Genomic DNA, 57671 nt, shown 5'->3' with positions numbered 1-57671 from the left:
CGCCTCGTCGGCCGCGTGCCCGAGACCGTGCTCGCGATACGGCGCCGTCTCGCCCTGCGGGCGGGCGCGGCCCCGGCGCGGCGAGAATGGGCGGCGGAGGTCACCGCCGTCCTGGAACGGGACGACCCCTACGGCGACGACCGGGACGAGGCCCTGGAGTTCCTGCGCCGGATCACCCACTACGAGGACCGCTTCCGCGCCGACGGCCTGCTCGCGCCGGACGGCCGGGTCGACACCCTCGCCGCCTTCGACCTCGGCCGCGCCGTGAACGTCGTACGGCTCGCGCTCGGCGCCCGTTACTGCGATCCGCAGGAGGCGGAGCGGTCCGTGCTCCGCGTCCTCGAACCGGCCGGGCGGGCGTACGACTCCTGGGCCGCCTTCTCCCTCGGCTATCTGCTCGCCCGGCTGATCCACTTCGACGAGGGCGACCCCGAGCCGATGTACCAGGAATCCCTCGCGATCCACCGCACCCTCGTCGAGGACCCGTCCAGCCCCTACCGGAACCTCCCATGGTCATGACTCCCCACCCTCCCCACCCCGCCGCCTGGGTCCCGCCGTCCGAGACCGAACAGCTGCTGCACGAGGCGGCGATGCGCGGCGACGCCGAGGCCCAGCTCCGCGCCCTCGCCGAGGCCCAGCTCTTCGTCGGCGCGCCCAGGGCCGAGGTCGACGCCCAGCCCGACACGGTCTACTGGCGACCGCAGCAGGTGGGGAACGGACTGGTGGTCCGGCCGCTGCTCACCCGGGGGATGCTGCCGCCGTGGCATCCGGACTGGGTGTTCCACGGCGTCACCCTGCGGTGGGCCGCCGAGTTCCCCTGGCGCGACCCGCGGGTGCTGCTCGCGGTCAACGGCGGCACGCCCGGCGAGCTGCTGCTGCCGGCGACACCGGAGCACCGCGCGTGGTGGCTGCGGGTGTACGCGGAGAAGGAGCAGGGCCCGGACAACCGTTTCCTCGCGCTGCGGCACGGGCCGCTGCACGGCCCGCTCGCCTTCGGCCTCGCCTGCGGCGCCCATCTGGCCTTCGTGAACGGGGTCCCGTGGAACGAGGTCGGCACCGCCTACCTCGGCTACACCGACGAGCGGGAGACGCTGCGGGACTCCTGGGGCGTCACCGACCCGGCGGGCTGGCGGAAGGAGCTGGACGCGCTGCTGGACGGACGCAACAGCCCGCCCGAGCCGGACTTCGTGCTCCGGGTCCGCGAGGAGCTGCGGGCCCGGCGCGGTGCGCTGCCGTCGCCCGACGAGTGGCGCGAGACGGCCGCCGGGCACGCACAGGACCTCGGCGCGCCGCCGACGGCGGTGCGGCACATCGAGGAGCTGGTGCGCCGGGTGCTGCGGTACGAGGCCCGGTTCCGGGCCGACGCCCTGCTGCCGCCGGACGGCCGGGTGCGCCGGACGGTCGCGTACGACTACGGCCGGGCGGTGAACCTGGCCCGGTGGGGTCTGTCGGCCCGTTTCTGCGCCCCCGCGGAGGCCGAGCAGGCCGTGGTGCACGCGGGCGCGCTGGCCAGGGCGGCGTACGACTCCTGGGAGGAGTACTCGGCGGGGTACGCGCTGGGGCGGGTCCTGCGTTTCGACGGGGAGGAGTACGGCCGCTTCCACGAGCAGAACGTGGCCGCCCACCGTGTCCTGACGGAGCACGCGGGCAGCCCGTGGCGGAACATCCCCTGGCGCTGAGTCGCCCCCGCGTCGGCGACGCGGGGGCCGACCCGGTCTGCGGCTTCCCGACCGGGCGGCTCGCCCCGGCCGCCGGACGCCCGTGCGGGACGGGCGTCCGGCGGACCGGGTACGGGATCGCGCCGGTGCGGGTCAGATCAGGTTGACCGAACGGGCCGAGGTGGCGCCGATCTCCTCCGCGATCTCCGACAGCACGTTGGCCGGGACCGTGTCGTCGACGGTGAGCACGACGAGGGCCTCGCCGCCCTCCTCCGTACGGGAGACCTGCATGCCCGCGATGTTCAGACCGGCCTCGCCGAGGATCCGGCCGACCGTGCCGACGACACCCGGACGGTCCTCGTAGCGCAGCACCACCATGTGGTCGGCGAGCGCCAGGTCCACGTCGTATTCGCCGACCGCGACGATCTTCTGCAGGTGCTTCGGGCCCGCCAGCGTGCCGGAGACCGAGACCTCCTGGCCGCTGGCGAGGGTGCCGCGCACGGTCACCATGTTGCGGTGGTCGGGCGACTCGGAGCTGGTGGTCAGCCGGACCTCGACACCGCGCTCCTGCGCGAACAGCGGCGCGTTCACGTACGACACGGTCTCGTCCACCACGTCCTCGAACACGCCCTTCAGGGCGGAGAGTTCGAGCACCTTCACGTCGTGCTGGGTGATCTCGCCGTACACCTCGACGTCGAGCCGCGCCGCGACCTCGCCCGCGAGGGCGGTGAAGATCCGGCCGAGCTTCTCGGCCAGCGGCAGACCCGGCTTCACGTCCTCGGCGATGACCCCGCCCTGGACGTTGACCGCGTCCGGGACCAGCTCGCCGGCGAGCGCCAGGCGCACCGAGCGGGCGACCGCGATGCCGGCCTTCTCCTGGGCCTCGTCCGTGGAGGCGCCGAGGTGCGGCGTGCAGACGACCTGGTCGAGCTCGAAGAGCGGGGAGTCCGTGCAGGGCTCCTTCGCGTACACGTCGAGGCCCGCGCCGGCGACCCGGCCCTCCTTGATGGCCGCGTACAGCGCGGCCTCGTCCACGATCCCGCCGCGCGCGGCGTTGACGATCCGGACGGACGGCTTGACCTTGCGCAGCGCCTCGTCGCCGATGAGACCGAGGGTCTCCGGGGTCTTGGGCAGGTGGACGGTGATGAAGTCGGCGACCTCCAGGAGCTCGTCCAGGGCCAGCAGCTTCACCCCCATCTGGGCGGCACGGGCCGGCTGCACGTAGGGGTCGTACGCGACGATCTTCATGCCGAAGGCGGACATCCGCTGGGCGACCAGGACACCGATGCGGCCGAGGCCGACGACGCCGAGGGTCTTCTCGCTGAGCTCGACGCCCGTGTACTTCGAGCGCTTCCACTCGCCGTTCTTCAGCGCCGTGTTGGCCTGCGGGATGTTGCGCGCGGTGGCGACGAGCAGACCGCACGCGAGCTCGGCGGCGGTGACGATGTTGGAGGTCGGGGCGTTCACGACCATCACGCCGGCCTTGGTGGCGGCGGAGACGTCCACGTTGTCCAGGCCGACACCGGCGCGGGCGACGACCCGCAGCTTCTTGGCGGCGGCGATGGCCTCCGCGTCGACCTTCGTGGCGGAGCGGATCAGGATGGCGTCGACATCGGCGATCGCGGGGAGCAGCTCGGCGCGGTCGGCGCCGTTGCAGTGCCGGATCTCGAAGTCCGGTCCCAGGGCGTCGACGGTGGCGGGCGACAGCTCTTCAGCGATGAGTACGACGGGTTTCGAGCTCACGTGGGTCCTCACAATGGCAGTGCGGACGGCCGTCCCGACGGCCGCAGGCGGTGGAGGGGGCTTGCCGCGTGAAAGCGCACGACGCTGTGGGCCAGACGCGATGTTGTTGAGCAGTGTAGTGCTGCGTCGGCGCACTTCCTGCGCCTCCTTGGAAGGATCACCCGTCCGTGGTTGGACGGGGTGTCCAAGGATGTGGCACAGGGCCGGACAGCGTGTCCGGCCCTGTGCCGGGAGGCTTACGCCTCCTCGTCGTTCACCCAGCTCATGAGCTTGCGCAGCTCCTTGCCGGTGGTCTCCAGGAGGTGCTTCTCGTCCTGGGTCTTGTACTCGTTGTACTTCTTCAGACCGCCGTGGTACTCGTCCATCCAGTTCTTGGCGAAGGTGCCGTCCTGGATGTCGGTGAGGACCTTCTTCATCTCGGCCTTGGTGGCGTCGGTGATGATGCGCGGGCCGGTGATGTAGTCGCCCCACTCGGCCGTCTCGGAGACGGACCAGCGCATCTTCTCCAGGCCGCCCTCGTACATGAGGTCGACGATGAGCTTCAGCTCGTGGAGGCACTCGAAGTAGGCGATCTCCGGCTGGTAGCCGGCCTCGACCAGGGTCTCGAAGCCCGCCTTCACCAGCGCCGAGGCGCCACCGCACAGGACGGCCTGCTCACCGAACAGGTCGGTCTCGGTCTCCTCGGTGAAGGTGGTCTTGATGACGCCGGCACGGGTGCCGCCGATGGCCTTGGCGTACGACAGGGCCAGCGCGAAGGCGTTGCCGGTGGCGTCCTGCTCGACCGCGGCGATCGCGGGGACGCCGCGGCCCTCCTCGTACTGGCGGCGGACCAGGTGGCCCGGGCCCTTCGGGGCGACCAGGGCGACGTCCACGCCGGCCGGGGGCTTGATGAAGCCGAAGCGGACGTTGAAGCCGTGGGCGAAGAACAGCGCGTCGCCGTCCTTCAGGTTCGGGGCGATGGACTCCTCGTAGACCTTGGCCTGGATCGGGTCCGGGATCAGGATCATGATGACGTCGGCCTCGGCGGCGGCCTCGGCGGGCGTGACCACGCGCAGGCCCTGCTCCTCGGCCTTGGCCTTGGACGTGGAGCCCTCGTGCAGACCGACGCGGACGTCGACACCGGAGTCACGGAGCGACAGCGCGTGGGCGTGGCCCTGGCTGCCGTAACCGATCACCGCGACCTTGCGGCCCTGGATGATGGACAGGTCGGCGTCGTCGTCGTAGAACAGCTCGGCCACTGGGAATCTCCTTGAGGTGCTGGTGTTGCGTCCCACCGTACGGCGGGGTGCGTCGGGTACGTTTTCGGGTCTCGCCAGGCGGACCGCCGGATGGACCGGCGGCCGGGCCTCCTCGACCACCGGGTCTGTCAGGCGCTGCGGTCCAGGGCCCGCAGGGACCGGTCCGTGATGGACCGGGCACCACGCCCTATGGCGATGGTGCCGGACTGGACGAGCTCCTTGATGCCGAACTGCTCCAGCATCTTGAGCATCGCCTCGAGCTTGTCACTCGAACCGGTGGCCTCGATGGTGACCGCCTCCGGCGAGACGTCCACGGTCTTGGCGCGGAACAGCTGGACGATCTCGACGATCTGGGAGCGGGTCTCGTTGTCGGCGCGGACCTTCACCAGGACGAGCTCGCGCTGGATCGCGGCGCTGGGCTCGAGTTCGACGATCTTCAGGACGTTGACCAGCTTGTTGAGCTGCTTGGTCACCTGCTCCAGGGGCAGGTCCTCGACACTGACCACGATGGTGATGCGGGAGATGTCGGGGTGCTCGGTGACACCGACGGCGAGCGAGTCGATGTTGAAGCCGCGGCGGGAGAACAGGGCGGCGATCCGGGCGAGGATGCCGGGCGTGTTCTCGACCAGGACGGAGAGCGTGTGCTTGGTGGACATGGTGTGGGTCTCTTCCTTCGCTCTTCGCTTCAGTCGTCTTCGCCGTCGCCGAAGTCGGGGCGGACGCCCCGCGCGGCCATGACCTCGTCGTTGGAGGTGCCGGCGGCGACCATCGGCCAGACCTGGGCGTCCTCGTGGACGATGAAGTCGATCACGACCGGGCGGTCGTTGATGGCGTTGGCCTCCTCGATGACCTTGTCGAGGTCGGCCGGGTCCTCGCAGCGCAGGGCGACACAGCCCATGGCCTCGGAGAGCTTGACGAAGTCCGGGATGCGGGTGCCCCGCGCGTCCGGGTTGACGTCGTCCGGGCCGGAGTGCAGCACGGTGTTGGAGTAGCGCTGGTTGTAGAACAGGGTCTGCCACTGGCGGACCATGCCGAGGGCGCCGTTGTTGATGATGGCGACCTTGATCGGGATGTTGTTCAGCGCGCAGGTGACCAGTTCCTGGTTGGTCATCTGGAAGCAGCCGTCGCCGTCGATCGCCCAGACCGTGCGGTCGGGCATGCCGGCCTTGGCGCCCATGGCGGCCGGGACCGCGTAGCCCATGGTTCCGGCGCCGCCGGAGTTGAGCCAGGTGGCGGGCTGCTCGTAGTCGATGAAGTGGGCGGCCCACATCTGGTGCTGGCCGACGCCGGCGGCGAAGATCGTGCCCTCGGGCGCGAGCTTGCCGATCCGCTGGATGACCTGCTGCGGCGAGAGGCTGCCGTCCTCCGGCAGGTCGTAGCCGAGCGGGTAGGTCTCGCGCCAGCGGTTGAGGTCGCTCCACCAGGCGGTGTAGTCGCCCTTGTTGCCCTCGGTGTGCTCGGCCTGGACGGCCTGGACCAGGTCGGCGATGACCTCGCGGGCGTCACCGACGATCGGGACGTCGGCGGCGCGGTTCTTGCCGATCTCCGCCGGGTCGATGTCGGCGTGGACGATCTTGGCGTACGGGGCGAAGCTGTCCAGCTTGCCGGTGACGCGGTCGTCGAAGCGGGCTCCGAGGGCGACGATCAGGTCGGCCTTCTGCAGCGCGGTGACGGCGGTGACCGCACCGTGCATGCCCGGCATTCCCACGTGCAGCGGGTGGCTGTCGGGGAACGCGCCCAGGGCCATCAGGGTGGTGGTGACCGGGGCGCCGGTGAGCTCCGCGAGGACCTTCAGCTCGGCGGTGGCGCCGGCCTTGAGGACGCCGCCGCCGACGTACAGCACGGGCCGCTTGGCGGCGGTGATCAGCTTGGCCGCCTCGCGGATCTGCTTGGCGTGCGGCTTGGTGACCGGGCGGTAGCCGGGCAGGTCGGTCTGCGGCGGCCAGCTGAAGGTGGTCTTCGCCTGGAGGGCGTCCTTGGCGATGTCGACCAGGACCGGGCCGGGGCGGCCGGTGGAGGCGATGTGGAAGGCCTCGGCGATCGTCCGCGGGATGTCCTCGGCCTTGGTGACCAGGAAGTTGTGCTTGGTGATCGGCATGGTGATGCCGCAGATGTCCGCCTCCTGGAAGGCGTCCGTGCCGATCGCCTTGGAGGCGACCTGGCCGGTGATCGCGACCAGCGGGACGGAGTCCATGTGGGCGTCGGCGATCGGCGTGACCAGGTTGGTGGCGCCGGGGCCAGAGGTGGCCATGCAGACGCCGACCTTGCCGGTGGCCTGCGCGTAGCCGGTGGCGGCGTGGCCCGCGCCCTGCTCGTGGCGGACCAGGATGTGCCGCACTCGCTTCGAGTCCATCATCGGGTCGTAGGCGGGAAGGATCGCGCCGCCCGGAATGCCGAAGACGGTGTCGGCCCCCACTTCCTCGAGAGAACGGATGAGGGACTGCGCACCCGTGACGTGCTCGACGGTGGTGGCGGGCTGTGCGCCGCTACGGGTCCGCGGCTGCGGATGGTGCCCGGTGGCCTGCTCGGTCATCAGCATTCTCTTCTCGAAGCAGAGGGTTCTTTGCGAGGGTTGTGCGAGGCGTTTCGCGAGGTTTGTGGCGACTTCGCGGGGAGTCGGTGCAACAAAAAACCCCTCGTGCCGGGAGGCAAGCGAGGGGAGCGCGTCGGGTGCGTTGTCAGGCGGGCCTTCGTGGGCCTGCCTCAGCCGACGCGCTTTCCAAGTACGAGAATTCGGGTGCGCATGGCACTGACCCTCCCCCCGACGCGCGGTCACTGTCAAGTGGGTGGGACGGGCGTCTCACTATTTGAGCGGATCGGGGGACGGTTTCCGACACTGACCGGGACCGGAGCGGGCAGCGGGTACTCGTCCCGCACCAGGGCGCGGCGCAGCCGGTACTCGTCGAGCGGCCCGGAGAAGGCCATGCCCTGGCCGTGGGTGCAGCCCATGGAGCGCAGGGCGAGCACCTGCTCGGGCATGTCCACGCCGTCGGCGACGGACTGCATCCCGAGGTCACCGGCGATCCTCAGCAGACCGTTGGTGATCTTGCGCAGCCGGGCCGACTCCACGATGCCCTCGACCAGCCCTCGGTCCAGCTTCAGTATGTCGACCGGGAGGCGCCGAAGGGCGTTGATCGCCGCATGTCCGCTGCCGAATCCGTCCAGGGCGATCCGGACGCCGAGCCGTCGCAGGGCGGCCAGGCGCTGTTCCAGGTCGTCGAAGGTGACCCGGGGGTCGCGGGGGTCGGTGTCGGCGAGCTCGATGATCAGGGAGCCGGAGGGCAGGCCGTGCCGGGTCAGCAGCGACTCGACGGAGCCGAGCGGCATCGAGCGGTCGAGCAGACGGCGGGCGGAGAGCCGGATGGCGACCGGGGTGCGATGGCCGAGACCGGCCCGCTCGGCGGCCTGCTCGACGGCCTCTTCGAGGAGCCAGCGGCCGAGCTCGGCGGTGCGCTCGCTGTCGTCGGCGGCGCGCAGGAACTCGGCCGGGGTGAAGAGGATGCCCTGGGCGGAGCGCCAGCGGGCCTGCGCGGCCACGGCGGCGATCCGACCGGTGGTGAGGTCGACGACCGGCTGGTGCAGCAGGGCGAACTCGCCGTCGTGCAGGGCGGTGCGCAGCCGGGCGGCCAGCTCGGTGCGGCGGACCACCTCGGCCTGCATCTGCGGGGCGTAGAGCTCGACGCGGTCCTTGCCGCCGGCCTTGGCCCGGTACATGGCGAGGTCGGCGTTGCGCAGCAGCTCTCCGGCGCTGAGGCCGGGCTCGGCGAAGGCGACGCCGATGGAGGCGGCGACCCGCACCTCGCTGCCGCTCTCCAGGCGGTACGGCTGGGAGAGCCGGACCCGCAGCCGGTCGGCGATCTCGTGGACGCGGCACTCGCGGTCGGCCTGGTCCCGGCCGCCGTCCCCGAGGATGAGGGCGGCGAACTCGTCGCCGCCGAGCCGGGCGGCGGTGTCCCCGGCCCGTACGGAGTCCTGGAGCCGCCGCGCGGCCTGGATCAGCAGCTCGTCGCCGGCCTGGTGGCCGAGCCGGTCGTTGACGGCCTTGAAGCCGTCCAGGTCGATGAAGAGCACGGCGGTGCCGGGGTCCGAGGAGCGGCGGCCGCTGAGCGCGGTGCGGACCCGTTCGGTGAACAGGGCCCGGTTGGGCAGGTCGGTGAGCGGGTCGTGCTCGGCGTTGTGCCGCAACTGGGCCTGGAGGCGGACGCGTTCGGTCACGTCGCGGCTGTTGAAGATCAGGCCGCCCTGGTGGCGGTTGACGGTGGACTCCACGTTGAGCCAGTCGCCGCGGCCGGAGCGGAAGCGGCACTCGATCCGGGTGGTGGGCTCCTCGGCGGGCGAGGCGGCCAGGAAGCGGCGCACCTCGTGGACGACGGCGCCCAGGTCCTCGGGGTGGATCAGGGAGGCCAGTTCGGAGCCGATCAGCTCCTCCGCCTCGCGGCCGTACACGCCGGCGGCGGCGGGGCTGACGTAGCGGAGTATCCCGGAGGGCGCGGCGATCATGATGACGTCGCTGGAGCCCTGCACGAGGGACCGGAAGTGGTTCTCCTTCTGGGCCAGTTCGTGGGTGAGGGCGATGTTGTCCAGCAGCATGATGCCCTGCCGGACGACCAGGGCGAGCACGACCGTACAGCCGGTGAGGACGACGACGCGGTCCACTCTGCGTCCCTCGACGACGTTGTACAGGATGCCGAGCGTGCAGACCGCCGCCGCGAGGTACGGGGTGAGGGCGGCGAGCGACCCGGCGAGGGGGCGGCTGTGCGGCTGCCGGGCGGCCCGGGCGACGGGCGGTGCCTCGGCGGAGCGGCGCGCGCCCCAGGGGGCGTAGGCGAGCAGCAGGGAGCCGGCGAACCAGCCCGCGTCGAGGAGCTGTCCCGAGCTGTAGTGCTGGCGCAGCAGCGGCGAGGTGAACAGGGCGTCGCACAGGACGGTGAGCGCGAGGGCGGCGATGGCCGTGTTGACCGCCGAGCGGTTGACGTGGGAGCGGCGGAAGTGCAGCGCGAGCACCATGCTGACGAGGACGATGTCGAGCAGGGGGTAGGCGAGGGAGAGCGCGGCTCTGGCGACGCTCTCGCCCGGCACGTAGGCGGTGTGCGCGAGGGCCAGGCTCCACGACAGGGTGAGCAGGGAGCCGCCGATCAGCCAGGCGTCGAGGGCGAGGCAGACCCAGCCGGCCCGGGTCACGGGCTTCTTGGCGAGGACGAGCAGGCCGACGATGGCGGGCGGGGCGAAGAGCAGGAAGCAGAGGTCGGCGACGGAGGGGCTGGGCACCTCCTGGCCGAGCACGACCTCGTACCAGCCCCAGACGGCGTTGCCCGCGGCGGCCATGAAGGAGGAGAAGGCGAACAGGAACCAGGCGGGGCGGAAGCTGCGGTGGCGGCCACGGGCGTAGAGGAAGCAGGAGACGGCGGCGGCGAGCGCGGCGGCGCTCAGGCCGAAGTCGCCCATGACGCGGGCGATCCGCTCGGAGCCCCAGCCGAGGGCGGCGCCGGTGGCGTACCCGCCGCAGACGAGGCCGAGGCCGATCTGGGCGAGCACCCCGCCGGCACCGGGCCCCTGGGGCTCGGGGCCGGGCGCGCCCGGGGGGCCGGGGCGCGGCCCGGCCTCGTCGGCGACGGGCGGGCGTCCGAGGAGCGCCCCGGTGCTCACCGCGTCCTCCGGGGCCTCGCGGGGGTGTTCGTGCGCCGCGTGCGCCCCGAGGCCGTCGTCCGGGCGGGCCGCGGCGTGGCCCCCGCGGCCGCCGGAGCGGTCCCCCTGGGCGCATCGGCCGTCGCCCGGCGCGTCCGGCACGCCGTGGCCGTGGCCGGAGCCGTCCGGGCGGTGCGCGGAGGCACCGGCGCGGGGACCGGCAACGGCGAGGCCCTCGGGACCGGCGGAGGCGACGGGGGCACCCGCACCGGCGGAGGCGACGGGGCCACCTGGACCGGCTGGGGCGACGGGGGTACCCGCACCGGCGGAGGCGACGGGGCCACCCGTGCCGGCGGGGGTGTCGCGGCCACCCGCGCCGGCGGGGGTGTCGCGGCCGCCCGGGGCGGCGGGGACGGTGTCCCGGTCGTCCTGGGGCGGCCCGGCCACGTGGGCGGGCCGGTCCGGTACCGGCTGGTCCGGAAGGGCGGCTGCGAGGCGCGGAGGGATGGCCGGCGGCGGCACCGCCACGTCGGATCGTCGGTCACTCGGCCGTGCTTCACCCGTCGCCCCCCTCGGAATCTGATGTCCCGTCACTTCGCTCCCCGGCGTCTGCCCGTTCCCGACGCGGTCCCCCGATCCCGGACCATACACCAGGATCGTCACTCAGGGACAGGGGTGCAGTACTCTCCGTGACTACCAGGGGGCTTGCGAGCAGCGCACTCAGGGGGCGCGCGCCCGAGGGCGGCCGATCAGGTGGTGAGGACGACGTTCCCCGGCTCCTCCCCCGCCGCGAACCGGGTCAGCTGCGCCGCGAGCAGCCGCTTGGCGCGAGGCATGAACGCGGAGGTGGAGCCGCCCACATGGGGGCTCACCAGGACACCGGGAGCGTGCCAGAGGGGATGCCCGGCCGGCAGCGGCTCCGGGTCGGTGACGTCGAGCGCGGCGGTGATCCGGCCGCTCTCCGCCTCCTTGAGGAGCGCGGCCGTGTCCACCACGGGGCCGCGCGCCACGTTGACCAGGAGGGCGCCGTCCTTCATCCGGGCGAGGAACCCGGCGTCGGCGAGATGGCGGGTCCCGGGCGTCAGCGGGACGGAGAGCACGACCACGTCGGCCTCGGGCAGCAGGGCGGGCAGCTCCGCCAGGGCGTGCACCGGACCGCGCTCGGTGGCGCGCGCGGAGCGCGCGACGCGCACCACCCGCGCGCACTCGAAGGGAACGAGCCGGTCCTCGATGGCGGCGCCGATCGACCCGTACCCGACGATCAGCACGGACTTGTCGGCGAGCGCCGGGTAGAAGCCGGCCCGCCACTCCTCCGCGTCCTGGCCTCGCACGAAGCCGGGGATGCCGCGCAGCGAGGCGAGTATCAGGGCGAGGGTCAGTTCGGCGGTGCTGGCCTCGTGCACGCCGCGGGCGTTGCACAGCCGCACGCCGGGGCGCAGGGCGCCGAGCCCCGGGGTCACGTGGTCGATGCCCGCGGAGAGCGTCTGCACGACCCGGACGGAGTCCATCGCGGCCAGCGGCCGGCAGGCGATCTCCTCCCCCTTCATGTACGGCACCACGTAGAAGGCGCAGCGCGCCGGATCCGCGGGGAAGTCCGGGCCGCCGTCCCAGAAGCGGTAGTTGAGCCCCGACGCGCCCGGCGCGGGGAGCCCGTCGATCTCGTCGGCCGGAATCGGAAGCCACACGTCGGCGGCGGTGTCATCGAACGTCATGACCGGGAGGCTATGCGATGGATCCGGGGCGCCATTGGTTACTTTGGGGGGCGGCACAGGGAGGGGTACCGGCAGGTGGAGCGCAGGACGATCGGGGCGGCGGCGCTCGCGGTGGGTGCGGTGGGCCTCGGATGCATGCCGATGAGCTGGGCGTACAGCGGCTCGCAGCGGCGCGGCGACCGCTCCCTGCGGACGGTGCACGCGGCCCTGGACGCCGGGGTGAACCTGCTGGACACCGCCGACATGTACGGCCCGTTCACCAACGAGCTGCTGCTCGGGCGGGTGCTGAAGGAGCGCCGGGCGGACGCCTTCGTGTCGACCAAGTGCGGGCTGCTCGTGGGCGACGGGCATGTGGTGGCCAACGGCCGCCCCGGCTATGTGCGCAGGGCGTGCGACGCCTCGCTGCGCCGGCTCCAGACCGATGTGATCGACCTCTACCAGCTGCACCGGGCGGACCCGGAGGTGCCGGTGGAGGAGACCTGGGGAGCGATGGCCGACCTGGTGCGGGCGGGCAAGGTGCGGGCGCTCGGCCTGTGCGCGGTGGGTGCCCGTTCGACCCGGCGCGGGGCGCCGGGCGGCGGCTACGAGGGAACGATCCGGCAGCTGGAGCGGATCCAGCAGGTGTTCCCGGTCAGCGCGGTCGAGGCCGAGCTGTCGGTGTGGTCCCAGGAGGCGCTGGTGCGACTGCTGCCCTGGTGCGCGGCGCGGGGCGTGGGGTTCCTCGCCGCGATGCCGCTGGGCAGCGGTTATCTGACCGGGACGCTGACGCCGGGCGGCGGCTTCGAGGTGGACGACCCGCGGGCCCGGCACCCGCGTTTCACGGCCGAGATGATGGCGGCCAACCAGCCGCTGGTGGCGGGCCTGCGCCGGGTCGCGGCCCGGCACGGCGAGGACGTCACGCCGGCGCAGGTGGCGCTGGCCTGGGTGCTCTCCCGCGGCCCGCACGTGATCCCGATCCCCGGCGCGAAGCGGGAGCGGTGGGCGGTGGAGAACGCCCGCGCGGCGGGCCTGGTCCTCGACCGCGCCGACCTGGCGGAGATCGCGGCGCTGCCGGCGCCGAGGGGATCCTGGGACTAGGACTCTCGGCGGCCCTCCGAGACCCGCCGCGGGCGGATGGGAACCCGAACGGGCCGAGCGGTGTATCAAGAGCAGGAACCGCCGCGGGAAGGGATCGGGAGCATGGGTCGAAGGCGAGTCGTCGTGAAGGGCGTGGCGGGCGCTGTCGCCGCCCTGCTGCTGACCGCCGGGTGCGGGTCGCCCTCGGACGGGGACGGGGGGCCCACGGCCACACCGACCGCCTCGCGCGCGACCACCTCTCCGCCCCCCGCGACAAGCCCTCCGCGCGCGCCGGTGAGAGTGGCGGGGACGCTCACCGAGGACCTGAGATCGCCGTGGGGTCTGGCCGAGCTGCCCGGGGGCGATCTGCTGGTCTCCTCGCGCGACGAGCGGACGGTCACGCGCGTCTCGGCCAGGGACGGGCGCAAGACGCCGCTCGGCGAGGTCCCCGGGGTGGTGCCGGGCGGCGAGGGCGGTCTGATGGGCCTCGCGGTCCGGGACGGCTGGGTGTACGCGTACGTCACCTCCGCCTCGGACAACCGGATCGTCCGGATGCGGTACGGGGGCGGGGCCGGCGACCGGCTCGGGGCGCCGCAGCCGGTGCTGACGGGCATCCCGAAGGGTTTCGTGCACGACGGCGGCCGGATCGCCTTCGGCCCGGACGGGATGCTGTACGCGGGGACGGGCGAGACCGGCGAGACGGGGCTCGCCCAGGACAAGGGCTCGCTCGGCGGGAAGATCCTGCGGATGACCCCGGAGGGCCGCCCGGCGCCCGGCAACCCGTTCCCGGGCTCGGTCGTGTACTCGTACGGGCACCGCAATGTGCAGGGGCTCGCCTGGGACGCGGACGGGCGGCTGTGGGCGGCGGAGTTCGGGCAGAACACCTGGGACGAGCTGAATCTCATCCGGCCGGGGCGGAACTACGGCTGGCCCGAGGCCGAGGGGCGGGCGGGCCGCTCCGGGTTCACCGACCCGGTGGCGCAGTGGCCGACCTCGGAGGCCTCGCCGAGCGGGATCGCCTACGCGCGCGGCGCGATCTGGATGGCCGGGCTCAGAGGCGAGCGGCTGTGGCGCGTCCCGCTCTCCGGAGCGGAACGTTCCGGGGAGCCGCAGGCGTTCCTCTCGGGTGAGTACGGACGGCTGCGCACGGTCCTGGCGACCGGGGACGGCTCCCGGCTCTGGCTGGTGACCAGCGAGACCGACACCCGGGGCACCCCGGGGCCGGGCGACGACCGGATCCTCCGGCTGGAGGTCGGTTAGCACCTCAGAGGAGGCCGCACGTGTTCAACCTGATGGAAGAGCTCTTCGCGCCGGGCCGCAAGCACACCGACGACGAGCGCCGGCGGCTCGCCCTGACCCGGGAGGACCTGGGCGACGGGGCTCCGCACAAGGGGCCGATAGACCTGGCCTCGGGGAAGGTGACCGTACGGATACCCGTGGCCGCCGGGGCGCCTGACGGGTCAGGCGGGGGCGTCGACGAGCCGGAGGCGGTGGGCGAGGGCGGCGGCCTCGCCGCGGCCGGCGACGCCCAGCTTGGCGAGGATGTTGGAGACGTGGACGCTCGCCGTCTTCGGTGAGATGAACAGCTCCTCGGCGATCTGTCGGTTGGTGCGGCCCTCGGCGACCAGGCGCAGCACGTCCTGTTCGCGCGGGGTCAGGCCGAAGGCGTCGTCCTCGGCTTCGAGCGGCGCGGGCGCGGTGCGGTCGGGGGTGAGCGGGGTCAGGCGGGCGCGGGCCGCGAGGAGCTCGATGTCCTCGCGCAGCGGGTGGGCGCCGAGCCGGACGGCGGTGGAGTGGGCCTCGCGGAGCAGCGCGGCGGCCTCCTCGCGCCGGCCGCCCTCGGCGAGGAGGGCGTCGGCGAGCCGGTGCCGGGCCCGGGCCAGATCGTGGGGGCGGTCGAGCTCTTCGAAGGCGGCGACGACCTCGGCCCAGCGTTCGGCGGTGTCCCGGCCCTCGGCCCGGGCCAGTTCGGCGGAGACGTGCAGGGAGTGGGCCTGCCAGACGGGTGCCGGGGCGGCCAGGTTCCGTACGCAGCGGCGGATGAGGTCCAGGGCGGCGGGGCGGCCGTCGGCGGCGGCGGGCAGGCCCCGGGCGTCGGCCTCCGCGGTGACGGCGGCCAGGACGAGCGGCCAGCCGTAGCGGTGGGTGCCGGGCGGGAAGCCGGCCTCGGCCGCGGCGGCGAGGGCGGCCCGTACGTCGGTGAGGCGGCCCTCGGCGGCGGCCACGAGGATCTCCACGTGGGCCATCGGCAGGCTGTACTGCGGCATGGGGTCGCGGGTGCCGTAGCGGGCGGCGGCCTCGGCGAGGCGGGCGGTGGCCGGGGCGGGTTCGCCGCGCAGGACGGCGAGGAGGCCGAGCAGCATCAGGGCGGTGCCGCCCGGTTTGGTGCCGGCGGCCGCGGTGCGGAGCAGCAGTTCGGCTTCCTCCTGGCCGCGGTCCCACTCGCCGAGGGCGATCAGCGACTCGGCGAGGTTGGCCCGGATCCAGCCCGCGCTGTCGACCAGGCCGCGGGAGCGGGCCATGTCGATGCCGGTGGTGGCGATCTCGACGGACTCGTGGGAGCGGCCGAGCCCTTCCAGGCAGGAGGAGAGGTTCACATGGGTGCGGGCGGCCTCGTGGAACTGGCCGAGGGCCATGGTGCGTTCGCGTACGGCGTGGAGTTCGGCGAGTCCGCGCTCGGTGTCCCCGGCGGCCACCATGATGCAGCCGAGGGTGCCCCGGGCGGTGAGTTCGATGGCCTCGGCCTTGACGAGGCGCGCGTACGCGACGGCGCGTTCGGCGTCGGCGAGGGCGTCGGGGCCGGGGTTGCGGAGCATGCCCCAGCCGGCGGCGACGGCGAGCACCAGGGCGTGGACGGCGGAGGGCGGCAGTCCGCGGACGAGTTCCTGGGCGCGGGCGATCTCGGCCCAGCCGTCGCCGCGGGCCAGGTTGGACTGGAGCCGGGCGCGTTCGGTCCAGAACCAGGCGGCGCGCAGCGGGTCGTGTTCCTCGTCGGTGTCGAGCAGGCGCAGTGCCGTCTTGCCGATCTTCAGGGCGCGTTCGCGTTCGCCGCAGAGCCGGGCGGCGACGGCGGCCTCGGCGAGCAGGTCGAGGTAGCGCAGCGGGGTGGTCTCGGGGTCGCAGCCGCACGCGGGGTAGGCCTCGGCGTAGTCCATGGGGCGCAGGGCGCCGCGGACCTCGTCGGGGACCTCGTCCCACAGTTCCAGGGCGCGTTCGAGGAGCCGCAGCTGTTCGGCGTAGGCGTAGCGCTTGCGGGTCTCGACGGAGGCCCGCAGCACGGCGGGCAGGGCGCGGGCGGCGTCGCGGGAGTGGTACCAGTAGGTGGCGAGGCGGTTGGCGCGTTCGTCGGCGCGGACGAGGCCGGGGTCCTGCTCCAGGGCTTCGGCGTAGCGCCGGTTGAGGCGGGAGCGTTCGCCGGGCAGCAGGTCGTCGCTGACGGCCTCGCGGACCAGGGAGTGGCGGAAGCGGTAGCCGTCGCCGTCGGGGGCGGCGATGAGGATGTTGGCGCCGACGGCGGCCCGCAGGGCCTCGATGAGGTCGTCCTCGGAGAGCCGGGCGACGGCGGCGAGCAGGTCGAACTCGACGGTGGAGCCGCCCTCGGCGACGGTCCGCACGACGCGCTGGGCGTCCTCGGGGAGGGTCTCGACGCGGACCAGGAGGAGGTCGCGGAGGGATTCGCTGAGGGAGCCGGTGGCTTGGCCGCAGGCGTGGGAGGCGGCGAGTTCCTCGACGAAGAAGGCGTTGCCGTCGGAGCGTTCGAAGACCTCGGCGAGCAGGGCCGGGGCGGGTTCGGCGGCGAGGATGCCGGTGAGCTGGCGGTGCACCTCGGCGCGGGTGAAGCGGGAGAGCTCGATGCGGCGGACCGAGCGCAGCCGGTCGAGTTCGGCGAGGAGGGGGCGCAGCGGGTGGCGGCGGTGGATGTCGTCGGAGCGGTAGGTGGCGACGACCACGATCCGGCCGCGGTGCAGGGTGCGGAAGAGGTAGGCGAGCAGGTGCCGGGTGGAGGCGTCGGCCCAGTGCAGGTCCTCGAGGACGAGGACGACGGTGCGGTCGGCGGCGAGGCGTTCCAGGAGCCGTACGGTCAGCTCGAAGAGGCGGGCGGTGCCGTCCTCGGCGGCGGGCTCGTGGCTGCCGACGTCGCCGAATTCGGGCAGCAGCCGGGCGAGTTCGCCCTCCTGGCCGTCGGCGGCGGCGGCGAGTTCGGCGGGCAGGCGCCGGTGCAGGGCGCGCAGGGCGGTGGAGAAGGGCGCGAAGGGCAGTCCGTCGGCGCCGACCTCGACACAGCCGCCGACGGCGACGACGGCGCCCTGGGCGCGGGCGAGGTGGGTGAACTCCTCGACCAGGCGGGTCTTTCCGACGCCCGCCTCGCCGCCGACGAGCAGCGCCTGGGGCTCTCCCGCGCCGCCGCGGGAGAGCGCCTCGGTGAGGGTGGTGAGTTCACCGGCTCGGCCGACGAACACGGGGCTGACTGACCTGGTCTCCACGCCGCCGAGCATCGCACAGGCGTCCGTCGCCCCGCTCGTACGGGTCACGCGGCCCGTGTGAAGCGGTTCGGGTCGGCGCTCACCCGCCCTTCGGGATCCTGGCGGCGGGTCGCCCGGCGGACCGCCCGGCGTGCCTTGGCGGCGCGGACGGCCTCGCGCGTCAGGCGCTGGGCGGCGGCCTCGCGGATCAGCTCGGCGTGGTGGGCGCGGTGCAGCTCGTACGCGAACATCGTGTGCTCCCTGGGGTGTCGGATCCGGTGCCGGATCCGGTGTCGGTGTCGCTCCTTGCGATGCCTCCACTGTCGTCGCCCAGGGGGTGCGGCCACATCGGGCGTGTGCCGCATGTTCGGGGTACGGGGGGCCTTAGGCGCCCGCGAGGGGGCCTTAGGGGGCGGTCCTGGCGGCCCGCCATTCGGGGGCGAGGACGGACCAGACCTCCATGTCGGCGCGCTTGCCTCGGTAGCGGTAGCTCTCGCGCAGGACGCCGTCCCGGCGCATGCCGAGGCGGCGGGCGACGGCGATGCTCGGGGCGTTGGCGGAGGAGACGTGCCATTCGACGCGGTGGATGCCGCGCTGCTCGACGGCCCAGTCGATGATGACCCGGCAGGCGCGGGTGACCAGGCCCCGTCCGGCGTAGCCGGGCTCGACCCAGCAGCCGGCCTCGGCCAGCTCGTTCTCGGTGTCGAAGATCCGGAACATGACGCCGCCGACGAGCAGGCCGTCGACGCGGATGCCGTAGAGGTAGCCGGCGTCCTGGGCGGTCTTCTCGGCGTAGCGGACGAGGTGGGCGCGGGCGGAGGCCAGGTCGGTGACGATGTCGGGCAGGCCCACGTGGGCGCCGATGAAGTCCCGGCCGCGGTCGATGTGGGCGAGGAACTCCTCGGCCTGCCAGGGCTGAAGGGGGGTCAGCTCGGCACCGTCGTCACCCAGCGATATCGCGAACATCCTCGTTCTCCTCTGCCTGCGCGGCCTTCTCCGGCTGCGGAATGATCACCCGCGTGGGGATCTTCGCACGGGTGTCGGCCGCGACCCGGCACTCGGGCGGCTCGATGCTGATCCGCGGCAGTACGCGGTCGAGCGCGCGCGGCAGCCACCAGTTCGCCCCGCCCAGCATGTGCATCAGGGCGGGGACGAGGAGGGTGCGCAGGACGAAGGCGTCGAGGGCGACGGCGGCGGCGAGGGCGATGCCGAACATCGCGATCACGCGGTCGCCGGAGAGGACGAAGGCGAGGAAGACGGAGATCATGATGACCGCGGCCGAGTTGATCACCCGGCTGGTCTCGGCGAGGCCGACCCGGACGGCCCGGCGGTTGTCACCGGTCTCCAGCCACTCCTCGTACATCCGGCTGACCAGGAAGACCTGGTAGTCCATGGAGAGGCCGAAGAGCACCGATACCATGATCACGGGCAGGAAGGGTTCGATGGGGCCGGCGCTGCCGAGGCCGAGCGGTTCGCTCCCCCAGCCCCACTGGAAGATCGCGACGACCACGCCGAAGGCGGAGGCCACGGCGGCGACGTTCATGAGCGCGGCCTTCAGCGGGATGCCGATCGAGCGGAAGGCGAGCAGCAGCAGGACGCAGCCGAGCGCGATCACGACGCCGACGAAGAGCGGCAGCTTGCCCACGATGACCTCGGCGAAGTCGTCGTAGGAGGCGGTGACGCCGCCGACGTGGACCTGGAGCGACGAGCCGTCGGCGGCGGTCGGCAGGACGTCGTCGCGCAGCCGGTCGACGAGCTCGCTGGTGTCCTTGGACTGGGGCGAGGAGTCGGGGACCACGGTGAGCACGGCGGTGTCGCCGGAGCTGTTGTACGTGACCGGGGAGACGGTCTCGACGCCCTTGGTGATCGCGAGCCGCTCGGGCAGCTCGTCGAGGGCGAGCCGGTCGTCGGCGCCGTCGAGGGAGGCGACGAGGGTGAGCGGTCCGTTGACGCCGGGCCCGAAGCCCTCGGCGACCAGGTCGTAGGCCTGTCGGGTGGTCGCGGAGGCGGGGCCGTTGCCCTGGTCGGAGGTGCCGAGGTGGAGGGAGAAGGTCGGCAGGGCGAGGACCGCCATGACGACGGCGGCGACCACGCCGAGCAGCTTGGGGTGGCGCTCGACGAAGGCGGACCAGCGGGCGGCGAAGCCGGTCGGCAGCTCCGGCTGGGGGCCGTGCTCGGCGAGCTGTCGCCGTTCGCGGCGGCTGAGGGCGCGCATGCCGATGAAGGAGAGCAGCGCGGGCAGCAGGGTGACGGAGGCGGCGACGGTGAGGACGACGGTGAGGGAGGCGGCGATGGCGACGCCGTTGAGGAAACCGAGCCGCAGGATGAGCATGCCGAGCAGGGCGATGCAGACGGTGGCGCCGGCGAAGACGACGGCGCGCCCGGTGGTGGCGACCGCGATCCGGGCGGCCTCGGGCACGGGCAGGCCCCGTTTGAGGCCCTTGCGGTGCCGGGTGACGATGAACAGCGCGTAGTCGATGCCGACGCCGAGGCCGATGAGCATGCCGAGCATCGGGGCGAAGTCGGCGACCGTCATGACGTGGCCGAGGAGCACGATCCCGGCGTAGGCGGTGCCCACGCTGACCAGGGCGGTCGCGATGGGGAGCGCGGAGGCGGCGAGGGACCCGAAGGCGAGGAAGAGGACGACGGCCGCGACGACGACGCCGACGGCCTCGGCGACGTGTCCGCCGGGCGCCTCGGTGAGGGCGACGGCGGTACCGCCGAGCTCGACCCGGAGGTGGTCGCCCGCGGCGGCCTTGGCGGTGTCGACGAGGGCCTGGGCCTGGCCGACGGGGATGTCGTCGGCCTGGGCGCCGAAGGTGACGGTCGCGTACGCCGTGCGGCCGTCCTCGCTGATCTGGCCGGGAGCGGACTCGTAGGGGGAGGTGACGGAGGTGATGCCGGGCAGCTCGGCGACCTCGTCGAGCACGTCGGTCATCCGCTCCTCGACCGCGGCGGCGCGCACGCTGCCCCGGTCGGTGTGCCAGACGATGGTGTCGCTGTCGCCGCCGGCGCCGGGGAAGCCCCGTTCCAGCAGGGCGGTGGCGCGGCCGGACTCGGTGCCGGGGACCTCGTAGTCGTTGGAGTACGCGCTTCCGGCGACCGCCGCTCCCGTGGCGGTCCCGCCGAGGGCGAGGAGCCAGAGCAGAACGGCGACGAGGCGGTGCTTGATGCACCACCGTGCGATGGCTGCCAAAGGACGTGCTCCCTGGGTGGTTCGGTGCTCCGCCCACTCTCGCAGCCAATCGTGATCGTTTGCCCGTTTCGTGGCGATCCTCACAGGGCGTGCCGGGATACGGGCCGGTGGTCCCGTGGTCCGGCACGCCCTGCCCCTGAGCTGCGGCCTCAGCCCGACACGCTGGGGCGCCCGTTCTCGATGTGACCCATCAGGCGGCGGCGGAAGCCGTCGGGGCCGGTCACCTCGATGTCGTACCAGCCGTGGGCGTCGGCGGCGGAGTGCACGACGGTACGGGTCCTGCCGGGCCTCACGGTCACCGTACGGGTCCAGCGGCCGCGCTCGCCGAGGTCCTCCGGGTCGACGTACCCGAGCGGCCGGACCGTGAAGGCGACCGGGGCGTCCGTGTCGTTGCGGACGGTGAGGTGCAGGTCACGGTCGTGGTGGTCGATGCGCGAGAGGAGCTCGGCGCCGCCGGCCGCGGGGCCCTCGAACTCGCGCCGGAAGCCGTTGGGGCCGGTGATCGTGAAGCGGTAGTGATCACCCGTGAGGGGGACCCTCCAGGGTGCCGTGCCCCTGACGTCCTGGTGCTGCGGGACGGCGAACTCCCCCGCGTACGGATACAGGGCGAAGTGCGCGCTCGCCCGTCCGGTGTTGCGGAGGGTGACGGAGACCTGACCGTCCTCGACCTTCGCGTAGGCGTCCGGCTGGTACGGCAGGGGGCGGGCCGGGCGGGTGCCGGGCTCCTGGACGGGCATCGACTGGACGGCCGGCGGCTGCGGCCGCCAGCGGCCGGTGAACGGCGGGATCGGGCCCGGCTCCTCGACGGGCGGCTGCCGCCGGGTCCGGTGGAAGTCGAAGGCGGAGGTGAGGTCGCCGGTGACGGCCCGGCGCCAGGGGGTGATGTTGGGCTCCTCGACGCCGGTCAGCCGCTCCAGGAAGCGGATCACGGAGGTGTGGTCGAAGGTCTCGGAGCAGACGTAGCCGCCGACGGACCAGGGAGAGATCACGAGCAGCGGGACCCGGATGCCGAGTCCGGTGGGCAGGCCCTTCCAGCGCTCGTCGGTGTCGTCGGCGGGCGGCACGGGCGGCGGCACGTGGTCGAAGAAGCCGTCGTTCTCGTCGTAATTGATCAGGACGACGGTGTGGCGCCAGACGTCCGGGTGCGAGCCGAGGGCGTCGAGCACCTTGTAGACGAGGGTGGCGGAGGCGATCGGCGAGGAGGAGCCGGGGTGCTCGGAGTCGATCGCGGAGGGGACCAGGTAGGACACCTCGGGGAGGGTGCCGGCGGCGACGTCGGCGCGGAAGGCGTCGGCGAGGGTGCCGGTCTCGACCCGGCGCAGCCCCCGCTCGAAGAGGGAGCGCTCGGCGTCGGTGAGGGTCGCCACGCCCTCCTCCAGGAGGCCGAGGAGCCGGGCCCGCTCCGCGGCGTCGGCGCTCTCGCGGACGGCGGCGTAGAAGGACTCCATGAAGGTGTGTCCGCCGGTCTTCGCGAGTGCCTTGCGGGCGATCTTCTTGAAGCTGGTGAAGAACTCGATGTTGTTGTCGGTGAAGTTCTCCCACTCGGTGTACGTCTTCCAGCTGCGCCCGGCGGCTTCGAGCCGCTCGGCGTAGGTGGACCAGCCGTAGCCGGGGTGGGTGCCTTCCGCGTAGGCGGCGTTGGTGACGGCGCGGCTGCCGTCCGCCTCGTAGCCGGTCCAGCCGGACCAGAGGTGGTTGCGGTTGGGGCTGGTGGAGGTGTGGACCGAGGAGTGGTAGGCGTCGCAGATGGTGAAGGTGTCGGCGAGCTCGTAGTGCAGCGGGATGTCCCGCCGGTCGTAGTACGCCATGGTCGCCGCGGTCTTGGCCGAGACCCAGCCGTCCATCCAGCCGCCGCGCCAGGCCTTGCCGCCGCCGCTCCAGGAGTGGTCGAGGTCGCCGATGTACTGCAGGTCCTTGCGCTGCGCCTCGGCGGCGCCGCGCACCGGGAACGGCAGCACGGTCCGGCCGAGCGGGTCGGGCTGCTCGAACACCGATGCGCCAGAAGGCAGTTCGACGGCGTTGCGGTCGCCGAACCCGCGGACGCCGCGGAGGGTGCCGAAGTAATGGTCGAAGGAACGGTTCTCCTGCATCAGGATCACCACATGGCGCACCGCCGCCATCCCGCCGGCCGGCGGCTCGGCGGCCATCGCCGCCTGCAGCGACGGCGGCAGCAGCGATCCGGTGGCGGCGACCCCGAGGGCGCCTCCGCCGAGCGCGAGCAGCCTTCTGCGCGAAATCTCCGGTGACACGCCCCGACCTCCTCGTCGACAGCCAATGGTTCGCTTCCGAGCCATTGGGGGTACGGCGGGGACGGTAGTGAGCCGGGATGACCGCGAGAAGACCCGGCGGGGGCACGGCGATGAACGTCCAAGAACCCGGACTCGGAAGTCCAAGGACTCATTTCACGCCAATTCAGACATAGTGTGGATCGGGTGATTTCTCCGTCGAAGGACAGGTGTTTGACAGGAACCCCAAAGGAAGGAAAAGTACACGCCGCGCGAATTCTCCGTGTCACGTTCGATTCACGAACGTCGGTTCGCGCCGCGAGGCCAGCCGATCCTGTGACGGGTCAGGCTTCCGTACGCGCACGTGCGCGCATCCGCGTCCGCCAGTCAGCACCCGGGTGCCCGCCCGCGCGCCGGCGGAAGGGGCGGCCAGTTCTGACCGGCCGAACCCTGGGGGCCCCATGACCACACATCAGACCGTGGAGCCGGCGCCGGCCACTCCCTCCGCACCCGCACCCGAGGCCGCACCCGCGCCCGTGCCGACGGGCACCGGCACACCCGCCAAGGACGCGAACGGCACCGGCAAAGTGCGCCCGCCGCGGCTGGCGCTCGTGGACGGGCTGCGACTCGCGGCGTGCCTCTTCGTCGCCGCGTTCCATTTCCTGGGAACGACGAATCCGGCCATCTGGGGCGAATCCCCCAAGGTCTTCTCGTACCTCGTGCACCGGGCCTCGATGTACGGCTGGCTCGGCGTGGAGATGTTCTTCCTCATCAGCGGCTTCGTCATCTGTATGAGCGCCTGGGGCCGCACGCCCGGCCAGTTCGCGGTCTCCCGGATCTCCCGGCTCTTCCCGGCCTACTGGTTCGTCATCCTGCTGATCGTCGCCCGCATCGCGATCATCCCCATGCAGACCGGCGACATCTACTCGGTCATCCACCCGCGGGTCGTCCTGTCGAACCTGACGATGTTCCCGGGACCGCTCAAGGTCGGACTGCTCGACGGCGTCGCCTGGACGCTCGACGTGGAGGCCCGCTTCTACCTGCTGATGGTCATCGTCCTGAAGTTCGGCACGACCTACGCGCGGATGATGGGCTTCTGCACCGTGTGGCTCGTGGCCGCCTTCGTCACCCACTCCACCGGGTTCAAGCTGCTCGACCAGTTCGTCCTCAGCACCTACGCCGGCTACTTCATCGCCGGCATCGCCGTCTACCTGATGTGCCGCTTCGGCCAGAACCTGATGCTGTGGTTCCTGCTCGGCATGGCGTGGGCCTACCAGCTCAGCGTCCTGCAGATCCGCGTGAACTGGCACCCCGCCACGTCCAACACCGAGAACACGGTCTCCTGGACCCTGTGCGCCCTGCTCGTCACCGGCTTCCTCGCGGTCCTCATGCTGGCCTCCCTCGGCCCGCTCAGGAAGATCAAGTGGAGCTGGCTGGTGACCGCGGGCGCCCTCACCTACCCCTTCTACCTCGTCCACATGAGCATCGGCATCCCGCTGGCCAAGGGCCTGACCCGGCACGTCCCCGAGCTCGGCCCCTGGGGCAACATCGTGGTGACGACCACCGCCATGCTGCTGCTCTCCTACGGCATCTACCGCTGGGTCGAGAAGCCCATGAGCAGGTGGCTGCGGCGCAAGCTCACCAAGGGGCTGGGGCCCAAGGAGAACCCCGAGTGGGCCCACTGAGCCCGCCCCCTGAGCGCACGAGAGCGGCCCCGCACCGGACTTCCGGTGCGGGGCCGCTCTCGTGGCCGTACCGCCTGGGCTCAGCCCTCGCTGACGCCCAGTCTCTCCAGGATCAGGTCCTTGACCTTCGCCGCGTCGGCCTGGCCACGGGTGGCCTTCATGACCGCGCCGACCAGGGCGCCGACCGCCGCGACCTTGCCGCCGCGGATCTTGTCGGCGATGGCCGCGTTGCCGGCGATGGCCTCGTCGACCGCCGCGCCGAGCGCGCCGTCGTCGGAGACGACCTTCAGACCGCGCTTCTCCACGACCGCGTCCGGGGTGCCCTCGCCCGCCAGGACGCCCTCGATGACCTGACGGGCCAGCTTGTCGTTCAGGTCACCGGAGGCGACCAGGGCCGACACGCGGGCCACGTCCGCCGGGGTGATCGGCAGCTCCTCCAGGGAGACGCCCTGCTCGTTGGCGTTGCGGGCCAGCTCGCCCATCCACCACTTACGGGCCGAGGCCGCGTCCGCGCCCGCCTCGATCGTGCCGACGATCGGGTCGACCGCACCCGCGTTGAGGATGGCCTGCATGTCCAGCTCGGACACGCCCCACTCCTCGCGCAGCCGGTTGCGGCGCACCCGCGGCAGCTCCGGAAGGCCCTTGCGCAGTTCCTCGACCCACTCGCGGGAGGGGGCCACCGGCACCAGGTCCGGCTCCGGGAAGTAGCGGTAGTCCTCGGCGTTGTCCTTGATGCGGCCGGAGGTGGTCGTGCCGTCGTCCTCGTGGAAGTGACGGGTCTCCTGCACGATCGTGCCGCCGGCCTCCAGGACCGCCGCGTGGCGCTGGATCTCGAAGCGCGCCGCCCGCTCCACGGAACGGAGCGAGTTGACGTTCTTCGTCTCCGAGCGCGTACCGAAGGTGGTGGACCCCTTCGGCATCAGCGACAGGTTCACGTCGCAGCGCATCTGGCCCTTGTCCATGCGCGCCTCGGAGACGCCCAGGGCACGGATCAGCTCACGCAGCTCGGCCACGTACGCCTTGGCGACCTCGGGCGCGCGCTCGCCCGCACCGACGATCGGCTTGGTGACGATCTCGATGAGCGGGATGCCGGCCCGGTTGTAGTCGAGCAGCGAGTGCGAGGCGCCGTGGATGCGGCCGGTCGCGCCACCGATGTGGGTGGACTTGCCGGTGTCCTCCTCCATGTGGGCGCGCTCGATCTCCACGCGGAAGACCTCGCCGTCCTCCAGCTGGACGTCCAGATAGCCGTCGAAGGCGATCGGCTCGTCGTACTGGGAGGTCTGGAAGTTCTTCGGCATGTCCGGATAGAAGTAGTTCTTCCGGGCGAAGCGGCACCACTCGGCGATCTCGCAGTGCAGCGCGAGGCCGATCTTGATGGCGGACTCCACGCCGACCGCGTTGACGACCGGAAGCGAGCCCGGCAGGCCGAGGCAGGTCGGGCAGGTCTGCGTGTTGGCGTCCTGGCCCAGCTCGGTCGAGCAGCCGCAGAACATCTTCGTCTTCGTGCCGAGCTCGACATGGACCTCCAGGCCCATGACGGGGTCGTACGCGGCGAGCGCCGCCTCGTACGACAGCAGTTCAGTGACAGTCACGGTGGAACTTTCCCTCTCAGCCCAGCAGGACGTCGTCGTCGCCGAGGCGCTTCAGCTCGCGGTACAGGATCGCGAGGCCGGTGACGATGGCGGCGGCGGACACGGCGGCGTCGACCAGACGCAGCATGTCACCGTCGTTGCGGGCCAGCTTCGCCTGCTTGGCGACGCTGACCGCGCCGAACGCGGTGGTGGCCAGCGACACGTAGACGCCGGTCTTCGACTTCTTGAAGTTCTTCGCCTTCTTGGCCATGGCGTTCAAAGCGACGGAGCCTCCTCGAGCAGCGGGTGACCCCACCTTTCCACGAAGGCGGCCTCGACGGCGGCACCGACCTTGTAGAGGCGGTCGTCCTTCAGGGCGGGGGCGATGATCTGCAGGCCGACCGGGAGACCGTCCTCCGGCGCGAGGCCGCAGGGCAGCGACATGGCGGCGTTGCCGGCCAGGTTGGTCGGGATGGTGCACAGGTCCGCGAGGTACATCGCCATCGGGTCGTCGGCGCGCTCGCCGATCGGGAAGGCGGTGGTCGGGGTCGTCGGGGAGACGATCACGTCGACCTGCTCGAAGGCCTTCTCGAACTCACGGGTGATGAGCGTACGGACCTTCTGGGCCGAGCCGAACCACGCGTCGTAGTAGCCGGAGCTCAGCGCGTACGTACCGAGGATGATGCGGCGCTTGACCTCGGGGCCGAAACCGGCCTCGCGGGTGAGCGCGGTGACGTCCTCGGCCGACCGGGTGCCGTCGTCGCCGCTGCGCAGGCCGTAGCGCAGGCCGTCGAAGCGGGCCAGGTTGGAGGAGCACTCCGAGGGAGCGATCAGGTAGTACGCGGACAGGGCGAGGTCGAAGGACGGGCAGTCCACCTCGACGATCTCGGCGCCCAGCGACTTCAGCAGCTCGACGGACTCGTCGAAGCGCTGCATCACGCCGGCCTGGTAGCCCTCGCCGCGGAACTGCTTCACGACGCCGACCCGCATGCCCGCGACCGAGCCGTTCCGGGCCGCCTCGACCACCGGCGGGACCGGCAGGTCGATGGAGGTCGAGTCGAGCGGGTCGTGTCCGGCGATGGCCTCGTGCAGCAGGGCCGCGTCGAGGACCGTACGGGCACAGGGGCCGCCCTGGTCCAGGGAGGAGGAGAAGGCCACCATGCCGTAGCGGGAGACCGCGCCGTAGGTCGGCTTGACGCCGACGGTGCCGGTGACGGCGGCGGGCTGGCGGATGGAGCCGCCGGTGTCCGTGCCGATGGCGAGGGGGGCCTCGTACGCGGCGAGCGCGGCCGAGGAGCCGCCGCCGGAGCCGCCGGGGATCCGGGTCAGGTCCCAGGGGTTGCCGGTGGGTCCGTAGGCGCTGTTCTCCGTGGAGGAGCCCATCGCGAACTCGTCCATGTTGGTCTTGCCCAGGATCACCACGTCGGCGGCCCTGAGCTTCTTGACCAGGGTGGCGTCGTACGGCGGGATCCAGCCCTCGAGCATCTTCGAACCGACCGTCGTGGGCACGCCCCGGGTGGTGAAGATGTCCTTGAGCGCGAGCGGCACACCGGCGAGCGGGCCCAGCTTCTCGCCGCGGGCCCGCTTCTCGTCCACGGCACGGGCCTGGGCGAGGGCGCCCTCGCGGTCGACGTACAGGAAGGCGTGGACCTTCTCGTCGACGGCCTCGATGCGGGCGAGGTGGGCCTCGGTCACCTCGACGGCGGTGAGCTCGCCGGAGGCGATCTTCGCCGCGATCTCGGCGGCGGTGAGCTTGATGATGGTGCTGTTGTCCGTCATGACGTTCTTAGTCCTCCCCCAGGATCTGCGGCACCTTGAAACGCTGCTGCTCCTGGGCCGGGGCGCCGGAGAGCGCCTGCTCGGGGGTGAGCGACGGACGGACCTCGTCCGCGCGCATGACATTGGTCAGCGGCAACGGGTGGGAGGTCGGCGGTACGTCTTGGTCGGCGACCTCGGAGACGCGGGCGACCGCGCCGATGATGTCGTCGAGCTGACCGGCGAAGTGATCGAGCTCTTCGTCCTTCAGCTCCAGACGCGCCAGCCGGGCGAGGTGGGCGACCTCCTCGCGCGTGATGCCAGGCATGCGGATCCTCATCGGGGTGAGTTTGATGGTGTTGGCCCAATCCTATGGGGCCGGCGCCGCTCCCCGTGAAACGGTTTGCCCCCGGGCGGCCGCCCCGGGATCCGCGAGGGGCTACTGGACGACCTGGCCAGAGGGGTGCTCGACCTCCACGATCACCGGCTCCGCGACGGCCGCGGCGGCCGCCGCGATCTCCGACGGCCGGCGCCAGCCGTGCTCGCCGCGGGCCCGCAGCCAGGCGGTGGTCTCGCCGGGCGGCATGGCGGCGGCGACCAGCCAGCCCTGGACGGCGTCGCAGCCCAGGTCGCGCAGCCGCTCCCAGGTCTCGTCGTCCTCGACGCCCTCGGCGACGACGAGCAGGCCGAGGGAGTGGGCGAGGTCGACGGTGCAGCGGACGATCTCGGCGTCCTCGTTGTCGACGGCGAGCCGGGCGACGAAGGAGCGGTCGATCTTCAGTTCGCTGACCGGGAGGCGGCGCAGGTGCACCAGGGAGGAGTAGCCGGTGCCGAAGTCGTCGAGGGACATCTTGACGCCGTGGCCGGTGAGCCCGGCCATGGTGTCGGCGGCCCGCTGCGGGTCCTCCAGGAGCACGTGCTCCGTTATCTCCAGCTGGAGCGCGCCGGCCGGCACGCCGTGGCGGGCGAGCCGGGCGGCGACGGCGCCGGCGAAGCCGGGGGTGTGGACGTCGCGCGGGGAGACGTTGACGGCGACGGGCACGTCCAGGCCCTGGGCGCGCCAGCGGGCCACCTGGGCGAGGGCCGTCTCCAGGACGTACTCGGTGAGGTGCGGCATCAGGCCGGAGGACTCGGCGATGGCGATGAACTCGTCCGGCGGGACCTTGCCGCGCTCCGGGTGGACCCAGCGGACCAGCGCCTCCAGGCCGGCGACCTGGCCGTCGAAGCGGACCTTGGGCTGGTAGTGCAGCTCGACCTCGCCGGCGTCGAGGGCGCGCCGCAGGTCGCCGAGGAGGCCGAGGCGGTCGGGGGTGTTGGAGTCGCGCTTGGACTCGTAGACCTCGACGCCGGTGCGGTCGCGCTTGGCCTGGTACATGGCGACGTCGGCGCGGCGCAGCAGGCCCTCGGCGTCGAGGGCGTGCTCGGGGAAGACGGCGACGCCGGCGCTGGCCTCCAGGACCAGGGTGAGGCCGTCGAGGTCGAGCGGGGAGGAGAGCTCCGCGACGAGGTGGCGGGCGACGCGCTGGGCGCTGGTGGTGGAGTCGGCGGTGGGCAGCAGGACGGCGAACTCGTCGCCGCCGAGGCGGGCGGCCTCGGCGCCGCGGGGCAGGGCGAGGCGGAGCCGTTCGGCGATCTGGAGGAGCAGCCGGTCGCCGGCGAGGTGTCCGAGGGTGTCGTTGACCGAGCGGAATCGGTCGAGGTCGATCAGGACCAGGGCCGAGCGGACGCCCTCGCCCTCGGCCTCCTCCAGGGCGGTCCAGGTGCGCTCCAGGAGCCACTGGCGGTTGGGCAGTCCGGTGAGCGGGTCGCGCAGCTGCTCCTCGGCGCGGGCGCGGGCGATCCACAGGGTGGAGTCGAGGGCGATCAGCGGGACGGCGAAGAGCGGCAGCAGCGGGGGCCGGGAGGCGGCGACGACGCAGATGAGGGGGGCGATGCCGAGCAGGGCGACGGCGACCAGGCCCTGCCGGAGCAGGGCGGTGCGGGCGGCGGTGGGCAGGGCGCCGCCCTGCGGGGCGAGGGCATACCACAGCAGCATCCGGGTCGCCACGAGATAGGCGACGGCGGCCAGCGCCACTTCCGGTACGTCGGCGATCCCCCAGTCGAGGGGTCGCCAGGGCGCCGCGACGGTGGGCACGTCCCCGAAGGTGGCGAGGACGAGGGCGGCGGCGCCGGTGCCGATGACGTCCACGGCGCCGTGCAGCAGGCCCTGTCGCCAGCGGTGGCGGCGGGCGGCGGCGACGAGGACGACCACGGTGAGCGACACCAGGGAGGCGGCCACCCATCCGTAGAGGAGCAGGACGGCCAGGGTGAGGGCGGCGCCGGAGCCGGTGCCGCCCCACCAGCGGTCGCGGCCGAGCGCCACCAGATGGCCGACGATGAGGCCGGTGAGGACGGCGAGGGACCAGCCGGCGGCGCCGCCGGGGAAGAGCCCTTCGCCGGTGCTCAGCGCCCGGTACAGTCCGGCGGTGAGCACGACGGCGGCGATGCCCACCAGCGCTCCGGGCAGCCCGGAGGTGATGCCCACGAATGCCGCGCGGCCCTGGGGCCGTGCGACCGGGGCGGCACTCTCGGTCGGTTTCATTCCCGTCCCTCTCACAGCCGGCGGTGCGGTCGCAACGCGGGGCCGTCGTCATGCCACTGGGCCGTCGTCCGGTCGCGTGCCGTACCGCGTGTCCTGCTCCTGCGCGCCGGCAGGGCCTTCGCACGGCCGTGCGCGACGGACGCACGGTCACCACACTAGGCCGCGGAGGGCTGCTACGGGCACCGCTCTCCATGTCTTGCCCGAATGCGACCCGGCCACCCGTAACGATCTGGTATGCGCCGAACGGGTGAGCTTCCGCGGCCCGGTGGGGCGGCCGCCCGCGGTTACTCGGCGACCGGGAGGGCCACCTCCGCGGCGGCTTCGGGACCCTGTTCGAGCAGCACGGCGAACCCTTCCTCGTTCAGAACCGGAACCTTCAGCTGCACGGCCTTGTCGTACTTGGAGCCCGGGTTGTCACCGACAACGACGAAGGCGGTCTTCTTTGAAACGGAACCGGTCACCTTCGCACCCTGGGCTTGCAGCGACTCTTTTGCGCCATCCCTGGTGTAGTTCTGGAGGGTGCCCGTGACGACCACGGTCAGTCCGTCGAGCGGACGCGGCCCCCGCTCCTCGCCGGCGCCCTCGTCCTCGAAGCTCACCCCGGCCGCGCGCCACTTGCGCACGATCTCCCGGTGCCACTCCTCGGAGAACCACTGCTTCACCGCGGCCGCGATGATCCCGCCGACGCCGTCGACCGCCGCCAGCTCCTCCTCGGTCGCCTGCTCGATCCGCTCCAGGGACCGGAACTCCCGGGCCAGCGCCTCGGCCGCGACCGGACCCACATGGCGGATCGACAGCCCGTTGATGAAGCGGGCCAGCGGACGCGTCTTCGCGGCCTCGATGTTCGCCAGCATCGCCAGGGCGTTCTTCTTCGGCTCGCCCTTCTGGTTGGCGAAGACGGAGACGATCTTCTCCTCGCCCGTCTTCGGGTCCCGCTTGGGCAGCCCGCTGTCCGGGTCGAGGACATACGCCCTGATCGGCAGCAACTGCTCGATCGTCAGGTCGAACAGATCGCCCTCGTCCTTCAGCGGCGGCTCGGCCGGCTCCAGCGGGCGGGTGAGGGCCGCCGCCGCGACCATGCCGAAGTTCTCGATGTCCAGACACTGACGGCCCGCCAGGAAGAACAGCCGCTCCCGCAGCTGCGCGGGACACGACTGCGCGTTCGGGCAGCGCAGGTCGATGTCCCCCTCCTTCATCGGCTTCAGCGGCGTTCCGCACTCGGGGCACTCGGCCGGCATCACGAACTCCCGCTCGCTGCCGTCCCGCAGGTCCGCCACCGGGCCCAGGATCTCCGGGATCACGTCACCGGCCTTGCGCAGCACCACCGTGTCGCCGATGAGCACGCCCTTGGCCTTCACCACCTCCTGGTTGTGCAGGGTGGCGAACTCGACCTCGGAACCGGCCACCGTCACCGGCTCCACCTGCGCGTACGGCGTGACGCGGCCCGTGCGGCCGACACCGACCTTGATGTCGACCAGCTTGGTGTTGACCTCCTCCGGCGCGTACTTCCACGCGATCGCCCAGCGCGGGGCGCGCGCCGTGGAGCCGAGCCGGCCCTGGAGCGGGATCTCGTCCAGCTTGACGACGACCCCGTCGATCTCGTGCTCCACCGAGTGGCGGTTCTCGCCGAAGTACGCGATGAACTCCCGTACGCCGTCGAGACCGGAGACGACCTTGTTGTGCCGGGCGGTGGGCAGGCCCCACTCGCGCAGCAGCTCGTACGCCTCGGACAGGCGGGAGATCTCCAAGCCCTCACGGGCGCCGATGCCGTGGACCACCATGTGCAGCGGGCGGGTCGCCGTCACCTTGGGGTCCTTCTGACGCAGCGAACCCGCCGCCGCGTTCCGCGGATTGGCGAACGGCTTGTCCCCCGCCTCCACCAGACGCGCGTTCAGCCCCTCGAAGGCCTCCATCGGGAAGTACACCTCGCCGCGGATCTCCACCAGGGCCGGGACGCGCTCGCCGCGCAGCCGCTCGGGGACGTCCGCGATCGTCCGCACGTTCGGCGTGATGTCCTCGCCCGTACGGCCGTCGCCACGGGTCGCCGCCCGGGTCAGCCGCCCGTGCTCGTACGTGAGGTTCACCGCGAGGCCGTCGACCTTGAGCTCGCACAGGAAGTGGTGGTCGCTCGTGCCGACGTCCTTGGCGATCCGCTCGGCCCAGGCCGCCAGCTCCGCGTCGTCGAAGGCGTTGTCCAGCGAGAGCATCCGCTCCCGGTGCTCGACGGAGGCGAAGTCCGTCTCGTACGTCCCCGCGACCTTCTGGGTCGGCGAGTCCGGCGTCCGCAGGTCCGGATACTCCTCCTCCAGGGCCTCCAGGGACCTCAGGAGCCGGTCGAACTCCGCGTCGCTGATGACCGGCTGGTCCTTCACGTAGTACCGGAAGCGGTGCTCCTCGACCTGCTCCGCCAGCTCGGCGTGCCTCTCCCGCGCCTCGGCGGGGGCCCCCTGTTCGACTGCCACCGTTCCTCGTCCTCCCGTAGCCTGAAACCCGGTCACCTTGCCGTCACTCTGGGTTGTCCGCGAGCGATCGTGCCGCCCGGGCGCAGTGCGCGAGCGCCTTGCGGGCGTACGCCGGCGAGGCACCCGCGAGACCACAGGTCGGGGTGATCACCACGGACTCGGCGAGAGTCCCCGGATTCAGCCCCAGCCTGCGCCACAGCGTCCTGACACCCATGACGCTACCGCCCGGGTCCGACAATGCCCCCGACGCCGGGTCCGTCGACGGCACCACACCGGCGAAGAGGACGGTCCCCGCCTCCACGGCCTCCCCGATCGACTCCTCGTCACGCTCGGTGAGCAGCCCGAAGTCGAACGACACACCCGCGACCCCGGCCCGGCGCAGCAGCGCGAACGGCACGTCCGGGGCGCACGAGTGCACGACCACCGGCCCGTCGTGGACCGCGACCACGTCCCGCAGGGCGCCCTCCACCACCTGCCGGTCCACCGCCCGGTGGGTGCGGTAGCCGCTGGCGGTACGGACCTGGCCGCGCAGCACCGCCGTCAGCGAGGGCTCGTCGAGCTGGAGCACCAACCGGGCGCCCGGGACACGCCTGCGGAGCTCGGCGAGGTGCCCGCGCAGCCCCTCCGCGAGCGAGGCCGCCAGGTCCCGGCAGGCCCCCGGGTCCCCGAGGGCCGCCTCGCCGCCGCGCAGCTCCAGGGCCGCGGCCAGCGTCCACGGCCCCACCGCCTGCACCTTGAGCGGCCCCTCGTACCCCTGGGTGAACTCCTCCAGGGCGTCCAGGTCCTCCCCCATCCACGACCGGGCCCGCCGGGTGTCCCGGCCCGGCCGGTCGCTGATCCGCCAGCCGCTGGGCTCCACGTGCGCGTACAGCTCGACGAGCATCCCGATCGTCCGCCCGACCATGTCCGCCCCGGGCCCCCGGGCGGGCAGCTCCGCCAGGAACGGGAAGTCCTCGAAGGACCCGGTGACGGTCCTGGCGGCCTCGCGGGCGTCCCCGCTGGGCATGGACCCGACGCCGGTGGCGGGGCCCCAGGGGAAGACGTTCTTCTCGCTGTCGTGGCTGATGGCGCTGTTGTCGGTCACTCCGGCAGGGTACGTGCCGTGCGCTCCAGGACTTCGCGGGTGGCGAGGGTGACGGGGTGGTCGGGGCCGAGGACGCGGGTGCGGGCGTCGAGGACGGCGGTGAGTTCCTCGCGTACGCGGTCGGGTGGCAGGACGGTGGCGAGGTTGTACCGGGCGGACAGGACCGCCGGATGGTCGGGGCCGAAGAGGCGGTGCCGGGCGGCCACGATCTCTTCGAGTTCCGCGCGGGCGGTCGCGGTCTCGCCGAGACCGCGCAGGAGACAGGCCCTGTTCTCGCGGGTGATCAGCGTGTCCGGGTGGCAGCCGCCGATCGTCCGGGTCTCGGACAGGAGCACGGTCTCCAGTTCGGCGAGCGCCTCCCGCCTCCGCCCGAGGAGCGCGAGGTTCATCGCGCGGTTGTGCCGGACGGCCAGCGTCTCCCGGTCGTCCGGCCCCTTGAGGCGGAGGTGGACGCCGAGGAGCGCGTCGTTCTCGGCGAGGGCGGCCGGCACGTCACCCGCCTGCTGGAAGGCGAGGGCCCGTTCGTAGCGGAGGTGGAGCACGAAGGGGCTGTCCGCGCCGCCGGCGGCGGCACACTCGTCGACGAGCAGGTTCAGCACCGCGAGGGCCTCGTCGTCGCGGCCGAGGCCCAGCAGCGCGCGCCCGTACTCGGCGCGGGCGACGCGCGCGAGGGGGTGCCCGTCCGTCAGCGCGGCCGCCAGGCCGTCGCGCACTCCTTCGGCGGCGGCCGCCGCCGCGTGCACCAGCCCCCGGTCGCCCAGCGACCGCACGGCGAACACCGCGGCCTCCCACGTCTCCTCGGGCACGTCCGGCCCCAGGTCGTCGAGGAGGTGCGGGACGAGCAGCGGCCACAGCGGCTCCAGCTCCTCCGGATTCTTCAGCTCCAGCGCCAGCGCCGCCGACAACCGCTCCCGCTCGCCCCGGTACGCGTCCCGCACCAGCGGGTGCAGCGTGACCACCGGCTCGCCGTCCGTCCGCAGGGACGCGAGGCCGAGCCGGTCCAGGGCCTGGAGGCAGGTCCACAGCTCCCCCGGCGGGATGTCGGCCCGGCCCTGTGCGAACACCCGCAGCGGTACGGGCGCGTCGGCGAAGCCGGCGAGGAGGCGGAGCAGTTCCTCGGCGCGGGTGTGGCCGCGGTCGCGGAGCAGCCGCAGGGACATGGCCCAGATCCGGGCGAGGGTGCCGTCGCCGTCGACGGTGACGTCGCCCGTGCCGAGGGCCTTGAGATACGCGGCGTACGTGGCGGGCTCGCCGGCCGCGCGGAGGAACGCGGGGCGTTCGGCGACCGAGGCCAGGTAGCGTCCGGCGCTGTCGAGGGCCAGCGGCAGGCCCCCGAGGCGTACGGCGAGCAGCTCGGCGTCCGTCGCGGGTCCTGCCTCGGGACTCGCGCGGTCGGCGAGCGCCCGGGCGCCCTCGGGCCCGGGCAGCGCGCCGAGCGGATGGAGGACGGGCCCGGAGCCCCAGGCGGCCGGGTCGCCGTCGCGGGTGGTGACGAGGACGAGGCCGCCCGCGCCCGCCGGGGCGCGGACCCAGCCCGTACCGGCGGCGAGGGAGCCGGGTCCGTCGAGGAGGGCGAGGTCGTCGGCGTTGTCGAGGACGAGGAGCCAGGGGCCGGGGAGGGCGGCGAGCCGTTCCCACAGCAGGTCGGCGGTCTGGCCCGTGGACAGCTCCTCCTCGCCGAGCCCGACCCGGCGGCCGACCGCGCGCAGACCCCCCGCGAGGCGGCCGGCGTCCCGGGCGGCGACCCACCACACAGGGGCGCCGTCCCGGGCGAGGCGGTCGGCGACCTCCAGGGCGAGGCTGGTCTTGCCGACGCCCCCGAGCCCGTACAGCACGTGCGTGCCGGACGCGTCGAGCAGCCGTGTGATCACGTCCTCGCGCCCGCGCAGGGGCGTGCCCCGGCGCCCGAACGGCGGGGCGACGGTGACCTCGTCGGCCGGCGGCGGGGCCTGGTGGACGACAAGGTGCTCGATGTGACCGGCCTGGACGACGGTCCCCTGCGTGCCGCCCGATACGACGTTTCCCCCGGCCCCGGCCCGGGCCCCGCCCCCCGCCATCGGCTCAGCGCCCGGGGCGCACGGTCAGGTCGTTCACCTCGGCGTCGCGCGGGAGGTCGATCGCCATGACGATGGTGGTGGCCACGGACTCCGGGTCGATCCAGCGCTCGGGGTCGTACTCCTTGCCCTCCTGCTGGTGCACCTTCGCCTGCATGGGGCTCGCGGTGCGCCCCGGGTAGACGGAGGTGACCCGCACCCCGTTGCCGTGCTCCTCGTGGCGCAGCGAGTCGGCGAGCGCCTTCAGCCCGTGCTTGGAGGCGGCGTAGGCGCTCCACTCGGCGTTCGCGTTGAGCCCGGCGCCGGAGTTGACGAAGAGCACGTGTCCCTTGGAGACGCGCAGTTGGGGCAGGAAGTGCCGGGTCAGTTCGGCGGGGGCGACGAGGTTGACGTTGAGCTGGTGGTGCCAGGTCTTGGGGGTCAGCTCGCCGACCGGCCCGAGGTCGACCACGCCCGCGATGTGCAGCAGGGTGTCCACCCGCTCGGGCAGGCTCTGGTGCGAGAACGCCCACGACAGCCGGTCCGGATCCGCCAGGTCCCCGACGAGCGTCCGTGCCCCGGGAAACTCCGCGGCCAGCTCCTTGGCCCGCCCGGCGTCCCGCGCGTGCAGCACGAGCTCGTCCCCCCGCGCGTGCAGCCGCCGCGCGACGGCGGCGCCGATGCCCGAACCTGCTCCGGTGATCACATGTGTAGCCATGGGACACATGCTCTCAGGGAAGGGGCGCGGGGGCGGACCAGAACGGTGAGCGGACGTTGGGGGTGGGGATCCGGCCGAGGGGGTAGGCGGGGCCGTTGGGTGGGGTGCTGGGGTCGGCGACGGGGGATTTGGCGACGCAGGGGGTGGCGACCTGGAAGAAGGCCTGCCCCTTGTAGCCGATGCTCAGCGTCAACTGGAAACCGTCGGGTGACTTCGCGAACAGCGCCGGCATCTCTCGGTCCGGATTGACCCCACTGATCTCGTAACCACGGTTCTTCCAGAACCGCTCGACCACGCCGAGGAAACTGCCGCGCCGTTGCTCGGAGATGATGGTCGTCACGGTTCGACGCCGTGTCAGAGAGCAACTGCGCGCTGTGTTGGTGTCGTGGTCCCACTGCACTTCCGGCGTGATGGCGCTCATGGTCGCGTCGAGCATCGCGTCCGCCCGCTCTGCCGCCTCCTGCATGTTCATGTCTGTCTCGGCTCCTCCACCCCGTGTTCCGCACCCCGCGACGACGGCGCCGCTCAGGGTGACGGCGACGGCAACCCCCGCCATCCACCGCAGTCGCTTCATCGGTACTCCTCTGTGGTGACCCTGTCCGGCTTCCCGGCGACGATCCGGGCGATGTTGTTGGCCGACTCCTCGTCCACGTCCCGTGTGAAGTACTGCGAATGGGCATCGAACAGGCCCCCGTCGCGCACCATGCGGGGTCCGTCGTCCACCTTGAAGCGCCGTGCCCCGAACGCCTCGCTCGCGGGGTCCTTGCCGAAGTACACGTCGTCGTTCCCTCGGTCGAGGAGGTCCCGTGCGAGCAGCACACCGGTGGAACCGCCGACCTGCATGCCGACCGCGGACTCCGTCCGGGACGGGAGGTGGGTGACCGGGTCGTTGTCCGCGGCGCCGACGAAGACGTGCTCCTTCCCGACGCCCAGGTCCTGCGCCCGGTCCACGCCCACCCCGGGGCTGCCGAGCAGGATGACGTCGTCCACGCCGGGGATGCCGCCGGACTGCCGGGCGGCCGTGCCCACGGTGAGCGATCCATAGGAGTGACCGATGGCGGTCAGGTGCGGGTCCGCGTGGTCGTTCGTCGCGGAGAGGCCGGCCATGAACCGGTTGTACGCGGGGGCTCCCCGCTCGGCGTCCCCCGTGAGCATCACGTCGCCGTGTTGGGGCGCGTCGTAGCCGAGCCAGACGATGGCGGCGCTGGACGGGTCCACGGACCGCGCGCCCATCGCCGTGTCCTGGGCCCGCATCATCGTCTCGTCGACGAACGCCGCGTCCAGTTTCGTTCCCAGCCCTGGCACGTACGCCGAGACGTTCCGCGACGTGTCCGGGTTGCCGTACGCCACGATCGCGCGGCCGTTGCCCTCCGCTCCGATGCCCAGGAGGAACATCGGTGGGGCGCTCGGCTCGTCCAACCTGTCCTGGATCATACGGAGCGCCTCCAGCTTGCTCTCCGCGCCATCACCGCCCCGCCGCTCCAACTCATCGATGAGCAGCGGCAGGTAGCGCCGGTTGGCCTCGTCCCGTACGGCGGCGGGGATGCCGTCCAGGTTGCCGATCAGGTCCGGGGCGATGTCCAGGTACTCGCGGCGCTGCTCCTCGCTCAGGCTCTCCCACCAGGCCTTGCGTTCGGCGGGGCTGCCATCCGCGGGGACGCCGTCCGCGAGATGGTGTCCGGCGGCGTCGCGGACGGCGGCGGTGTCCCCGGCGACGTCCCGCAGGGTGGCCTCGGTGACGTCGAGGCCGTGGGCCGCGCGCAGGCCCTCCAGGGTTCGGGCGTACCGGGCGTCGATGGAGGCGGCGGCGAGGACCGCGCGCCCGATACGGTCCGCGATGTCCTGGGCCTTCTCGGCATGTGGGTTGAGCTGCCCGAACGGGGCGGAGTCGTCGAAGGGCGAGCGTTGTTGGAGGAGACGGCCGCGGGCCCGGCCGCCGGGGGCCTCCTGGTCTCCCAGCGCGGTCCGGACGGGCGCGGCGGGGTAGGCGACGGAGCCGTCCTCGTGGACGGTGAACCTCAGGGCACCGGCCTCCTCCAGGGCCAGCCGCAACTGGCGCTGGGGCTCGGCGAGGTCGCCGGCCAGGCCGTTGAGCGCGGTGCGGGTGAGACCGCACTCGGTGTGCAGGTACTGGAAGTTGCGGCTCAGGCGCTGGAGCCTGCCGAGGGCGGCCTCGGCCGACTCGCTCTGCTGGGTCTCGCGGAGCTTGGCGGACATCGCGCGGTCGACCCGTACACGATCGGCGTCCGCGCGGCCCGACACCTGGTGCCAGGTGTCGCCCGCCTGCTCGAACTCCGCGAGCCTGAGGTCCCTGAGCTGCCGCCAGGTGAGGACGGACCCGCTCATCGCCGCCCCGCGAAGGAGTTCCCGACAGCGGTGTCGGTCTCGCCCATCTCCTTGGCCACGGTGAGCAGGATGCCGCGCAGGGCCTCGCACTCGTCGCGTACGGCCGTGAGCCGCTCCTCCCACGACTTCCGTAAGCCGGCGAGTGCCGCGACGGCGGTCAGTCCGGCGCCGCCGGTCGCGATGCCCTCGTGGCCGCGGCCGAGGGCGGAACGACTGGTCTCGGCGCTGGTACGGAGTTCGGCGGCGGTGGCGGAGGCACGGGTCCAGGGCCCGCCGCTGTGTTTCAGTTCCCCGGCACCGCCGCTCGGTCCGGACAACTGCTGCCATCGCACCGCATGGGACACGACTCCCCCGCTCTCGACTGCGATCCGTCGTCGCTCAGGTCGAGGAGGCTAGCGCAGCCACGTCCATTCGTACGCAGTCGCGAAGACTTCCCGCCATCGGACCTGCACAGTCGGCCGTACGGGCGTGCGAGCGGTCGTTGCGGGCGCAGATCGTCAGCTCCGCCCCCACGACTCCAGATACGCCAGCGCCTCCGCCCCGTCCTCCGCGAAGAAGACCAGGTCGCTCAGCGGGACCGGCAGGAAGCCCTCTTCCTCCATGCGGCGGAACTGGGTCTTCAGGCCGTCGTAGAAGCCGGCCGCGTTGAGGAGGACGACGGGCTTGGTGTGGCGGCCGTGCTTCTTCAGTTCCAGGATCTCGGTGGCCTCGTCGAGGGTGCCGGTGCCGCCGACCATGATCACGACGGCGTCGGACCGGGCGAGGAGGAGGGCCTTGCGCTCGGCGAGGTCCTTGGCGAAGAGCATCTCGTCGGCGACCGGGCGGGCCTTGGCCGCGAGGAAGTCCACCGAGACGCCGACCAGGCGTCCGCCGGCCTCCTCGGCGGCGTCCGCGACGACCTTCATGAGGCCGGTGTCGGACCCGCCCCAGACCAGGGTGTGGCCGGCCTTGCCGAGGCGGGTGGCGAAGTCGCGGGCGGGGGCCGTGTAGCGCTCGTCGAGGTCGGCGGCGGACAGGAAGACGCAGATGTTCATGCGCTCCACGGTAGGCCGTCGCACCGACAGCGGGATTTTTTCGGAAGTTGCCCCTGTGAGCGATGAGTTCCCGCGGCCGCTCCGGTCTGCCCTTCCATGGACGAGGTGAAGACCACTCTCTGCCGGGCCCGGGGCCTGGTCAGGTCGCAGGACGGGACGCGGATCGCCTACGAGCGGTACGGGGACGGGCCGCCGGTGATCCTGGTGAGCGGGGCGCCCGGGGCGGTCGGCGGCGAGCGGCCGCTGGCCGGGCTGCTCGCCCGGCGCTTCTCGGTCGTCGCGTACGACCGGCGCGCCGCCGCGGACTGCCTGGAGCGGGAGATCGACGACCTGGCGGCGCTCGTGGACGCGGTGGGCGACACGGACGGTACGGCGACGGTGCACGGGACGGCGTCCGGCGGTGCCCTCGCGCTGGCCGCCGCCGCGGCCGGGGTGCCGGTCGGGCCGGTGTCCGTGTACGAGCCGCCGTACGGCGCGGAGCAGGCCGACCGGCTCGGACGGGTGCACGCGCGCGTGCTGGTGGTCGACGGGGGCGCGAGCCCGGCCTGGACGCGGCGGGCGGCCCGTACGGTCGCGGCGTCCGTCCCGCGCGGGCGGCACCGGACGCTCACCGGCCAGACGCACGAGGTGGCCCCGCACGTGCTCGCCCCGGTGCTGGCGGACTTCTACGCGCAGGAGCCCGCCGGGGTGTGACCCCGGGCGGCCGGGGTGCTCCGCGCTCGGGCCGTGGGGTGGGTCGGGGCCCGGCTCACCCCTGGGCGGGCGCCGCGGCCGGGGCCGTGCGGCGGACCGTCGTCGCGATCGTCGCCGAGCCCACCACGCGCGTGCCGTCGTAGAGCACGATGGCCTGGCCCGGGGCGACGCCCCGGACGGGCTCGTCGAAGGTGACGTGCAGCTGCCCGTCGGTCATCTCGGCGCTCACCGGCGTCTCGCCGCCGTGGGCGCGGAGCTGGGCGGTGTAGCGGCCGGGGCCCTCGGGGGCGGTGCCGCACCAGCGGGGCCTGATGGCGGTCAGGGCGGTGACGTCCAGGGCCTCGGCGGGGCCGACGGTGACGGTGTTGTTCACCGGCGAGATGTCGAGGACGTAGCGCGGCTTTCCGTCCGGGGCGGGGTGCCCGATGCGCAGGCCCTTGCGCTGGCCGATGGTGAAGCCGTACGCGCCCTGGTGGGTGCCCACCTTCGTACCGGACTCGTCGACGATGTCGCCCTCCGCCGTGCCCAGGTGGGAGGCGAGGAAGCCCTGGGTGTCGCCGTCGGCGATGAAGCAGATGTCGTGGCTGTCGGGCTTCTTCGCCACCGCGAGGCCGCGCCGCTCCGCCTCCGCGCGGATCTCGTCCTTGGTGGTGAGGGTGTCGCCGAGCGGGAACATGGCGTGCGCCAGCTGCTTCTCGTCGAGGACGCCGAGGACGTACGACTGGTCCTTGGCCATGTCGGAGGCCCGGTGCAGCTCGCGGGTGCCGTCCTCGCGCAGCACCACGCTCGCGTAGTGGCCGGTGCAGACGGCGTCGAAGCCGAGGGCGAGCGCCTTGTCGAGCAGGGCGGCGAACTTGATCTTCTCGTTGCAGCGCAGGCACGGGTTGGGCGTGCGGCCCGCCTCGTACTCGGAGACGAAGTCCGCCACGACGTCCTCGCGGAAGCGCTCGGCGAGGTCCCACACGTAGAACGGGATGCCGATGACGTCGGCGGCGCGGCGGGCGTCGCGGGAGTCCTCGATGGTGCAGCAGCCCCGCGCTCCGGTGCGGAAGGACTGCGGGTTCGCGGAGAGCGCCAGGTGCACGCCGGTGACGTCGTGGCCGGCCTCGACGGCGCGGGCGGCGGCGACGGCGGAGTCCACTCCGCCGGACATGGCGGCGAGTACCCGGAGGGGGCGGGGGTGGGGGCGCTGCGGCGGAGTCTGAGTCATAGCCCTACCAGGGTACGGGGCGCGGGGAACCGGGGCCGTACGAGTGAGCGTTCTCGATCACATGGGGAAAAAGGCGAGGGGCAGGGCCGGCGGGCGGGGTGCGGGCCGCGGCACGGGGCGGCGGGCGTTCCTGGTCGGCGGCACGGTCGCGGTGGTCGGCACGGTCGCGCTCGCGCGCGAGGAGCTGGCCCGCTTCTGGTGGCGGCTGCCGGGGACGGAGAAGGACCGGGTCGAGGGCGAGCTTGACCACAAGGGCGCCGAGTGGGCGGGGGCCTCGCGGGCGAACTGGCGGCGGGCCGACCGCCCGGACGACTTCGTGATCGACCGGGTGGTGATCCATGTGGTGCAGGGCAGCTATGCCACCGCCGTGAAGGTCTTCAAGGACCCGGGGCACGGGGCTGCCACCCACTACGTCGTCCGCAAGGACGGGCACGTCGCGCAGATGATCCGGGAGCTCGACGTGGCCTTCCACGCCGGGAACCGGGACATGAACGAGCGGAGCGTCGGCATCGAGCACGAGGGATTCGTCGATCGGCCCGAGGGCTTCACGACGGCGATGTACGAGGCGTCGGCGCGGCTGACGGCCGGCATCTGCGCCCGCTACGGGATACCGGTGGACCGGGAGCACATCATCGGGCACGTGGAGGTGCCGGGCACGGACCACACGGATCCCGGGCCGCACTGGGACTGGGACCGCTACATGCCGCTGGTGCGGCGGGAGCGGGCGAAGCTGCCGTCGGCCGGCTGAGACGCGCGGGAGGGGGGCGGGCGGGAGCGGGCGGCCGGTGGGTCGGCTCGGGCCGGGGTGGGGTGGGGTGGGGGCGGCGGGCGTCACCGGCCGGGCGGACCGGCGGGTGTGACCGGCCCCGCGGGACCGGCGGGCGTCCCCGGCCCCGGGGCGGACCGTCGGGTGTGACCAGCCCGGCGGGACCGGTGGGTGTGACCAGCCCCCGGGCGGACCGGTGGGTGTGATCGGTCAGGCCGGGGCCGGTGGGTGTGAGGGTCAGCTGAGGCCGGCCGTGCGGGCGCGTTCGACGGCGGGGCCGATGGCCTCCGCGACGGCCGTCACGTCCTCCTTGGTGGAGGTGTGGCCGAGGGTGAAGCGCAGGGTGCCGCGGGCGAGGTCCGGGTCGGTGCCGGTGGCGAGCAGCACGTGGCTGGGCTGGGCGATGCCGGCGGTGCAGGCGGAGCCGGTGGAGCACTCGATGCCGGCGGCGTCGAGGAGCAGCAGCAGGGAGTCGCCCTCGCAGCCGGGGAAGGTGAAGTGGGCGTTGGCGGGGAGCCGGTCGACGGGGTCGCCGCCGAGGATGGCGTCGGGGACGGCGGTCCGGACGGCGGTGACCAGCTCGTCGCGCAGGGCGCCGATGGCGCGGGCGAACTCCTCGCGGCCCTCGGCGGCGAGCCGGCCGGCGACGGCGAAGGCGGCGATGGCGGGCACGTCGAGGGTGCCGGAGCGGACGTGGCGCTCCTGGCCGCCGCCGTGCAGGACGGGTACGGGGGTGTACTCGCGGCCGAGGAGGAGGGCGCCGATGCCGTAGGGGCCGCCGATCTTGTGGCCGGAAACGGTCATGGCGGCGAGCCCGGAGGCGGCGAAGTCGACCGGAATCTGACCGAAGGCCTGGACGGCGTCGGCGTGCAGGGGGATGTCGAACTCGGCGGCTACGTCGGCGAGTTCGCGGATCGGCATGAGGGTGCCGATCTCGTTGTTGGCCCACATGACGGTGGCGAGGGCGACGGATGCGGGGTCGCGCGCGATCGCCTCGCGCAGGGCCCCGGGGTGCACGCGGCCGTGGCGGTCGACGGGCAGGTACTCGACGGTGGCGCCCTCGTGGCCGGCGAGCCAGTCGACGGCGTCGAGGACGGCGTGGTGCTCGACCGGGCTGGCCAGGACGCGGGTGCGGCGCGGGTCGGCGGCCCGTCGGGCCCAGAAGAGGCCCTTCACGGCGAGGTTGTCGGCCTCGGTGCCGCCGGAGGTGAAGACGACCTCGCTGGGCCGGGCCCCGAGCGCCCCCGCGAGCGTCTCGCGGGCCTCCTCGACGGTCCGCCGGGCGCGACGGCCGGCCGCGTGCAGCGAGGAGGCGTTGCCCGTGACGGCGAGCTGGGCGGTCATCGCCTCGATCGCCTCGGGCAGCATGGGCGTGGTCGCGGCGTGGTCGAGGTAAGCCATGGTGGGAACGATTCTACGAGGCGGCGCGGGTGTCTCCGTCGCCTGGCCGGATCCAGTATCCGGTTCGCTTTCGGATATCGGATCCGATGTGTGTCTGGACATGGGATCCGGTGCGCCTTCGGAGGGCCTTCGGATGTTGGATTTTGGATCCAGTAGCCCTCGGGATAGGGGATACAGGATCCAGATGCCCCTTCGGATCTGGGATCCGGTTCACCTGTAGAGAGCGGCGGTCTCCATGGCGACCTCCGCGACGTAGGCGCGGGCCTCCGGTGGGGCCAGGACCTCCAGACTGGCGCCCATGGCGAGCAGCGGGCGGAGTTCGCCGAGTTCCGCGAAGCCCAGTTCGAGGGTGGTCCACTCCTCCCTCGGGTGCGGCGGGGGCGGGGCGGTGAGCCGGTCGCCGTGCAGGCGCAGGAAGCGGTCGTAGCGGTCGCGGTGGACGCGGGCGGTGACGGTGATGTCCGCCGGGCGGTGCTCGACGCGGGTGCGCAGGAGGTCCCAGACGTCGGCGAGTTCGACGCCGGGCCGGCGCCGGACGGGCTCGTCGAGGAGCTCGGCGCGGTGGACGCGGTCGGCGCGGAAGAGCCGGGGTTCGGCCTCGTGGTCGGCGACGAGGTACCAGACGCCGGCCTTCACCACGAGTCCGTACGGGTCGACGGTGTACGTCTTCGGCGCGGGAGCCCCGCTGCCGCGGTAGGTCAGGGCGAGCCGGCGGTCGGCGAACACGCCCCGGTTGAGGACGTCGAGGTCGACGTCGGCGCGCGGCCCGCTCATCCAGCGGTCCGGATCGACCAGGATGCGGCGGCTGGTGAGTTCGGCGGCCGGCCGGTGCGGGGCGGGCAGGGCGGCCATCACCTTGCGCAGCGCCGAGCCGAGTGCCTCGTCGAGGCCGAGCGCGGCATGGGCGCCCTGGGCGGCGAGGACGAACAGGGCCCGTGACTCGTCGGCGGTGAGCCCGGTGACGTCGGTGCGGTAGCCCGGGAGCAGCGCGATGCCGCCGTGCCGTCCCCGCTCCGCGTACACCGGTACGCCGGCGGCGGAGAGCGACTCGACGTCCCGGTAGATCGTGCGCACCGACACGTCGAGCCGTTCGGCGAGCTCGCTCGCCGGCACGAGCCTCCGGGTCTGGAGGAGCAGGAGCAGGGAGAGCAGCCGGTCGGACTTCACCCACCGGACTCTCTCACGCCCCGCTCACACGAGTCAGCCGCGCGGGGCGCGGGCCAGTTGGCGGGACTGGGCGACCAGGCGGTCGGCGCTGTCCCAGACCTCGGCGTCCTCCTCCAGGAAGCCGCCCGCGAGGTTGCGGGTGGTGATGGACACCCGCAGCGGGCCGGGGGCCGGGCGGCAGCGGACGTGGGTGGTCAGCTCGACGGTGGGTGTCCAGCCCTTGAGGCCCAGCTCGAAGGAGGTCGGCGGCAGGGCGTCGACCGTGAGGAGCAGGGAGAGCGGGTCCGGTTCGCGGCCGTCGGCCAGGCCGAACCAGCCGCGCATCTCGCCCTTGCCGGAGGGAGCCCCGATGGCCCAGCCGACCGTCGCCGGGTCGAGCCGGATGTCGAGCCGCTCGGTGATGGCGGACGAGCCGGGGATCTGCGGGGTGGGCCCGTCGGAGGCGCCGAAGCACTGGTCGATCGGGGCGATCTCGGGCGGGGTCGCGGAGGTGCGGACCTCGTCGGGGAGCGCGTCGAGGTCTCCGTACGAGGCGAGCACACGGATCCGCTCGACCTCGGTGCCGTCCTCGGCGTACTGGAGGAGGGACGCCTGGCCGGTGGAGAGGGTGCGTCCGGTGCGGACGGTCTCGGTGCGGATCACGGCGGGGCCCGGCACCGAGGGCGTGAGGTAGTGCGCCGAGATGGTGAACGGGTCCGGGTGCGGCAGGTGGTCGCCGAGCGCGCGACCGAGGAGGGCGAGGAGGTAGCCGCCGTTGACGGCGTGGATGATCGTCCAGCCCGCGGAGAGTTCGGCGTCGTAGACGCCGGGGGCGCGGAGGGTGACGGCGGTGTCGCGGTCGAACTCGCTCGTCGCGTCGGTGCCCGTCGTCACGCGCGTGGTACCGCTCGCCGTCTCGATGCTGCTCGTACTCATGACGGCGACGGTACAGGATTTAGCTACTGAGCGGTAGCTTTTTCGGGCTCCTCGCGGGCGGAGGACCGCCGGTTCCAGGCGCGGGGCGCGCGCCAGTGGTAGCGCATCGCGAGCAGCCGCAGGACGAACGCGGTGAGGACGGCGGCGGCGCTGGTGTACGCGTTGAGCACGTCGAACCGGATGCTGAGCACGACCATCGTGGCGCCCACGATCGCGGGGACGGCGTACAGGTCCCGGTCCCAGCGCAGCAGCGACGGCACCTCGTTGGCGAGCACGTCGCGCAGGACGCCGCCGCCGACGGCCGTGGCGAGGCCGAGCGCGGCGGAGGAGGTGAGGCCGAGGCCGTAGTCGTACGCCTTGGTGGTGCCGGTCACGCAGAACAGACCGAGACCCGCCGCGTCGAAGACGTTGACGGCGGCCTGGGTGCGTTCGACCTGCGGGTGGAGGAAGAAGACGAGGACCGTCGCGACGAGCGGCATGAGGAAGTAGCCGAGGTCCGTGAAGGCGGCCGGGGGCACGGCGCCGATGATGAGGTCACGGAGCAGGCCGCCGCCGAGCGCCGTGACCTCGGCGAGGACGGCGATGCCGAAGACGTCGAAGTTCTTGCGGACGGCGAGGAGGGCGCCGGAGATCGCGAAGACGAAGATGCCGACGAGGTCGAGGGCGTGTTGGACGGAGGGATTGAACAGGTCGTGGAGCACGGGGCCATTGTCCCGGGTGGGGCGGGGTGGCGTGCGCGGCACGTGGGGGTGCGGGACGAGGGGTCTCCCCCACCCCGCCCCTCCCCGAAACCCTGACGGGACCGGGGGCTCCGCCCCGATCCCCCGAGGAGGCGCAGGCCTGGACCGGGCGCGGAGCGGAGAGCGGGACGGGAACCGTCCGCGCCCGCCGCCCGCGCCGACCTCCACACCCGCGGGCCCACCACCGGCCTCACACCGGCCGTCGGAGCCGTATCGGCACCGCCGACCGTGGCCGGGCAGGGCCCGGCCCCCGGTCCGTCGTACGGCCCGGCTCGGGCCGCAGCGGCCCAGGGCCACGCCCGGCCGCTTCCGACCGCCGCCACCTGCCGGCTCCCCCGAGCCGGGCCGGTCCGGGAACCGCCCTCGCCCGCAGCGGCACCTGCGGCCCGCGCCGCCTGGCTCCGGCCCCCCGCCGGCCGGGGACGATCGACCTCCCCAGGGTCACCGAGCGGAAGAGTGCTCCCCGCGCCCGGACCCGTGCAAGGCCACGAACGCCGACGCCGAGGCCCCCGCAGCCAGGGGCTGCGGGGGCCTTGGGGAACGGCCAGGCCAGGGCGGCCCGGTGGGTCAGGCCTTCGAGGGGTCCGCCTTCGAGGGCTCCGGCTCCCCAACGGACTGCGGCTCCTCGCCGGGCTCCGGGTCCCCGGCAGACGGCGCCTGCGGCGCGTCCTCCGGGGCGCCGGCCTCGGCAGGTGCCTCAGCGCCCTCGGCGGCCTCAGCCTCACCGCCCTCGGCGGCCTCAGCCTCACCGCCCTCGGCGGCCTCCGGCCCGGCCGCGGTACCCGCCGCGCCCGTCGCCTTGGCACCCCCCGGCCCCGCACCGACCGGCCCAGCCTCCGCCGCGCCCGCCGACACCGCACCGACCGGTCCGGCCTCCGCCTTCACGCCCGCCGACCCCCCGTCGACCGCGTCCGCCCCCTCCCCCGGCTCCCCCGTCGCCTGTGCCGGAAGCACGACCGCCTCCGAGGTCGGGGTGATGCTCAGGGTGCCCTCGTGGATCTCCTTCGCGAAGTGGCAGGCGACCTTGTGGCCGTTGCCGGCGTCCCGCAGTTCCGGGCGGTCCGTGGCGCAGAGGGTGTCCTGCTTCCAGGGGCAGCGGGTGTGGAAGCGGCAGCCGGTCGGGGGGTTGGCCGGGGAGGGGAGGTCGCCGTGGAGGAGGATGCGTTCGCGGCGGTCCTCGACCTCCGGGTCCGGGACCGGGACCGCGGACATCAGGGCCTTGGTGTAGGGGTGCATCGGCTCCGCGTACAGCGCGTCGCTCGGGGCCTCCTCCACCAGCGAGCCGAGGTACATCACGCCGATGACGTCCGAGATGTGGCGGACCACCGCGAGGTCGTGGGCGATGACCAGGTAGGTCAGGCCCATGGACTCCTGGAGTTCCTCCAGGAGGTTGATGACCTGGGCCTGGATGGAGACGTCGAGGGCCGAGACCGGCTCGTCGCAGATGATGACGTCCGGTTCGAGCACCAGGGCGCGGGCGATGCCGATGCGCTGGCGCTGACCGCCGGAGAACTCGTGCGGGTAGCGGGACAGCGCGTTGGTGGGCAGGCCCACCTTCGCCAGGATCTCCCGGATCTTCTCCCGCCGCTCGTCCTGGTTCGCGCCGATCCCGTGCGCGGCCATGCCCTCGCTCAGGATCGACTCGATGTTCTGCCGCGGGTTGAGGCTGCCCAGCGGGTCCTGGAAGACCATCTGGAGCCGGCGGCGGAAGGAGCGCAGGTCCTTCTCGGAGAGCTTGGCCACGTCCGTGCCGTCGAGGACGACGGAGCCGTCCGTGAGGTCGACCAGGCGCAGCACCGCGCGGCCCAGCGTCGTCTTGCCGCAGCCCGACTCGCCGACCAGGCCGTACGTCTGGCCGGCCTCGACCGACAGCGACACGCCGTCCACGGCGTAGACGTGGCCGACCGTGCGGTCGAAGAGGATGCCCTTCTTGACGGGGAAGTGGACCTTCACACCGTCGAGTTCGAGCAGGCTCATGCCGGGACCTCCGTCGTGGCCAGGACCGGGTTGACGCAGCGGGCGCGGTGTCCGGCCTCGCGTGGTTCGGTCAGTTCGGGGGTGCCGGTGAGGCACTCCATCTCGTACCGGTCGCAGCGCGGGGCGAAGGCGCAGCCGTCGGCCCAGGCGATCTGGTCGTTGATGGACCCGCGGATCGGGTGGAGCGGTTCGCCGCGCGGGGCGTCGAGCCGGGGGATGGAGCCGAGCAGGCCGTGGGTGTACGGGTGCGTCGGGTGGGCGAACAGCTCGCGGCGGGCGGCGGACTCGACGACCTTGCCGGCGTAGAGCACGTTCACCTGGTCGCACAGGCCGGCGACGACACCCAGGTCGTGGGTGATCATCAGCAGGGCGGTGCCCTCCTGGTCCACGAGTTCCTTGAGGAGTTCGAGGATCTGGGCCTGGATGGTGACGTCGAGCGCGGTGGTCGGCTCGTCGGCGATGAGCAGGCGCGGGGCGCAGGCCACGGCCATGGCGATGAGGGCACGCTGCCGCATGCCGCCGGAGAGCTGGTGCGGGAACTCCTTGAGGCGGCGGGTCGGGTCGGGGATGCCGACCCGGTCGAGCAGGTGGGCGGCCTCCTTGCGGGCGGCCTCGCCCTTCATGCCCCGGTGGCGCTCGAGGATCTCGGTGACCTGGACGCCGATGGGGATGACCGGGTTCAGCGAGGACAGCGGGTCCTGGAAGATCATCGCCAGTTCGCGTCCGCGCAGGTCGCGCATCCTGGACGGGTTCAGCGTCAGCAGGTCCGTACCGTCGAAGTCGGCGCGGCCGCCGAGCGTGACGCCCTTGCCCGGGAGGAGTCCCATGAGCGCGAGGGAGGTGACGGACTTGCCGCAGCCCGACTCGCCGACCAGGCCGACGACCTGGCCCCGGTCGACGCCGAAGGAGACGCCGTTGACCGCCCGGACGTCCTTGCGGCCGCGGCCGCCGAAGGTGACGGTGAGTTCGTCCACGGTGAGCAGTGGCATGACATCAACCTCGCAGCTTCGGGTCGAGGGCTTCGCGCATGGCCTCGCCGAGCAGGGTGAAGCCGAGGGCCGTGATGATGATGCCGACCGCCGGATACACGGACATCATGGGCGCGTTGTCGAAGAACCGCTGCGCCTGGGTGAGCATGACGCCCCACTCCGGGACCGCCGGGTCGGGGTTGCCGAGGCCGAGGTAGGACAGCGCCGCGGCCTCGATGATGGCGGTGGCGAGGCTGAGGGTGGCCTGGACGATCACCGGGCTCAGCGAGTTCGGCAGGATCTGGGTGAGGACGATGCGCCGCTTGCGGATGCCGAGGGAGCGGGCGGCGAGGACGTAGTCGCTGCCGCCCTGGGCGAGCATCGAGCCGCGCAGCAGGCGGGCGAAGATCGGGATCTGTACGACACCGACGGCGATCATCACGGTGGTGAGGGACTGGCCCATGACCGCGGCGATCGACACGGCGAGCAGCAGCGAGGGCAGCGCCAGCATGATGTCGGTGACGCGCATGATCGCGTTGTCGAACCGTCGTCCCGCCTTCCCGCCGAGGGTGGCGGCGGCGCCCGACACGGCGCCGACCAGGGCACCGACGAGCAGGCCGATGAGCATGGAGACGACGCCGACGAGCAGCGTCTGGCGCGCGCCCACCAGCATCCGGGAGAACATGTCGCGGCCCAGGTGGTCCAGGCCGAACCAGTTCTCGCCGCGGGCGCCGACGAACTGGCCGCGGTTGGGGAAGACCTCGCCGCGCCAGGTCTGGTCGGTCGGCGCGTGCGGGGCGATCCAGGGGCCGACGATCGCGACCAGGACGAAGGCCGCGATGATCACGGCGCCGATGACGGCCATCTTGCTGGCGCGCAGCCGGCGCATCGCCTCGCGCCACAGGCTGGCGCCGCTCGCCGTCTCGGTCCTGGCGGTGAGCTGCGCGAGCCGGTCGATCTTGGACGTGTTGGTGGATACCAGGCTCATCAGTGCACCCGCACCCTCGGATCGATGACGCTGTACGCGAGATCCACCAGCAGGTTGATCAGGACGTACACCATCGCGATGAACATGATGAAGCCGACGAGCACGGGGTAGTCGCGGGCGTCGATGGCGGTACGGATGAAGGAGCCGATGCCGCCGAAGGAGAAGACGGACTCGGTGAGGACGGCGCCGGACAGCAGGCTTCCGGTGAGCAGGCCGACGGCGGTGACCACGGGCAGCATCGCGTTGCGCAAAATGTGCCGGCCGCGCACGACCCGGCGCTCCAGGCCCTTGGACTCGGCGGTGCGGATGTAGTCCTCGCCGAGGACCTCCAGGACGCTGGCGCGGGTCATGCGCACGATGACCGCGAGCGGGATGGTGGCCAGCGCGATGCCGGGCAGCACCAGGTGCATGAGGGCGTCCCAGGCGGCGTCGAACTCGCCGGTGAGCACGCCGTCGAGGACGGCGAAGCCGGTCACGCTGGTGGCGTCGAGGCCGGTGGACTGGCGGCCGTAGGTGCCGAAGATGCCGCCGAAGGCGCCCTTGAGCAGCTGGGCCAGGAAGAAGACCGGGATGCAGATGCCGACGAGCGAGCCGGAGACGGAGGCCACGTCGAGCCAGCCGCCGCGCTTGCGGGCGGCGAGGTAGCCGAGCGGGATGCCGACGACGACGGCGATGAACATGGCGGCGAGGCTGAGCTCCACCGTGGCGGGGAAGCGCAGCAGGAACTCGTCCCAGACGGGCTGTCCGGTCTGCACGGAGGTGCCGAGGTCGAGTTCGAAGAGCCGCTTGAGGAAGCGTCCGTACTGGACGTAGAGCGGCTGGTCGAGTCCCAGCGCCCGGTTGATGCGCGCCACGTCGGCTTCGGTCGCCCGCTCGCCCAGGATCGCTGAGGCGGGTCCGCCGGGCAGTCGGTTCAGCCAGACGAAGAGCAGAACCGACAGGCCGAGCAGGGTGGGTATCAGCTGGAGAAGTCGTCGTACGACGAGTCGCAACACCCCGCGTGCCCCTTTCTTGCGTTGTACGGGAGTCGGATGCGGGTCCGCCCGGCCACGTGGTTTTCCGTGGCCGGGCGGACCTCAGGCGGTGTTTCCTCGGCTACTTGAAGGAGGCCTCGGCGAAGTTCTCCTGCGTCAGCGGGGAGACCTTCGGCGGGTTGACGTTCTTGCCGAACGCGATGGCGGGCGGCGAGGAGGTCAGCGGGAGACCGGGCAGGTACTCCATGATGGCCTCGTTGGCGGCCTTGTACAGGTCGGTGCGCTTGGCCGGGTCGCCCTGGAGCGAGCCCGCCTTGACCGCGTTGAAGACCTTGTCGTCCTTGAAGCCCCACTGCTTGTCGGGCTCGGCGAACCAGGTGCCGATGAAGTTGTAGCCGTCGTTGAAGTCACCGGTCCAGCCGAGCATGTGCAGGGCGCAGGAGCCGGCCTCGACCGCGTCCAGGTAGTCCGGGTTCCACTTCAGCGGCTTCGGGGTGACCTTGATGCCGGCCTTCTCCAGGTCGGCCTTGATCAGCTCGAAGATGTCCTGCGGCGCCGGCATGTACGGGCGGGTGACCTCGGTCGGGTAGCACATCTCGATGGAGAGGTTGCTCGCACCGGCGGAGGCGAGGAGCTGCTTGGCCTTGGCCGTGTCGAAGGGGTACTTCTTCACGTTCTCGGAGTAGCCGGCGACCGTGTCGGGCATGAACTGGGTCGCGACCTTGCCGCCCTCGGGCAGCTGCGTCTTGACGATGTTCTCGCGGTCGACGGCGTGCGCGATGGCCTGGCGGACCGCGGGCTTCTGCAGTGCCGGGTTCTTCGTCTGCGTCATACCGAGGTAGAGCAGGTTGAAGACGTCACGGGTCGGGACCTTGAAGCCGGCGCTCTCGAGGGTCTTGATGTCGGCGGGCGCGACCAGGTCGTAGCCGTCGATGTCACCGGCCTGCAGCGCCTGACGGCGGGCGTCCTCGGTGTCGATGGTGCGGATGACCAGGTTCTTCACCTTGGCCTTCTCGCCCCAGTAGTCGTCGAAGCGGGTCAGGGAGACTTCCTTGTTGCCCTTGTTCCACTTCGTGATCTTGTACGGGCCGGTGCCGGCGACCGTGCCGGCCTCCTGGCTGTACTTGGGGTACGTGATGGCGTCGCCCTTGGCGGTCGCCGCCTGCTTCTCGTACTCCTTGATCGCCTTCGGCGAGTGGATCGCGAGGGCCTGGAGGGAGAAGCCGCCGGGCAGGTTGGCGGAGGGCGTGAGGACCTCGATGACCGCCGTGTTCTCGTCCTTGGCCGTGCAGGACTTGTAGTTCGGCGGCGGGGCCTCCTTGTCCTCGTTCTTCGCGAAGCCACCCATGATGTCCTGCCAGTAGGTGGAGATCGCGCTGGACTGGTAGGTGCCCTTCCAGTTGAACCAGTGGTCGTAGTTCGCGCAGACCGCGGCGGCGTTGAACGCCTCGCCGTCGTGGAACTTGACGCCCTTGCGCAGGTTGAACGTCCAGACCGTGCCCTGGGGGTTGCTCGACCAGGTCTCGGCGAGACCGCCGACGAGCTTGCTGCCTCCCGACTCGTGCTCAAGGAGTGCTTCGAAGGCCTGACGGGTGACCCGGAAGGTCTCGCCGTCGGCCGCGAGGGACGGGTCGAGGGAGGCCGGGTCACCGGGGGCGCCGAAGACGAAGGTGTCCTTCGCCCCCTTGTCCCCGTCCTTGCCCCGCTCGCTCGCACAGCCGGTGGCGATGAGGCCGACCGTGAGGGCCGCCGTCAAAGCCCGGGCCGCCCGGGACTTGAATATTCGCATGGGTCCACCCCTGGGTCGCCATGTGTGGTCTTGACCGGCCGAACGCTACTGGCGAGTGACGCGGCAGAGAACAGTCCGCATAGCGGTGATACCAACCTGAGACCCGGACAGTTACCAAAACGGTCCGATGCGGGACATCGCAGCGCGCCCGGCGGAAAGCGGAGGCAAAACCTCAGTCTGGAAAGGGATTTCGGCCGGGTTTCGGCGACGCGTCCGGGGGTGGCGGGGGTGTTTCAGCGGTGTCGCGCGGGCGGGTAGCCGTATCCCGGCTGGTGAGACGGGGCGGCGAGGGGGGCGGTGTGCGGGGCCGCGTGCGCCTCGCGGTCGTAGAACGGGCGGGCGTGGGCGGCGAGCCACATCGCGACCGGGTCGTACGTGTCGGACATCGTCACCGTGGAGACGGGCAGGCCGTCGGGGACGGCGGCGACGGTCTGGAGCATCATCGCGCGGACCGCCTCGACGGAGGCGGGGGCGGAGTCGTACAGGTCGAGGCCGATGGCGAGGTACGGGGAGCCGAGCGCGGGCTGCACCCAGGCACGGCGCAGCGAGCGCACCGCGGGGGTGCGGTGGGCGTTCTGGGTGAGCAGGGCGTAGAACTGCGGGATCTCCAGGGCGGGCTCGGACAGCCGCAGGGGTCCGGCGGGCATGCGGTCCAGGCCGGTGGCGATGCGGCGCAGGTCGGCCCAGGGGATGCCGACGCCGCCGCCGGGGGCGTGCGGGTTCAGCCAGATGCCCCAGCGGTCGGGGTAGAGGGCGCGGGCGATCTCCAGGCCGGGGACGAGCTCGTGGGCGCGGTTCCAGCCGGAGGCGGCGAGCTCCTGGGCGGAGGTGACGCACGGGGCGTAGCCGTAGCCGTCGACCTCCATGTTCCCGTACTGGGCGTCGGGGGATCCGGGGGCGCCCTGCCACAGCAGCATCCAGACCTCGGAGCCGGCGAGGGCGTGCAGCAGCTGCTCGTAGGCGTCGTGGCGTCCGGGTGCCACCTGGCGCAGCATGTGCTCGACCTGTCCGGTCGCAGCGGTGCCTGACGCGCTCACCCTGGGTCCCGCCCCTCTTGTCGTACGGCCGTACGGCTCGGTTGTCTCGTCGCTCGGTTCTTGAATCAGTTCAGCTTAAACAGGGGGACCGTCACACGGCGGCGCGCTGGTAGAAGGGGCGCACCTTCTCCAGCATCCAGTCGGCGACCGGGTCCTGGGCCAGGTCGAGCAGGATGAGGTTGACCGGCCAGGCGACCTCGATCCGGCCGAGGGCGCGGCCGAGGGCGTCCAGCGGGGTGGCGGGGTCGGCTTCGGGGTGGGTGAGCTGGACGCCGACGAAGAGGGCGGGTTCGGTGCCCTCGACGCTGGCGAGGGCGCGGCGGGCGGTGGCGACCGTGCCGAGGGCCTCGAATTCGGCGGAGGCGGCGGCGAGGAAGTCGACCGGGTCGTCCTGCCAGTCGGGTTCGAAGAGGCGGACGCGGCCGCCGGTGGCGGGCCCGTCCAGGGGCGTCCGGCCGACCCGGCAGAGCTCGGCGACGGCGGCGGGGGGCAGCGGGACGCCGACGGTGCCGCCGGGGTTCACGGCGATGCCGAGCTGCGGGGGCAGGCCGCGGGCGAAGTCGCGGGCGGGGGCGACGGTGAACGACATGTGCTCGCCGACGCAGGCGAGGAACTGCTCGTGGGAGCTGAAGACGGGCACGTAGGCGGAGCCGTCGATCTCCAGGGTGGGCAGGTCGAGGTCGGGGCTGTCGGGGCCGCCGCCGTTGGGCAGGGGCACCCAGACGGGGCTGCGGCCGAGGACCTCGACCAGCCGGCCGCCGGCGGCGGGGTTGCCGAGCGAGGCGGCCAGCACTTCCTCGAGCTCATTGCCCGGCCACGTCACGTCCACGTTCTCGTCGTCCCCTTCCGGCCTTCCGGCACCTGCTGCTGCGGTCGGCCTGGTCCGCCGGACAGGCCATACGCACCTTAATCGCGGCACGCCGCCCCTGTGACCCAGAAGGACGCCGGGAGGGCGGGAGTGGTTCACGCCACGTCGTGGCCCGTCACGTCGCGGCCCTTCATGCCGTGGGCCGTCACGTCGTCGCCCGTCGCGTCCTCGCCCGCCGTCTCGCGGAACCCGATCCGGCGCAGGGCGTCGGCGGCGTCCCGGTCCAGCAGGGTGACCGAGGCGCAGCCGGGCGGCAGGGCGCCGCTCTCGGCGGTGCGCACCAGGCGGCCGACGGCGCGGCGGTGCCGGGCGAAGGCGTAGCCGGAGACGCCGCGGCCGCGGGCCCGCTGGCCGGCGCGGGCGGTGTCGGGGTCGACGTCGAGCAGGATCAGGTGGAGGGCGGCGCCGCGCCTGCGGGCCTCCCGGGCGAGCCAGCCGCGCACCCAGGACTGGGTGCCGCAGTCGTGGACGATCACCCCGGCGCCGGAGCGCAGGGCGCGGCGGAGGCCCGCGTAGTGGGCGAGGCGGGCGAGGGGGCGCCAGAGGGCGTACGGCAGGAAGCGGGGCAGCCGGGCCTCCCAGCGCTCGCGGGTGTGCTGCGAGTCGATGGCGCGGCCGGCCGCGGCGCGGTCCATGAGGGTGGACTTCCCGGCGCCGGGCAGCCCGGAGACCACGACGACGTCGCCGGCGGCGAAGGTCAGCACGCGGGGACTGCGGCCGCCGCGCTCGCGCAGGTCGCGCAGGATCCGGGCGCGGCGCCGGCCTCTGACCCGGTCGCGGGCGCGGGCTCGGGCGGCCGCCCGCTGAACGGGTATCCCGGGACTCGCCGCGTAGGCGCCGGTGCGCTGGATGGTCATCTCTGCTCCCCCTGTCGGGCCTGCCGGGACCCTGCCCACGAAGTGTAAAGAAACGGTAATGGGACACAAGCGATTTGCCCGGCGGACCCGCCGTGCAATGATGAGCGCCACGCGCTCGCAGCGCGCACAACCGCATACCGGCCGCTCGAATCCGCGCGGGAGAGTCCCGGGCCGCCAGGCGCAGTCGCGCCGAGCGTCCCCGGGCGCCGAAGGAGCAAGAACCTCCCTTGAATCTCTCAGGCCCCGTACCGCGTGGATGAGGCAGATCTGAAAAGCGGGCCGCACCTGTCGCGGCCCCACCCAAGGTGCAAGCCGAGGATGCCCTCGGTGAACCTCTCAGGTTCCATGACAGATGGGGAGGATCGTCCTCACCGTCATGTCATGTCGTGCCCTGCACGCCCTGGGACCCGGGAGCCACCCCATGAGCACTGCCCCCCGTCTGACCGCGCTCGATGCGCTGCATCGTTCACTGGGCGCGACCATGACCGACTTCGCCGGCTGGGACATGCCGCTGCGCTACGGCAGCGAGCGCGACGAGCACAACGCCGTACGGACCCGGGCGGGCCTCTTCGACCTCTCCCACATGGGCGAGATCACCGTCACCGGCCCGCAGGCCGTGGACCTCCTGGACTACGCCCTGGTGGGCAACATCTCCACCGTCGGCAACGGCCGCGCCCGCTACACGATGATCTGCCGCGAGGACGGCGGCATCCTCGACGACCTGATCGTCTACCGCCTCGGCGAGACCGAGTACATGGTCGTCGCCAACGCCTCCAACGCCCAGGTGGTCCTGGACGCCCTCACCGAGCGCGCGGAGGGCTTCGACGCCGAGGTCCGCGACGACCGCGACGCGTACGCGCTGATCGCCGTCCAGGGCCCGGAGTCCCCCGGCATCCTGAAGTCCCTCACCGACGCCGACCTGGACGGCCTGAAGTACTACGCGGGCCTGCCCGGCACCGTCGCGGGGGTGCCGGCGCTGATCGCCCGGACCGGCTACACCGGCGAGGACGGCTTCGAGCTGTTCCTGAAGCCGGAGCACGCCGAGGGCGTGTGGAAGGCGCTGACCGAGGCGGGCGCGGGCGTCGGCCTGATCCCCTGCGGCCTGTCCTGTCGTGACACGCTCCGCCTGGAGGCGG

46 protein-coding genes and 1 riboswitch (2 of these 47 cut by a window edge) are annotated in these 57671 nt (G+C 72.7%); of the genes, 9 read left to right on the top strand and 37 right to left on the bottom strand.

Translation table 11 applies throughout. The features are described 5' to 3' along the window. Together ABTZ91_RS08465 and ABTZ91_RS08460 are read left to right on the top strand one after the other, a co-directional pair. On the top strand, positions 1 to 519 hold the 3' portion of the coding sequence (locus tag ABTZ91_RS08465) for a DUF1266 domain-containing protein (RefSeq protein WP_352076352.1). 636 nt of this gene lie to the left of the window's left edge; only the last 519 of its 1155 coding nucleotides appear in the window; the start codon falls outside the window, past its left edge; it ends in the stop codon at positions 517 to 519. Then, positions 510 to 1679, top strand: a complete 1170-nt coding sequence (locus ABTZ91_RS08460) for a DUF1266 domain-containing protein (protein WP_352076351.1) — start codon at positions 510 to 512, stop codon at positions 1677 to 1679. Before ABTZ91_RS08465 ends, ABTZ91_RS08460 begins: the two co-directional genes overlap by 10 nt. A gap of 132 nt (positions 1680 to 1811) precedes the next feature. Here ABTZ91_RS08460 and serA read toward each other — a convergent pair whose 3' ends face one another. The 6 genes from serA to ABTZ91_RS08430 form a co-directional block, all read right to left on the bottom strand. Then, the gene (serA, locus tag ABTZ91_RS08455) at positions 1812 to 3401 is read right to left on the bottom strand and encodes a phosphoglycerate dehydrogenase (protein ID WP_352076350.1); all 1590 of its coding nucleotides are present in this window, start codon (positions 3399 to 3401) and stop codon (positions 1812 to 1814) included. 236 nt (positions 3402 to 3637) lie between these two features. Further along, positions 3638 to 4639, bottom strand: a complete 1002-nt coding sequence (gene ilvC / locus ABTZ91_RS08450; RefSeq protein ID WP_352076349.1) for a ketol-acid reductoisomerase — start codon at positions 4637 to 4639, stop codon at positions 3638 to 3640. A gap of 128 nt (positions 4640 to 4767) precedes the next feature. Then, a complete protein-coding gene (gene ilvN, locus ABTZ91_RS08445) occupies positions 4768 to 5295 on the bottom strand; it encodes an acetolactate synthase small subunit (protein ID WP_128978596.1) in 528 nt (175 codons plus the stop codon). A 29-nt stretch (positions 5296 to 5324) separates the two neighbouring features. Continuing rightward, positions 5325 to 7178, bottom strand: a complete 1854-nt coding sequence (locus ABTZ91_RS08440; protein ID WP_352076347.1) for an acetolactate synthase large subunit — start codon at positions 7176 to 7178, stop codon at positions 5325 to 5327. 239 nt (positions 7179 to 7417) lie between these two features. Next, positions 7418 to 10174: an EAL domain-containing protein gene (locus ABTZ91_RS08435; RefSeq protein ID WP_352076403.1), complete on the bottom strand. Its 2757-nt coding sequence runs from the start codon at positions 10172 to 10174 to the stop codon at positions 7418 to 7420. 839 nt (positions 10175 to 11013) lie between these two features. Continuing rightward, positions 11014 to 11976, bottom strand: coding sequence for a 2-hydroxyacid dehydrogenase (locus ABTZ91_RS08430; protein ID WP_352076346.1), 963 nt, complete (start codon positions 11974 to 11976; stop codon positions 11014 to 11016). 75 nt (positions 11977 to 12051) lie between these two features. Here ABTZ91_RS08430 and ABTZ91_RS08425 point away from each other — a divergent pair, with 75 nt between their 5' ends. From ABTZ91_RS08425 to ABTZ91_RS08415, 3 genes are all read left to right on the top strand, one after another. Continuing rightward, a complete protein-coding gene (locus ABTZ91_RS08425; protein ID WP_352076345.1) occupies positions 12052 to 13053 on the top strand; it encodes an aldo/keto reductase in 1002 nt (333 codons plus the stop codon). 102 nt (positions 13054 to 13155) lie between these two features. Then, positions 13156 to 14292: a PQQ-dependent sugar dehydrogenase gene (locus tag ABTZ91_RS08420; RefSeq protein ID WP_352076344.1), complete on the top strand. Its 1137-nt coding sequence runs from the start codon at positions 13156 to 13158 to the stop codon at positions 14290 to 14292. 32 nt (positions 14293 to 14324) lie between these two features. Continuing rightward, positions 14325 to 14609, top strand: coding sequence for a DUF6191 domain-containing protein (locus ABTZ91_RS08415; protein ID WP_352076402.1), 285 nt, complete (start codon positions 14325 to 14327; stop codon positions 14607 to 14609). On the opposite strand, the gene ABTZ91_RS08410 is transcribed toward ABTZ91_RS08415, so the two are convergent. From ABTZ91_RS08410 to ABTZ91_RS08390, 5 genes are all read right to left on the bottom strand, one after another. Next, a complete protein-coding gene (locus ABTZ91_RS08410) occupies positions 14493 to 17528 on the bottom strand; it encodes an AAA family ATPase (RefSeq protein WP_352076401.1) in 3036 nt (1011 codons plus the stop codon). The genes ABTZ91_RS08415 and ABTZ91_RS08410 overlap by 117 nt on opposite strands. Positions 17529 to 17560: 32 nt before the next feature. Next, complete coding sequence (locus ABTZ91_RS08405) at positions 17561 to 17746, bottom strand: hypothetical protein (protein ID WP_352076343.1); 186 nt, start codon at positions 17744 to 17746, stop codon at positions 17561 to 17563. A gap of 154 nt (positions 17747 to 17900) precedes the next feature. Beyond that, a complete protein-coding gene (locus ABTZ91_RS08400; protein WP_352076342.1) occupies positions 17901 to 18461 on the bottom strand; it encodes a GNAT family protein in 561 nt (186 codons plus the stop codon). Next, positions 18439 to 20691: an MMPL family transporter gene (locus tag ABTZ91_RS08395; protein WP_352076341.1), complete on the bottom strand. Its 2253-nt coding sequence runs from the start codon at positions 20689 to 20691 to the stop codon at positions 18439 to 18441. The genes ABTZ91_RS08400 and ABTZ91_RS08395 overlap by 23 nt, the downstream gene beginning before the upstream one ends. Before the next feature lie 149 nt (positions 20692 to 20840). Next, positions 20841 to 22985: a phosphocholine-specific phospholipase C gene (locus tag ABTZ91_RS08390; protein ID WP_407077918.1), complete on the bottom strand. Its 2145-nt coding sequence runs from the start codon at positions 22983 to 22985 to the stop codon at positions 20841 to 20843. Positions 22986 to 23377: 392 nt separating this feature from the next. On the opposite strand from ABTZ91_RS08390, the gene ABTZ91_RS08385 reads away from it, so the two are divergent. Then, positions 23378 to 24601: an acyltransferase gene (locus ABTZ91_RS08385; RefSeq protein ID WP_352076339.1), complete on the top strand. Its 1224-nt coding sequence runs from the start codon at positions 23378 to 23380 to the stop codon at positions 24599 to 24601. Positions 24602 to 24681: 80 nt separating this feature from the next. Here ABTZ91_RS08385 and gatB read toward each other — a convergent pair whose 3' ends face one another. The 13 genes from gatB to ABTZ91_RS08320 form a co-directional block, all read right to left on the bottom strand. Further along, a complete protein-coding gene (gene gatB, locus ABTZ91_RS08380) occupies positions 24682 to 26193 on the bottom strand; it encodes an Asp-tRNA(Asn)/Glu-tRNA(Gln) amidotransferase subunit GatB (RefSeq protein WP_352076338.1) in 1512 nt (503 codons plus the stop codon). 16 nt (positions 26194 to 26209) lie between these two features. Beyond that, a complete protein-coding gene (locus ABTZ91_RS08375) occupies positions 26210 to 26443 on the bottom strand; it encodes a hypothetical protein (protein ID WP_352076400.1) in 234 nt (77 codons plus the stop codon). A 5-nt stretch (positions 26444 to 26448) separates the two neighbouring features. Then, positions 26449 to 27951, bottom strand: coding sequence for an Asp-tRNA(Asn)/Glu-tRNA(Gln) amidotransferase subunit GatA (gatA, locus tag ABTZ91_RS08370; RefSeq protein WP_352076337.1), 1503 nt, complete (start codon positions 27949 to 27951; stop codon positions 26449 to 26451). Between the two features lie 7 nt (positions 27952 to 27958). Further along, positions 27959 to 28255, bottom strand: a complete 297-nt coding sequence (gene gatC, locus ABTZ91_RS08365) for an Asp-tRNA(Asn)/Glu-tRNA(Gln) amidotransferase subunit GatC (protein WP_016642027.1) — start codon at positions 28253 to 28255, stop codon at positions 27959 to 27961. 111 nt (positions 28256 to 28366) lie between these two features. Continuing rightward, positions 28367 to 30508, bottom strand: a complete 2142-nt coding sequence (locus tag ABTZ91_RS08360) for a bifunctional diguanylate cyclase/phosphodiesterase (protein WP_352076336.1) — start codon at positions 30506 to 30508, stop codon at positions 28367 to 28369. A gap of 284 nt (positions 30509 to 30792) precedes the next feature. Next, positions 30793 to 32970 (bottom strand): NAD-dependent DNA ligase LigA, encoded by a 2178-nt coding sequence (gene ligA / locus ABTZ91_RS08355; RefSeq protein ID WP_352076335.1) that lies wholly within the window; start codon positions 32968 to 32970, stop codon positions 30793 to 30795. A gap of 43 nt (positions 32971 to 33013) precedes the next feature. Further along, positions 33014 to 34054: a methionine synthase gene (locus ABTZ91_RS08350; protein WP_352076334.1), complete on the bottom strand. Its 1041-nt coding sequence runs from the start codon at positions 34052 to 34054 to the stop codon at positions 33014 to 33016. Then, positions 34051 to 36111 carry an AAA family ATPase gene (locus ABTZ91_RS08345; protein WP_352076333.1) on the bottom strand — a complete coding sequence of 687 codons (2061 nt, stop codon included), beginning with the start codon at positions 36109 to 36111 and terminating at the stop codon, positions 34051 to 34053. The genes ABTZ91_RS08350 and ABTZ91_RS08345 overlap by 4 nt, the downstream gene beginning before the upstream one ends. Positions 36112 to 36115: 4 nt before the next feature. Beyond that, positions 36116 to 36814, bottom strand: a complete 699-nt coding sequence (locus ABTZ91_RS08340; RefSeq protein ID WP_352076332.1) for an SDR family oxidoreductase — start codon at positions 36812 to 36814, stop codon at positions 36116 to 36118. A 4-nt stretch (positions 36815 to 36818) separates the two neighbouring features. Continuing rightward, positions 36819 to 37277, bottom strand: a complete 459-nt coding sequence (locus ABTZ91_RS08335) for a hypothetical protein (protein ID WP_352076331.1) — start codon at positions 37275 to 37277, stop codon at positions 36819 to 36821. Positions 37278 to 37375: 98 nt separating this feature from the next. Further along, on the bottom strand, positions 37376 to 39151 hold the full coding sequence (locus ABTZ91_RS08330) for an alpha/beta hydrolase (protein ID WP_352076330.1): 1776 nt from the start codon (positions 39149 to 39151) through the stop codon (positions 37376 to 37378). Next, positions 39148 to 39495, bottom strand: a complete 348-nt coding sequence (locus tag ABTZ91_RS08325) for a hypothetical protein (RefSeq protein WP_352076329.1) — start codon at positions 39493 to 39495, stop codon at positions 39148 to 39150. The genes ABTZ91_RS08330 and ABTZ91_RS08325 overlap by 4 nt, the downstream gene beginning before the upstream one ends. 153 nt (positions 39496 to 39648) lie before the next feature. After that, positions 39649 to 40185 (bottom strand): TIGR00730 family Rossman fold protein, encoded by a 537-nt coding sequence (locus ABTZ91_RS08320; protein ID WP_352076328.1) that lies wholly within the window; start codon positions 40183 to 40185, stop codon positions 39649 to 39651. A 96-nt stretch (positions 40186 to 40281) separates the two neighbouring features. On the opposite strand from ABTZ91_RS08320, the gene ABTZ91_RS08315 reads away from it, so the two are divergent. Further along, positions 40282 to 40878, top strand: a complete 597-nt coding sequence (locus ABTZ91_RS08315; protein ID WP_352076327.1) for an alpha/beta hydrolase — start codon at positions 40282 to 40284, stop codon at positions 40876 to 40878. A gap of 55 nt (positions 40879 to 40933) precedes the next feature. Here ABTZ91_RS08315 and mnmA read toward each other — a convergent pair whose 3' ends face one another. After that, positions 40934 to 42088: a tRNA 2-thiouridine(34) synthase MnmA gene (mnmA, locus tag ABTZ91_RS08310; RefSeq protein ID WP_352076326.1), complete on the bottom strand. Its 1155-nt coding sequence runs from the start codon at positions 42086 to 42088 to the stop codon at positions 40934 to 40936. Positions 42089 to 42149: 61 nt separating this feature from the next. On the opposite strand from mnmA, the gene ABTZ91_RS08305 reads away from it, so the two are divergent. After that, positions 42150 to 42836 (top strand): N-acetylmuramoyl-L-alanine amidase, encoded by a 687-nt coding sequence (locus tag ABTZ91_RS08305; protein ID WP_352076399.1) that lies wholly within the window; start codon positions 42150 to 42152, stop codon positions 42834 to 42836. 255 nt (positions 42837 to 43091) lie between these two features. Here the strand turns inward: ABTZ91_RS08305 and ABTZ91_RS08300 are convergent, their stop codons facing one another. From ABTZ91_RS08300 to ABTZ91_RS08245, 12 genes are all read right to left on the bottom strand, one after another. Next, positions 43092 to 44255 (bottom strand): cysteine desulfurase family protein, encoded by a 1164-nt coding sequence (locus ABTZ91_RS08300; RefSeq protein WP_352076325.1) that lies wholly within the window; start codon positions 44253 to 44255, stop codon positions 43092 to 43094. Positions 44256 to 44465: 210 nt separating this feature from the next. After that, positions 44466 to 45422 (bottom strand): WYL domain-containing protein, encoded by a 957-nt coding sequence (locus ABTZ91_RS08295; protein ID WP_352076324.1) that lies wholly within the window; start codon positions 45420 to 45422, stop codon positions 44466 to 44468. A 33-nt stretch (positions 45423 to 45455) separates the two neighbouring features. Further along, a complete protein-coding gene (locus tag ABTZ91_RS08290; RefSeq protein WP_352076323.1) occupies positions 45456 to 46337 on the bottom strand; it encodes a thioesterase family protein in 882 nt (293 codons plus the stop codon). A gap of 23 nt (positions 46338 to 46360) precedes the next feature. Beyond that, positions 46361 to 47038 (bottom strand): trimeric intracellular cation channel family protein, encoded by a 678-nt coding sequence (locus tag ABTZ91_RS08285; protein ID WP_345485480.1) that lies wholly within the window; start codon positions 47036 to 47038, stop codon positions 46361 to 46363. 606 nt (positions 47039 to 47644) lie between these two features. Then, on the bottom strand, positions 47645 to 49054 hold the full coding sequence (locus ABTZ91_RS08280) for an oligopeptide/dipeptide ABC transporter ATP-binding protein (protein ID WP_352076322.1): 1410 nt from the start codon (positions 49052 to 49054) through the stop codon (positions 47645 to 47647). Further along, entirely contained in the window at positions 49051 to 50043 is a 993-nt protein-coding gene (locus ABTZ91_RS08275) for an ABC transporter ATP-binding protein (RefSeq protein ID WP_352076321.1), read from the bottom strand. Before ABTZ91_RS08275 ends, ABTZ91_RS08280 begins: the two co-directional genes overlap by 4 nt. A gap of 4 nt (positions 50044 to 50047) precedes the next feature. Further along, a complete protein-coding gene (locus ABTZ91_RS08270; RefSeq protein ID WP_352076320.1) occupies positions 50048 to 51010 on the bottom strand; it encodes an ABC transporter permease in 963 nt (320 codons plus the stop codon). Continuing rightward, complete coding sequence (locus ABTZ91_RS08265) at positions 51010 to 52005, bottom strand: ABC transporter permease (RefSeq protein ID WP_352076319.1); 996 nt, start codon at positions 52003 to 52005, stop codon at positions 51010 to 51012. Before ABTZ91_RS08265 ends, ABTZ91_RS08270 begins: the two co-directional genes overlap by 1 nt. A 100-nt stretch (positions 52006 to 52105) precedes the next feature. Beyond that, complete coding sequence (locus tag ABTZ91_RS08260) at positions 52106 to 53773, bottom strand: ABC transporter substrate-binding protein (protein ID WP_352076318.1); 1668 nt, start codon at positions 53771 to 53773, stop codon at positions 52106 to 52108. Positions 53774 to 54006: 233 nt separating this feature from the next. After that, a complete protein-coding gene (locus ABTZ91_RS08255) occupies positions 54007 to 54810 on the bottom strand; it encodes an enhanced serine sensitivity protein SseB C-terminal domain-containing protein (protein WP_352076317.1) in 804 nt (267 codons plus the stop codon). A 91-nt stretch (positions 54811 to 54901) separates the two neighbouring features. Beyond that, on the bottom strand, positions 54902 to 55639 hold the full coding sequence (locus ABTZ91_RS08250; protein ID WP_352076316.1) for an enhanced serine sensitivity protein SseB: 738 nt from the start codon (positions 55637 to 55639) through the stop codon (positions 54902 to 54904). Positions 55640 to 55773: 134 nt separating this feature from the next. Continuing rightward, on the bottom strand, positions 55774 to 56535 hold the full coding sequence (locus ABTZ91_RS08245; RefSeq protein WP_352076315.1) for an AAA family ATPase: 762 nt from the start codon (positions 56533 to 56535) through the stop codon (positions 55774 to 55776). Positions 56536 to 56681: 146 nt separating this feature from the next. Beyond that, positions 56682 to 56796, top strand: a riboswitch (glycine riboswitch). A 160-nt stretch (positions 56797 to 56956) separates the two neighbouring features. Here ABTZ91_RS08245 and gcvT point away from each other — a divergent pair. Next, positions 56957 to 57671: the 5' portion of a glycine cleavage system aminomethyltransferase GcvT gene (gcvT, locus tag ABTZ91_RS08240; RefSeq protein WP_352076314.1), read on the top strand. 410 nt of this gene lie beyond the right edge of the window; only the first 715 of its 1125 coding nucleotides appear in the window; the start codon lies at positions 56957 to 56959; its stop codon lies off the right edge, out of view.

Source organism: Streptomyces sp. NPDC126499, from assembly GCF_040302485.1.
Classification (GTDB): Bacteria; Actinomycetota; Actinomycetes; order Streptomycetales; family Streptomycetaceae; genus Streptomyces.
The sequence above is the reverse complement of the archived record's forward strand: the minus strand, read 5'-3'. Positions and strand labels throughout refer to the sequence as shown.

Bases quoted from the DNA above. Each gene is read 5' to 3' on its own strand.
- ABTZ91_RS08460 (WP_352076351.1), top strand. From the start codon at position 510: ATGGTCATGACTCCCCACCCTCCCCACCCCGCCGCCTGGGTCCCGCCG.
- ilvN (WP_128978596.1), bottom strand. From the start codon at position 5,295: ATGTCCACCAAGCACACGCTCTCCGTCCTGGTCGAGAACACGCCCGGC.
- ABTZ91_RS08440 (WP_352076347.1), bottom strand. From the start codon at position 7,178: ATGCTGATGACCGAGCAGGCCACCGGGCACCATCCGCAGCCGCGGACC.
- ABTZ91_RS08430 (WP_352076346.1), bottom strand. From the start codon at position 11,976: ATGACGTTCGATGACACCGCCGCCGACGTGTGGCTTCCGATTCCGGCC.
- ABTZ91_RS08420 (WP_352076344.1), top strand. From the start codon at position 13,156: ATGGGTCGAAGGCGAGTCGTCGTGAAGGGCGTGGCGGGCGCTGTCGCC.
- ABTZ91_RS08415 (WP_352076402.1), top strand. From the start codon at position 14,325: ATGGAAGAGCTCTTCGCGCCGGGCCGCAAGCACACCGACGACGAGCGC.
- ABTZ91_RS08410 (WP_352076401.1), bottom strand. From the start codon at position 17,528: ATGCTCGGCGGCGTGGAGACCAGGTCAGTCAGCCCCGTGTTCGTCGGC.
- ABTZ91_RS08405 (WP_352076343.1), bottom strand. From the start codon at position 17,746: ATGTTCGCGTACGAGCTGCACCGCGCCCACCACGCCGAGCTGATCCGC.
- ABTZ91_RS08400 (WP_352076342.1), bottom strand. From the start codon at position 18,461: ATGTTCGCGATATCGCTGGGTGACGACGGTGCCGAGCTGACCCCCCTT.
- ABTZ91_RS08390 (WP_407077918.1), bottom strand. From the start codon at position 22,985: ATGGCTCGGAAGCGAACCATTGGCTGTCGACGAGGAGGTCGGGGCGTG.
- ABTZ91_RS08385 (WP_352076339.1), top strand. From the start codon at position 23,378: ATGACCACACATCAGACCGTGGAGCCGGCGCCGGCCACTCCCTCCGCA.
- ABTZ91_RS08375 (WP_352076400.1), bottom strand. From the start codon at position 26,443: ATGGCCAAGAAGGCGAAGAACTTCAAGAAGTCGAAGACCGGCGTCTAC.
- gatA (WP_352076337.1), bottom strand. From the start codon at position 27,951: ATGACGGACAACAGCACCATCATCAAGCTCACCGCCGCCGAGATCGCG.
- gatC (WP_016642027.1), bottom strand. From the start codon at position 28,255: ATGCCTGGCATCACGCGCGAGGAGGTCGCCCACCTCGCCCGGCTGGCG.
- ABTZ91_RS08360 (WP_352076336.1), bottom strand. From the start codon at position 30,508: ATGAAACCGACCGAGAGTGCCGCCCCGGTCGCACGGCCCCAGGGCCGC.
- ABTZ91_RS08345 (WP_352076333.1), bottom strand. From the start codon at position 36,111: ATGGCGGGGGGCGGGGCCCGGGCCGGGGCCGGGGGAAACGTCGTATCG.
- ABTZ91_RS08340 (WP_352076332.1), bottom strand. From the start codon at position 36,814: ATGTGTCCCATGGCTACACATGTGATCACCGGAGCAGGTTCGGGCATC.
- ABTZ91_RS08335 (WP_352076331.1), bottom strand. From the start codon at position 37,277: ATGAACATGCAGGAGGCGGCAGAGCGGGCGGACGCGATGCTCGACGCG.
- ABTZ91_RS08330 (WP_352076330.1), bottom strand. From the start codon at position 39,151: ATGAGCGGGTCCGTCCTCACCTGGCGGCAGCTCAGGGACCTCAGGCTC.
- ABTZ91_RS08320 (WP_352076328.1), bottom strand. From the start codon at position 40,185: ATGAACATCTGCGTCTTCCTGTCCGCCGCCGACCTCGACGAGCGCTAC.
- ABTZ91_RS08315 (WP_352076327.1), top strand. From the start codon at position 40,282: ATGGACGAGGTGAAGACCACTCTCTGCCGGGCCCGGGGCCTGGTCAGG.
- mnmA (WP_352076326.1), bottom strand. From the start codon at position 42,088: ATGACTCAGACTCCGCCGCAGCGCCCCCACCCCCGCCCCCTCCGGGTA.
- ABTZ91_RS08305 (WP_352076399.1), top strand. From the start codon at position 42,150: ATGGGGAAAAAGGCGAGGGGCAGGGCCGGCGGGCGGGGTGCGGGCCGC.
- ABTZ91_RS08300 (WP_352076325.1), bottom strand. From the start codon at position 44,255: ATGGCTTACCTCGACCACGCCGCGACCACGCCCATGCTGCCCGAGGCG.
- ABTZ91_RS08290 (WP_352076323.1), bottom strand. From the start codon at position 46,337: ATGAGTACGAGCAGCATCGAGACGGCGAGCGGTACCACGCGCGTGACG.
- ABTZ91_RS08280 (WP_352076322.1), bottom strand. From the start codon at position 49,054: ATGAGCCTGCTCGAACTCGACGGTGTGAAGGTCCACTTCCCCGTCAAG.
- ABTZ91_RS08275 (WP_352076321.1), bottom strand. From the start codon at position 50,043: ATGCCACTGCTCACCGTGGACGAACTCACCGTCACCTTCGGCGGCCGC.
- ABTZ91_RS08270 (WP_352076320.1), bottom strand. From the start codon at position 51,010: ATGAGCCTGGTATCCACCAACACGTCCAAGATCGACCGGCTCGCGCAG.
- ABTZ91_RS08260 (WP_352076318.1), bottom strand. From the start codon at position 53,773: ATGCGAATATTCAAGTCCCGGGCGGCCCGGGCTTTGACGGCGGCCCTC.
- ABTZ91_RS08245 (WP_352076315.1), bottom strand. From the start codon at position 56,535: ATGACCATCCAGCGCACCGGCGCCTACGCGGCGAGTCCCGGGATACCC.